This is a genomic window from Georgenia satyanarayanai (assembly GCF_009193135.1).
GTDB lineage: Bacteria > Actinomycetota > Actinomycetes > Actinomycetales > Actinomycetaceae > Oceanitalea > Oceanitalea satyanarayanai.
This window is the reverse complement of record NZ_VUKC01000003.1, coordinates 1-55,734: the sequence shown is the minus strand read 5'-3', so window position 1 is coordinate 55,734 and position 55,734 is coordinate 1. Positions and strand designations below refer to the sequence as shown.

The window sequence follows — 55,734 nt, the reverse complement described above, 5'->3', positions numbered from 1 at the left end:
AGGTGCTGCGCGCCCGGATCCGGCGGGAGGTCGGTGACTTCGCCGGCGTCATCGACACGTGGGACGCCATCAACGAGGTCGTCATCATGCCGGACTTCGTCAACGAGGAGCACGAGAACGCCATCACCCGCCTGTGCCGTGAGCAGGGGCGGGTCCCGACGGTCCGGCTCGCCTTCGAGGAGGCCCGCGCGACGGACCCGGCCGCGACCCTCCTGCTCAACGACTTCGACCTCTCCCCCGACTACGAGCGCCTCATCGAGGAGGTGCTCGCGGCGGGCATCCGGGTCGACGCCCTCGGGCTGCAGACCCACATGCACCAGGGGTACTGGGGCGAGGAGAAGATGCTCGCCATGGTCGACCGCTTCGCGCGGTTCGGCCTGCCGCTGCACCTCACGGAGAACACCCTGCTCTCGGGTGACCTCATGCCGCCGGAGATCGTCGACCTCAACGACTACCAGGTCCCGTCCTGGCCCTCGACGCCCGAGGGCGAGGAGCGTCAGGCGGACGAGATCGTGCGGCACTACCGCTCGCTCCTGTCCCACCCCGCGGTCCAGGCGATCACCTACTGGGGCATCACCGACGACGGCGCGTGGCTGGGAGCACCGGCCGGCCTCGTCCGCCGCGACGGCACCCCGAAGCCCGCGTACGGTGCGCTGCGCCGGCTCGTCAAGGAGGAGTGGTGGCTGACGCCGACGACGCTGCGCACCGACGCCGAGGGGCGCGTGCGGGTGTCCGGACTCCTCGGCGACTACGTGGTGACGGCCGGCGGCGCGTCGGGGACCGTCGCGCTGGACGCGGCCGGGGAGAGCGCGGCGGAGGTCGGCCTCACGCGCTGAAGGCTGGCTGTGGCTCGGTGCCGCCGAGGTGCTGGCTGCTGCCCCGACACGGCACGCCCGGGTCAGCCGGCGAGGCGCCGCACGACCCGGGCGGTCGCGATCGCGGCCTGGGCCGCCTCCGCCCCCTTGTCCCCCCGCGAGCCGGGCAGGCCTGCGCGGTCGAGTGCCTGCGCCTCGTCGTCGGTCGTCAGCACGCCGAAACCGACCGGGACGCCGGCGCGGACCGAGACCTCCGTGAGGCCGATGGTGGCTGCCTGGCAGACGTAGTCGAAGTGCGGGGTGTCCCCGCGGATGACGACCCCGAGGGCCACGACGGCGTCCGCACCGCCGCGGGCGGCCGCCGCGGCGGCCACGGGCAGCTCGAAGGTGCCCGGCACCCGCTCGAGCGTCACGGCGGCGCCGGCCTCCTCGACAGCCCGGACGGCGCCCGCGACGAGGCCGTCCATGACGGCCGTGTGCCACTGCGCGGCGACGACGACCACCCGCAGACCGCTGCCGTCGGGGGTGATGGTGGGTGCTCCGGCTCCGCTCATGCGTGCTCCTCCTCAGTCGTCCCGGACTCGCCGGGGTGGGTGCCGGCCGTGTCCAGGCCGGGCAGGTGGTGGCCCATGGCCGTCCGCTTCGTCAGCAGGTAGTGGTGGTTGTCCTTCGTGCGGCCGACCTCGAGCCCGAGGACGGCGCTGACCTCGAGCCCCGCCCCGACGAGTCCCGCGACCTTCGCCGGGTTGTTCGTCAGGAGGCGGACACGGACCATGCCGAGGTCCGCGAGGACGGCCGCCGCGGCGCCGTACTCGCGCGCCTCCGCCGGATGGCCGAGGCGGAGGTTCGCCTCGACCGTGTCGGCGCCGAGGTCCTGCAGGGCGTAGGCCTCGATCTTCGCGAGGAGCCCGATCCCCCGTCCCTCGTGACCACCGAGGTGGACGACGGCGCCCCCCTCCCTGGCCACGCGGGCGAGGGCGGTGCGGAGCTGGGCACCGCAGTCGCAGCGCGCGGAGTCGAGCGCGTCGCCGGTACGGCACTCCGAGTGGAGACGCACGAGCGGGTCGGCCGCCGGGGCGCCCGGAGGAGCGGCGGCGGTGAGCACGAGGTGCTCGTCCCCGGTCCGCAGGTCGGCGTAGGCGTGGACGACGAACTCCCCGTGCGCCGTGGGCAGCCGGGCCGACCCCCGCCTCCGGACCGGGCTCGCCGGCGGGACGGCCACGGGCCGGTCGTGCGTCGTGCGGTACGCGACGAGGTCCGCCACGGTGAGGAGCGCGAGGCCGTGGCGCCGGGCGAGGGCCGCCGCCTGGGGGCGACGGGTCATCGCGCCGTCGTCCTCGACGAGCTCGGCGATGGCGGCGACCTCGCCCACGCCGGTGAGGCGGCACAGGTCCACGGCGGCCTCCGTGTGCCCGGCCCGCTCGAGCACGCCCCCGCTCACGGCGCGCAGCGGCAGGACGTGGCCGGGCCGGACGAGGTCGCCCGGGCCCGTGGCGGGGTCGGCGAGGACACGGAGCGTCCGCGCGCGGTCGGTCGCGGAGATGCCGGTGCCCACGCCGTCGGCCGCGTCGACGGAGACGGTGTAGGCGGTTCCCCGGGGGTCCTGCGAGCGGGCCACCATGAGCGGCAGGTCGAGCTCGTCGGCACGGTGCGCCGGCAGCGGTGCGCAGAGGTAGCCCGAGCTGTGCCGGACGGTCCAGGCCACCCACGCGGCGTCGGCGGTGGCGGCGGGCAGGACGACGTCCACCTCGTCCTCGCGGTCGTGGCCGTCGGCGACGAGGACGGGGCGACCCGCGCGGAGCTCGGCCAGCGCGGCCTCGACCCGGTCGACCAGCGACTCGTCGGCCGCAGACCGACCGGTGCGCGTCGTCGTGCTCATGCGCCGACCCCCGCGGTGAGGAGCCGCTCGACGTACTTGGCCACGACGTCGACCTCGAGGTTCACCCGGTCCCCGGGGGCGAGGTCCGCGAGCGACGTCAGCTCCAGGGTGGTGGGGACGAGCGCGACGCCGAAGGCGTCGGCCTGGACCCCGGTCACCGTGAGGGACACGCCCTCGACGCTGACGGACCCCTTCTCGGCGACGTAGCGGGCGAGGCCGGCGGGCAGCGCGACGTCGAGCTCGGTCCAGCGGGACCCGGGACGGCGGTCGAGCACAGTCCCCACGCCGTCGACGTGCCCCTGGACGAGGTGCCCGCCGAGGCGGCCGTCGGGGCGGACGGGACGCTCGAGGTTGACGCGGTGCCCGGGGGCCAGCGCGCCGAGAGTGGTCCGGCGGAGCGTCTCGGGCATGACGTCGGCGGTGAAGCCGTGCTCGTCGTGCGCGGTCACCGTGAGGCACACGCCGGCCACGGCGACGGAGTCGCCCGGGCGCAGCCCGTCGAGGACGGTGTCGGCGGCGACGGTGAGGACGGCGGCGTCATCGAGGTCGGTCCGCCGCGTGACGGTACCGACCTCCTCGACGAGTCCGGTGAACATCAGAGATCTCCTTGGGGTCGGTGGGCGACGACGAGGAGGTCCTCGCCCAGGGTGCGGGTCGTGACGGGGCGCCAGCGCGGAGCGTCGGCCAGGGTCGGGACACCGAGGTCGGCGACTGCGGGCAGGCCGGCACCGAGCAGGACGGGGGCGAGGTACGCGTGGAGCTCGTCGACGAGGTGCTCGCGCAGTGCGCCGCTCAGGAGGCTGGGCCCGCCCTCGACGAGGACCCGGCGCGCTCCCGCGTCCCAGAGCCGGTCCAGCGCCGTGCGCAGGTCGCGCGTGGGGAGGTGGAGCCAGTCGCCCGGTGCCTGGCGCAGCGCAGCCTGGGGCGGGACGGCGCGCCGGCCGACGACGACGCGCAGCGGCTGGTGCTCCGCGAGCGTGCCGTCGGGACGGCGGGCGGTGAGCGCCGGGTCGTCGGCGAGCACGGTGCCCGTTCCGACGACGACGGCGTCGACGTCGGCCCGTACGGTGTGCGCGTGGTTCCGCGCGGCCGCGCCAGTGATCCAGCGCGAGGTGCCGTCCGCAGCGGCGACGCGCCCGTCCAGGCTCAGCGCGGTCTTGCCGACCACCCAGGGCCGGCGGCGTCGCACGGCGGAGGCCCAGGCGGCGGTCAGGTCTGCCGCCCGGCCACTGACGTCCGCGGGCACGCCCGCGTCCTCGGCGGTGAGGACCTCCACGCCCCGGGTGGCCAGCCACCGCGCCCCGCCGGCGGCGACCGGGTCGGGGTCACCGACCGCGTACACGACACGAGCGACGCCCGCGGCGTGCAGGGCGCGTGTGCACGGTGGGGTCCGACCGCTGTGGTGGCACGGCTCGAGCGTGACGACCGCGGTCGCCCCCCGGAGCCGGCCCGGGTCGGCGCCGGCGAGCGCGGCTGCCTCGGCGTGGGCCGTCCCCGCCCCGCGGTGCCATCCCTCGGACACGACCGCACCGTCGGTGGCGAGGAGGACGCAGCCCACCCGGGGGTTGCCTCCGTGCTGCGGCCCCCGCTCGGCGAGCTCGGCCGCGCGCCCGAGCGCCCACGAGACGTCCGGCATGCCTGTCCCCTCCCTGTCGGTACCAGACCGGGGGCAGGGGGACACCGATGACGCCACCGTCGACGGACGACGGCGGCGCCACGTGCTGCCTCCCATCCGGACTTTCACCGTCGGTCCTGGAGTTCCACCAGGTCAACCGGGCGTCGTGGGACGCACGGGTCGCGGACTGTCACCGCCGGCTCGGAATTACACCGACCCCGGAGCACGTGTTGCTGCCGGACAGCGTACCTCCCCGCCGGAACGGCTCGGGCCGCGCGCCTGTGCCGGGCGTCAGCGGGGTGAGGAGGCCGCCTCCACGACCCGCTCGCACAGCTCGTGGGTGACGAGCGCGTCGCTCGCGTCGAGGCGCCGGCCCTCCCGGACAGCGGTGAGGAAGTCGGCGCACATGGCGTCGAACCCGCGCAGCTCGGTGGCCGGCCGCCACCCGTCGCGGCGGACCAGGCGCTCACCGCCGTCGTGGTCGACGACGTCGGCGAGGTCGACGACCTCTCGCCGGCGTCCCTCCCCCACGACGTCGAGCAGCTCGTGGGCCCCGCCCGAGGTCCAGCTCATGACCCCGACGGCGAGGCGGTGCTCGCCGGTGAACTGGACCGCGAGGCGGCGGGTGCGGCCGGCGTCGTCGTGGCGGACGGAGACGGTGAGGTCCTCGAGCGGCGAGGGGACGAGGAAGCGGAGGGTGTCGAGGACGTGGATGAAGTCGTCGAGGACCATGGGCCGGGCCTCGCCGAGCGGGTGGGAGCGGTGCTTGTGGAGGGTGACGACGTCGCGGTCCGGCCAGTCGGCGAGGGCCCGGTAGGCGGGGGCCCAGCGGCGGTTGAACCCGACCGCGAGGGAGACGCCACGCTCGGCGGCCAGCGCGACGAGCCGGGCCGAGGTCTCCAGGCGTGGGGCGATCGGCTTGTCGACGAGGACGGGCACGTCGTGGCGGAGCAGCGTCTCGACGATGGGCGCGTGGGCCGCGGTCGGGGCGTGCACCGTGGCGGCGTCCAGCCCCGAGGCGATGGCACGCTCGAGGTCCGTGAAGCGGTCCGCGACCCGGTAGCGCTCGCCGACGGCGTCGACCGTCTCACGGCTGCGGGACACGAGCACCGGGGTGACGCCCGGCGTGGCGGTGAGGACGGGCAGGTAGGCCTTGGTCGCGATGTCCCCGAGCCCGATGACGGCGACGCGCACGGCTCAGGCCCGCCCGACAGGGGCGGCGAGAGTCGCCGCACCGTCGCGGACGGGGACGATCTCCTGGCCGAGCGGGAGGAGGGCGAGGGGCACCATCTTCCAGCACGCGATGCCGAAGGGGATGCCGACGACCGTGGCGCAGAGGAGGAGGCCGGCTACGAGGTGGGCGACGGCGAGCTCCCAGCCGAGGAACACGATCCACAGGACGTTCCCGACGAGGGCGAGGGCACCGGCGTCACGGCGGAACACCGACCGGCGGCCGAAGGGCCACAGGACGAAGCTCGCGAGGCGGAAGGAGGCGATGCCGAAGGGGATCGTGATGATGAGGACGCAGGCGATGACGCCCGCCACGACGTACAGCAGCGCGAGCCACCAGCCGGCGAGGAGGAGCCACAGGACGTTGCCGATGGTGCGCATGGGACCACCGTAGCGGGGGTGGGCCGGTGTGGACGGCCGAGCGTGGGCGGCCGGGACGCGGGTGGCCGGGTGAGCGCTCAGGCCGGTGCGACGGGCTGGCGCAGGATGGTGCGCTGCCGCTCCGGTGCGGTGCGGCGCATGTCGCTGAGGTAGATCTCGTGGTGGGCGCCGGCGGGCCGCAGTCCCCGGGCGGGAAGGACCTCGTGGTGGAGGCGCTCGAGGACGGGGCCCTCGTCGTCGAATGCGCCGACGTGGAGCGTCTGGACGCAGGTGCCCTCACGGAGGGAGGCGACGCGGAGGTCGTCGATGCGGGCGGGTCGCTTGGTGGTCCGGACGTGCTCGACGGTCGCGTCGACGAGCTCGGCGGGGACCCAGGACGGGACGAGGAGCAGCAGCGTCCAGTCCCACCGGGACTTGTCGCGGCTGCAGGTGAAGGCGTCCATGTCGTCCGCCCACCACAGGCCCTCGAGCGGGGGGACGACGTAGTCGTGGCGGAGCTGCTCCTTGCTGACGAACTTCACCGCGTAGGCGACCGGGTAGAGAGTCTCGACCGCGGCGGTGAAGTCCGGAGCGGTGTTGGGGTCCCCATGGCCGTCGACCATGAGGTACCGAAGATCCGGGATGTCGAGGACGCGAAACTCCCCGCGCCTGGCCTGGTAGGAGTCGAGGGCCTTCTTGACATCTGTCTTGTTCGACTCTCTCGTCGGCTCAGCCATCGTCGGTCTCTCGGGTCGTTCCGGGGGCGGTGGACAGATGGTGGCAGCGAGGGGGCGAGCTCGACCAGACCCCCGCTCGCCGTGACCGCCCGTGGGCGTGCGTCAGAAGGGCGGCTCGTCGTCGGCTACCCATGACGGCCCGTCGTCGACCCCCGGCCACAGCAGGGTGCTCCGCAGCCCGCCGGCGGGGACCCAGCTGCCGCCGACATCGGTGCCGGCGGCGATCTCGGCGAGGACGCCGTCGACGAACGCCGGGTCGATGGCCTCGCGCTCCCGTACCGACCGCCGTCCCAGCGCCCGGAGCCCCTCGGCTGTGTGCCGCGGCATCGTGACGATCGTGCCGTCGGGCCGGCGAAGGTACCCGTGGCCGGTGGGACCGGCCCACGCGTAGGTGCGGTCGGAGCCGTGGGCGACGGTGTAGGCCCCGATCGTCTTGACGCGGTGGTCGCGTCCGCAGTACGGGCCGGTGTTCTCTACCGAGGTCGCGCCGCCATGCTGCCACTCGTGCTCGTGGTCGATCTCGGCGTGGCGAGCCGCGCAGGAGCAGCCGGGCCGGGTGCAGGTGCGGTCGCGCTCCCTGACGAGGTCGGCCATGGCGGCCGGCGGCTGGTAGCGGGTGCGGCCGACGTCGACCACCTGCTCCGTGCCGGGGTCGGTGACGAGCCTGCGCCACACCCCGCGGGCAGCCAGGGCTCTCGCGATGACAGGGGCGACCGGGCCGTACCCCTCGAGCTCTGCCACGGGCTCGACGATCCGCTCGAGCGCGCTCTGCTCTCCCGGCGCGGGAAGGACGTCACCGAGCGGGACGGTGATCCGTACGTCGACCTTGCGGCCGCCGAGCGATCCCAGGCGGACGGTGGGCAGGAGCCCGCCGGGGAGCCGGTGCCCGGGGTACGGCAGAGAGGAGGTGCTCGTGGTGGGGCGGCGGCGGAGGCCTCGCTCGGGCGGTGGAGGGTTCGGTGGACACGCGGTGTCCGGCTCGGTTGACCGGAGGGCGGTGTCCTCCGCGTCGAATGCTGAGTCCCCGTCGGCCGACTTGGCGATGACGCCACAGCTGCACACTCGCAGGGCAGCGTCCGGGCCGATCTGACCGCAGGCGAGCGCGGTGTGCGCCATGAGCGCGAAGGCGTCGGCGCGGAGCTGGTCGTGGGTGCGCTTGTCCCCCTGGTCGTTGGCGGCACGGGCAGCGGAGTCCAGGGCGAGGTCGAAGGCGACGGCGTCGGCGGCCGGCACCGTTGCCACCACCCGGGCCATGCCGTCGGGCAGGGCCTGGGGCCGGTACACGCAGCGACGTTGCCGGGCGCGCCGGTGCCGCTCGTCCGCGTGGTCCGGGTCGACGGCGATGACGGCGCGCGAGAGGTCGCTCTGTACCTGGCGCAGCGTCCGGCCGGGAGCCTTCTCGAGGACCTCCCACTGGGCGGCCATCGCGACGTCGGAGGGCAGGCCCTCCAGCGCCCGCACGATCGCCTGCGCACGGGGATAGTCGATCTGCCCCTGCTCCAACGCCTCAGCGGTGAGGTGGAAGAGCCCCTCGAAGCCGCGGCCGGTCTCGACGATCCGCATCGCGCTCTGGCGGCTCATCCGCAGCCGCATCGACAGCTCCTCACCCACGACGCACTCCCCGCGGTCACGCCCTGCGACCTTGCCCGGCCACATGGGGTTGAGTGCGGGCCGCCTGCTGAGGGCGGCGGCCGCTTGTGCGGTGCGCGCAGCCGCCCACGACTCCATCCGTCGGTACGCGGCGACAACCTCGACGAGCGAGTACTCGTCGACCTCCTCGACGCTCTCGACGACGCCGAGGACCTGGGCCAGCCGCGGCCCGGCCGGGAGGTGCTCGAGGTAGTCCCCCAGGCGCCCGCGGCACGGGCGCGAGCTCACCGACCACCTTCCGCACCCAGTCGGTGGGCTGGACCTCCGCGTACTTCGGGAGGCGGAAGGTCGCGAAGTCGGCATGAGCCGGTGGCTCGAGGACGGTGGGCGGGACGGGGTCGCTGGAGCGGAGCGGTGAGTCGGCGGCGAGCCTGCTGAGGAGCTCGGCAACCCGGGCCTCGGCGAGCGCCTCGGACTCCGACTCGAGCGGCGCGTCGCCGTCCGGATCGATGTCCTCCCGCTCGCTCAGTGTCATCGCCGGTGCCTCCTCTGTACCGATGGTATCGAACGCACGTTCGATCTGGCAAGTGTTGTGGCGAACCGATGTGGAATCACTAGGCTCGCCGCGTGAAGATCGTGATCCCGGGAGGAACCGGACAGGTCGGCGGCGCACTCCGGCGTGCGCTCGCCCAGCGAGGCGACGACGTCGTCGTCCTCAGCCGCAGACCCGAGCGGCTCGAGGAAGGCGTCCGGCACGTCGTGTGGGACGGGCGGACGCTCGGCGCGTGGGCGACGGAGGTCGACGGCGCGGACGCCGTCGTCAACCTCGCCGGCCGGTCGGTGAGCTGCCGGTACACCGACGCGAACCTGCGCCAGATGATGTCCTCGCGAGTCGACTCGACCCGGGTGGTGGGCGAGGCGATCGCGGGCGCCGCCCACCCTCCCCGGGTGTGGCTGCAGATGAGCACCGCCACCATCTACGCGGACGCCCGCAGCCGTCCCGGCGACCTCGCCCACGACGAGAGCACCGGCGTCGTCGGCGGCGAGGAGCCCGACGTCCCCCTGTACTGGGAGTACAGCGTGCGTATCGCGCGCCGCTGGGAGGAGGAGCAGGCCACGGCCGACACACCCGCCACGCGCCGCGTGGCCCTGCGGACCGCGATGGTCATGACGCCGGACCGCGGCGGCGTCTTCGACTACATGTCGTGGATGGCACGGCTGGGACTCGGCGGGCCCGTCGACGGCGGGCGGCAGTACGTCTCGTGGATCCACGGCGAGGACTTCGTGCGTGCGGTCGAGCTGCTCCTCGAGGCCGACGACGTCGAGGGCCCGGTCAACCTCGCCGCGCCCGAGCCACTCCAGCAGCGCGACTTCATGCGCGTGCTGCGCCGGGCGTGGGGGCAGCCGGTAGGGCTGCCGGCGACCCGGCTCATGGCCGAGGTCGGCGCCTTCGCGCTGCGGACCGACACCGAGCTGCTCCTCAAGAGCCGGCGCGTGCTTCCCGGGCGGCTCACCGACGCGGGGTTCTCATTCCGCTACCCCGCGTGGCGTACCGCGGCACCGGACCTCGTGGCGCGGGCACGCGAGACACGCCGCAGCGGGCGGCGGAGCGCCTGACAGGACGACGGCGGTTTCCCCAGCCGTGGTCCCGAGCGGCTGGCATGCTGGCGCGATGCAGCCCGGAGCTGAGGAGAACGACGCGCGACTGCCGCGCACCGAGTCCTGGTCCGTCGGTCGCCGCTGGTTCGGTGTGCTGGCCGCGGTCGTCGCGGCCGCGAACGCCGTGGCCGTCGTACTGGACCTAGGCACCGGTGAGGTCGAGACCACGGGGGACGTCGTCTTCGCGGTGGTGCGCATCGTTCTCGTGGGCACCTTCGCCTTCCAGGCGCTGTACGAGCTGCGCTCCCGCGTCATCGTCGACGGTGACGGCGCGCACCACCAGGAGCTGCGGCGGCGCACCTACCGCTGGGAGGAGATCGCCGAGGTCCGCCTCTACAGCCGCTGGGGCGAGAACGTCGTCCAGCTGGTCCGGCACGACGGCGACCCGGTGCCGCTCCCCAGGTCGACCGAGCACCTGGACGTGCTGCGGCGCCGGCATGCCAGCGCGACCAGGCCAACGGACGGGTAGACCGTCACCCGGCCCGCTCCAGTCGGCGGCGCTGGGACCGCAGGTACGGTCGCGCCCGCCGCTGCCCACCGTGCTCGCCGATCGCGGCGTCGAGCCGGCCGAGCACTGCGCCGAGCGCCGCGGGGTCCGCGGGCCAGCCGCGGCGCACGCACTCCTCGAGCCACTCCACCGGGGACCGCTGGCCGCGCTCGGCGTTGCACCGCCGGCACGCCGCCACCTCGTTCTCGGCCCAGGACGGCCCGCCCTTGGCCCGCGGGACGACGTGGTCCACCGTCGGGGCCACGAGCCGTCCGAACTCCTGGCCGCACCAGAAGCAGCGGCCGTCCTGCGCGAGGACTGCCGCGTCGAGCCGCTCGGTCCGTCGCGCATGCTGCCGCACCCGCCCAGCGTGCCGCAGCGGGGCGGCTCTCGCGCCCGCGGTGTGCCCACCTGCGGGCTCAGGCGACGTGCGCGTCGACAGCCTCCGCGAGAGTCCCGATGACCGGCCACGCGCCCTCGGACGTGTTGCCGAGCACGCTCACGGTCGTCCGTGAGTCGACGACGTGGGTCGACCGGAAGGACACGCCCGCGTCGTAGCCCTCGAGGACGAGCACGGGTGCCGTCTTGTGCAGCCAGAAACCCAGGCCGTAACGCATGTCCTCCTCGGGCACGTCGTGGCGGGGCCGGGTCAGGGTGCCGACGCTCTCGGGCGAGACGATCCGGCCGTCGAGGAGGGCGCACCAGAAGCGGTGGAGGTCGGCCGCCGTCGTGAACGCCCCGCCGTCGCCGTTGCCCTGCACGGGGAGGTGGAGGGTGTTGGTGAGGTCGCCGTCGTCGTGCACGTACCCGGTGGCGGCGTCGGGTGGCAGCGCGTTGAGCGGGAGGAAGTCGGTCTCCTCCAGCCCGGCGGGTGCGAGGACGAGGCGCCGGACGACGTCGTGGTAGGTCTCCCCCGTCACCCGCTCGAGGAGCAGCCCGAGGATCATGTACCCGCTGTTGCAGTAGGAGAACCGCTCTCCGGGCGCGAACTTCTGCGGGTGGCCATCGAGCATCGGCAGGAACGCGGCGGCGGTGGTGAGCGCGTGCGGCGGCACCGTGAGGACGTAGTCGGACGCCTCCCACTCGGCGTCCTCGTCGAGGTAGTCCCCGATGCCCGAGGTGTGGCCGAGCAGGTGCTCGACGGTGACGGCGTCGTCCACGAGCGGCAGCTCCTCACCGAGCAGCGGACGGACCGGCTGGTCCAGCCGGAGCGCGCCGTCCTCCACGAGGCGCATGACGGCGACGGCGGTGAAGGCCTTGCTCCCGCTCGCGACGGCGATCCGCGTGGTCGCGGTCATCGGCACCTGCAGCGGGCGGTTGAGGTACCCCGCCGTCCGCTCGAGGACGCGCCGGTCCCCGACGTCGACGGTCACCACCCCGGAGAACGGGGCGTCGGCCAGGGCGTCGTCGAGAGTGCGAGCGTCGATGTCCACGGGCGACGACAATACGGGCGACACCGCGCCGTGGCGACGGATTTTGCGGTGGCCCGGGCGGGAGGCCCTCGGCATGCTGGAGTGATGGCTCCCGACGACGACCGGCCGCGCGAGGACGAGCGACTGCCCCCGGAGGAGTCGTGGCGCGTGGGCAGACCGTGGGCGGCGGTCCTCTTCATCGTGGTCGCTGCCCTCTACGTCGCGCTCACCGTTCCAGACCTCCTCGGCGGTGACGGCGTCGCGGACCAGGGCCTGCGGCGCTGGATCCCGCTCCTTGCGGCGGCAGTGTTCCTCTTCACCGCGGCCAGCGAGTTCCGTCGCCGGGTCGCCGTCGACGCGGAGGGTGTACACCTCGTGGAGCTTTTCCGGCGAAAGACCTACCCGTGGCACGAGGTCGCCGAGGTCCGAGCCGGCCGGCCGACGCTCCTCGGGGACCGCTTCGTCTACCTGCTGCGGTACGGAGCCAAGCACGCCGAGCTGCCCAACTGCGGGGGCCGTCTGCGCCTGCTGCAGCGCTGGCACGCGGCGGCAACAGACCGGTGAGTGGCCGCCTCGCGGAGCCGGTCGGCAGCGGCGAGGTCAGGGACTGCCCGGCAGGGCACGGCGGGCCATGCGCCCCTCCTCCCCCGGCACCCCGAGCGCCGTCGCGTAGAGCGGCACCTCACGCTCGGGGTCGATGCGGAGCAGGCCGGCGAGCTCGTCGTCGTAGAACCCGCCGATGGTGACGGCTCCGAGGCCGAGGCCGGTCGCGAGCAGGAGGAGGGTCTGCGTGACGTGCCCTGCCTCCAGGAGGAGGTACCGGTAGCCGCGGTCACCGTACTTGACCAGCGAGCGCCCCGTGACCGCACTGACGACGACGACGACGGCCGCCTGCGCGACCCACGGCTGGCCCATGAAGAGGTACTCGACCCAGTCCCGGGGGAAGGGTCCCGCGCGCAGCAGCTCGAGGCCGTCTGCCGCGGGCACGTAATGGTGGACGCCGGGGGTCAGGCCCTCGACGTCGCGGACGATGAGGCTGAGCTCGAGGGGGTAGAGCCCGCCCGCCGACGGGTTGGGCCGTTCGACGACCTCGAGGTCGTCCAGTGCCAGGCGCTCGCCGACGGCGTAGCACCCGCGGACCACAGCGGCCAGGCGTGGCAGGTCCACGGGCTCGTCGCGGAAGCTGCGGCACGAGACACGCGCGCCGAGCACCTCCGAGAGCGAGTCCGTCACGCGCGGTGCCTCCGGGAGGGCCGTCCACGGCGTGCCGGCCGACTCCCGGCCGGGCTGCACCGGCGGGCTGACCCCGCCGGTGTCCGTGAAGACCCAGCGCGCGGTGCCGCGGTGGAAGGTCCACGCTAGGGGCTGGTGGTCGCGGAAGACACCGGGGTCGCTCGTCATGCTCAGGCCAGGGGGTGCGGCGCGAGGTTGAGGTCGTCGCGCGTGGCCACAGTGGGAGCCAGGCCGAGGTCGGCCGGCACGCGGTAGAGCCGCTCCCCGCCGAGCCGGTTCTCGGCGGCACCGAAGTGGATGGGCTGGAACCCGGGCACGATCCCGCGTGCGACGCGCACGCCGAGAGCCGCGACGTCCGGTGGGGTGGTGTCCACGTAGAGCACCTCACCCGCGACCGACGCCAGGGACGCCACCAGGGCCGCCAGCCCGGTGTCCGGCGGCGTCGGTGCGTCCCACGGGACGCTCGGCACCTCGCGCAGGTAGCCGAGACCGGCCGCCGCCGTCGCCGGGTCGGCATAGAGGAGGTCGTGGTCCTCGAGCTCGGTGACGCGGGCCGGGTCGGCGACGAGCTCGCGGAGCCGGGCGGCCGTCCCCGGGCGGCGCAGCCGCGCCCGCAGCGCCGGACGGACCTGGCCGACCTCCAGGACGGCGCCCCGGGCGGCGACCACCGGGTCGAGGTCGGCTCCGAGCCCGACGACGACGGCGGGCGCCTCCTCGCTCCACCCCACCGCCATGGCCACCGTGACGTCGGTGTCCGTCGGCAGGCGGTGGACGTCGATGCTCACGCCCCGCCGGGCGTACCCGGCAGCGACCCGCTGCACCGCGTCGTCCGGCACGGACGCGGCCGGGCTGCGTCGCCCGGGGAGACGGTGCGCCCAGGCGATGAGGAACGCGTCGCGCTCGACGACCTCGAGAAGTCCGGCGCGGACGGCGTCGGCGAGCGTCGCGCCGGCCGCGAAGCCGTTCGACGTCGCGGGGAACAGGTAGGAGTCGTGCCGGTGGATGTCGTAGCCGAGGTGGACGGCGAGCAGCGGCACCCAGACCTCGGCGCTCGTGGTGAGCGAGCGGGCCGGGACCCACTCGAGCTCCGTGCGCGGCGAGTACGGCCGGAACGGCAGGCCGGGGTACTGGTCCGCGGCGAAGAGGACGAGGTCACGGGGGTCGAGGGCTGGTCCGTCGAGCGCGTCACGGGTGGCGGAGACCCGGCGCTCCGGTTCCCAGGTGAGGGAGGCGTACCGCTCGAGCGCCTCCCCCAGCGCGCCGTTGCGGGCGGCCACCGCCGTCACGCCCTTGCCGGAGCACCCGACGAACCCCTCCGGGCCGCTCTGGAAGCGCGCGTTGGCGAGCTCGGCGCGGACGACGACGGGCAGCTCGGGCTCCTCGACGTCCTTGGTGACGGCCTCGAGCACGCGCACGAGCCCACTGACCGGGCTCACCGTGAGCGCGGCGATCCGCTCGAAGTCGGTCCTACCGCCCGGGGTCCCGGCCAGGGTCGCGAGCGGCGGCTGCTCCCGCGAGGGCCGGGGGTCTTTTTTTCGGCAGGCGGCGCAGTCCGGCCGCTGGAGGACCGGGTGGCGGGCCTGGCTGCCGGTGGGGCCGTCGAGCGTGACGACGTGCCCGGGCAGCTGCGCCGGGTAGACACCGACGGCCGCGGCGAGGACCTCGCGGGTGACGACGGCCGCGGCCCAGGGCAGCAGCGCGGGCAGGACGGGGCGCGGGCGGGCCGGCGCCCGCCGCACCTGGTCGAGCAGCTCCTCGTGCGCCATCGCGGCGGCGAAGTCGTCCTCGCAGGCCAGGGCGCGCATCCGCCAGCAGAGGTAGCACGGCCCCTCACCGGGCAGGACGAGCGGCCCGACGACGGCGCGGGTTCCGTGCCACGCCGCGTGCAGCGAGGGCACGTCGTGCTCCAGGCCGGCGGTGTTGACCCACAGGCGCGCGGCGGCCAGCTCCGGCTCGACGGCGGTGACGACGAGGTCGCTGTCGGCGACGGCCTGCGCGAGGTCCGCTCGGTCGAGGGTGCCCGTTCCCGGCGTGGGCTCCACCGTTCGCACCGCGCCCATCCCGGCGGCCACGAGGGACGCGGCCACCGTCTGCGCGCCGTCCCCGCCACCGACGACGGCGACGCGCAGGGTCCGCACACGCTCGGCGACCTCACGGCGTTCGTCCGCCGATGCCGCGACGAGCTGGACCCACGGCGGCTGGTGCACGCCGTCGTCGTCCTCGATGACGATCCCGGCGTCGAGGAGCGTGTCGAGGAGGCGCCCGACGTCCTCGGCGACGGCGTCGGGGAACGCGGCGATGACGGCGCGACGCGACGAGCGGTCGGCGAGGGTGGGGACCAGGCGGTCGCGGACGATCTCCGCGACCTCTCCCTCCAGGCGCAGCCGGGCGGTGGCGGTGGCGAGGAGGAGGTCGTTCCCGAGCGGCACGACGTCGAGGCCGGGGGCGAGCCGCAGCCCGCCCCTGGCCCCGGCCGGCGTGCCGTCAGTAGCCCAGCCCACCGAAGCGCCCCGCGGCGTTCCCGATGCTCCCGAGGCCGCCGACGTTGCACGGCCCGCAGGTGCACTCGTGGATGCAGACCTCGAGGCAGCGGACGACGCACACGGCGCACACCGTGCACCGGCTGATACATCGGAAGCAGTCGTTGATCCCGCAGAACTCCCCGTAGTCCGCGGCGATGACGTCGCGCACCCTGGCGTACGCCTGGAGGTCCTCCGGGCTGAGGTCCTTGACCCCGCGCCGGACCTGCTGCGTCTTGAGCTGGTTCTCCAGCTCCACGATCCGCCCCTTGAGGGCCTCGAACTCCGCCTCGTCAGCCATGCCAGTCTCCTGTACGGATCGGCCGGTCGCTGGTCCCGGCCTGGTGGGCGTCGAGGCCGGCTGACCCCGGCGTGACCGCTCGACGAGCGGGTTACGACGGACGCTACTCGCGGCGTCGTCCCGCGGACCACGCCCCTGCGCGACTCGGCCCGGAAGACTGCGCGTTCAGGCAGACCACGGTTGCGGGGCCTACCGTGCAGCCATGAGCAACCTCGATGCAGTGGGCGAACGGGACGCGTGGCGCTGCTGGCTGTGCGACGAGCCGGTCGACCCGAACGCCTCCGTCAACTCCGACCTCGGCCCCAGTGTCGACCTGGGCCTCGCCAGGTCGAAGAAGGGCGCGCGTGGAACGGAACGTCTCGCCCACCGCGCCTGCAACACGCGCAAGGGCGCGGTGAAGCCGGTCGTCGCGTGGTCCTCCGACCTGTTCGTCGTCGACCCCGCGCCCATCGCGGCAACCGTGGAGCGTCTGAGCCGCAAAAAGGGCCGCGAGGTGGTGGCACGCTGCCCGAGCCGGGAGGACGCCGACGCGGCCGCCGCCTGGCTGGTCGACCGGCTCTCGCGCTTCGCTCCCGAGCTCCCCGTGACGACGCAGGTCGAGCCCGGCGGGGGGCAGTTCATGCTGGTGCTCCGCACCGCGTGAGACGGTCGGTGACGAGCGCGATGTCGTCCGGCCCCTCGCCGGTCGGTGTGAGAGGTCGGTGACCTACCGGCCCACCTCCGACAGCGTGAGCCCGGTGTCGGCGTCGAAGAGGTGGGCACGGTCGAGGTCGACCGTGACGGACATCCGCTGGCCCGGTGTGCCGGTGACGGTCGGCCGTGCCTTGACCTTGAGCATCTCCTTGCCCACCTTGACGTCGACGACGGTGCGGTCACCGAGCGGCTCGAGACCGTAGAGCTCCCCGGTGAGGGCCGCGTCGCCCCGTGTCTCGACCGACAGGTCCTCGGCGCGCACGCCGAGCAGCAGCGGACGGCCGTCCTCCGCCGTCGTCCACCGCGGCCGAGGGAGCGTCCATCCCTCCGCCCCCACCAGCCGGTCGCCCTGGGCGTGGCAGGCGAGCAGGCTGATGCGCGGGCTGCCGACGAAGGCGGCGACCCACTGGTTCGCGGGGCGCTCGTACACCTCGGTCGGGGTCCCGACCTGCTGCACCGTGCCCTCCCGCAGCACCGCCACCTGGTCGGCCATGGACAGCGCCTCGACCTGGTCGTTGGTCACGTAGACGAAGGTGCCGCCGAGGCTGCGGTGGATCCGGGTGAGCTCGGTGCGCATCTCGACCCGGAGCTTGAGGTCGAGGTTCGTCAGCGGCTCGTCCATGAGGAAGGCGCGCGGGCGGCGGACGAGGGTCCGGGCCAGGGCGACGCGCTGCATCTCGCCGCCCGAGAGCTGGGCGGGCTTGCGCCCCAGCAGCCGCTCGATGTGGAGCAGGTCTGCGACGTCCTTCACCGCGGCGGCGATCTCGTCCGCCGAGGCGCTGCGGGCACGCAGCGGCGAGGCGATGTTCTCGAGGACCGTCTTGCGGGGGTAGAGGGCGTAGCTCTGGAACACCATGGCGAGGTCGCGCGCGGCCGGCGTGTCGCCGGTCGCGTCCCTCCCGTCGAGGTGCACGGAGCCGGCGTCGAGCTTCTCGAGCCCGGCGATCGCCCGCAGGGTCGTCGTCTTGCCCGCACCGGACGGCCCGAGCACCACGAAGAACGAGCCGTCCGGGACCTCCAGGGTCACGTCGTCGAGCGCCTGCACCTCACCGAAGGACTTGCGCAGCCCGTAGGCAGCCACCGTTCCCATCAGGCCACCAGCTCTTCCGTGCTCGAGTCGTAGACCGGCGGGGTCCCGCCGGTGTGCCGCAGACCCACCGGGGCCTCGGCTCCGAAGCGGGTGGTCGGAGGCATCCGCACACGCACGTCCCGCCCCCCGCTGGCGACGACGTAGATGATCTCGTCACCGAGTACCTCGACGGACACCACGCGTCCCGGGACGGTCCCGTCCGCGCCGGCCGGGGTGATCTCCAGTGCCTCGGGGCGAACGCCGGCGACGAGCGGGCGGTCGCGCCGCAGCCCCGGCGGTGGGGCGAGCGCGAGACCACCGGGCGTCCGCAGCTGGCCGTCCGCCACCTCGACCTCGAAGAGGTTCATCGGCGGGGAGCCGATGAAGGCGGCGCAGAACAGGCTGGCCGGACGGTCGTAGACCTCCAGCGGCGTCCCGACCTGCTCCACCCGGCCCTTGTTGAGGATGGCGATGCGGTGCCCGAGTGACATCGCCTCGACCTGGTCGTGCGTGACGTAGACCATCGTCGTGCCGAGCTCGGCCTGGAGGTGCTTGATCTCGGTCCGGGTGTCGGCCCGCAGCTCGGCGTCGAGGTTGGTCAGCGGCTCGTCCATGAGGAAGGCACGGGGGCGCCGGACGAGGGCCCGGGCCAGTGCGACCCGCTGCTGCTCACCGCCGGACAGCCGGTGCGGCCTGCGGTCCAGGAGCGGACCGAGGCGCATCATCCGCGCGGCCTCCTCGACCCGTTGCTGGACCTCCGCCTTGGGCCGGCCCTCCGCGCGCAGCGGGAAGGCGAGGTTGTCACGGGTCTTGAGGTGCGGGTACAGGGCGTAGAACTGGAACACCATGGCGATGTCCCGGTCGGCGGGCGGCAGGTCGTTGACCAGCGTGTCGCCGATGCGGATGTCACCCGACGTCTGCCGCTCCAGGCCGGCCATGGCCCGCAGCGTCGTCGTCTTGCCGCAGCCGGAGGGGCCGAGCATGACGAAGAGCTCGCCGTCACCGATGGACAGGTCGACGTGCTCGACGGCGACCGTCCCGTCCGGGTAGCGCTTGTGCAGGGAGGTGACCTCGATGCCGGCCATCAGCGTCGCACCGCCCCGAGGGTCACTCCCGCGACGAGGTGCTTGCGCACGAGGTAGGCGAACACGAGCACCGGCAGCGCGAAGACGACAGCGGAGGCGGCGACCAGGCCCCAGTTCACCGTGGTCCCTCCGATGAGACCGGCGATGGCAGGTGGGGCCGTGCGGACCTCCTGGCTGGACGTGAGGAAGATGGCATAGACGAACTCGTTCCAGGAGAAGATGAGCGCGAACACCGCCGTGGCGGCGATGCCCGGGACGAGCAGGGGCAGGGTGAACTTGTGGAAGGCCTGCAGCCGCGTGTAGCCGTCGAGCATCGCGGCGTCCTCGTACTCGGAGGGCACCTCGTCGACGAAGCCCTTCATCATCCAGATCGTGAACGGCAGGTTGAACGCGGTGTAGATGAGGATGAGCCCCAGCCGGGTGTCGATGAGGCCGAGCTCGCGGTACATGAGGAACACCGGGATCACGATGACGACGGGCGGCATGAACCGGGTGGAGAGGATGAAGAAGAGCTGGTCCTTCTTGGCCTTGAGCGTGAAGCGCGAGTAGGCCCACGCCGCCGGCACCCCGAGCAGGGTCGCCAGGGCGGTCGAGCTGCCGGCGACGATGACCGAGTTGAGGAAGGACCCCGAGAGGTCCGAGCTGCCGCCGCCCGGTGCGACGAAGACGTCCCTGTAGTGCTGCAGGGTGACGTCGAACCCGAAGAACTTCGCCGGGACGGCGTAGATGTCCTGGCCGGTCTTGATCGATGTCTGCAGGATCCACATCACCGCGAAGAGCGAGGAGCCCAGCAGCACGGCGAGCACGGCGATCTCGATGGTGGCGCGGATCGCACCACCCCCACGGCGGGCTCGGGCAGAGCGTTGGGTGACGGGCCCGGGAACGGCGTCGTCGACGGAGATGGCCATCAGCCCTCCTTCAGCTTGTTGAGGTAGCGCAGGTAGAACTGGGCCAGCACGATGACGACGATGACCATGAGGATCCCGTACGCCGACGCGGTGCCCGTGCGGAAGCCGAGGAACGCCACCTTGTAGACGTGGAAGGACAGGGTCTCGGTGGAGACTCCCGGTCCGCCGTTGGTGAGGACGTAGACGAGGTCGAACTGGCGGAAGGCCTCGATGGCCCGGAACATCACGGCGATGAGGAGCAGGGGCCACACCATCGGCAGGGTGATGTTGCGGAACCGGAACCACTCCGAGGCGCGGTCGATCGACGCCGCCTCGTAGAGGTACTTGGGCACCGCCGTGAGCCCGGCGAGCGCGATGAGCATGATGAACGGGGTCCACTGCCAGGTGTCGACGAGGATGAGGGCGAACAGGGCCGAGCGCTGCTGGGTGAGCCACTCCACCGGCTCGAGCCCGACGGAGGTGAGCAGGCTGTTGATCACGCCGAACTGGGCGTCGAGCATGAAGCGCCAGAAGAGTCCGACGACGACCGGCGAGAGCATCATCGGGATGAGGAACAGCGTGGTCAGCAGCCCACGCCCGCGCGTGCGCCGGGAGATCAGGTACGCGATGGAGAAGCCCAGAACAGTCTGCAGGGCCACCGCACCGGCGACGAAGACCGCCGTCGTCACAGCTCGGGTGTGCACCTCCGCAGACGTGAGGACATCGGCGTAGTTCGCGAAGCCGACGAAGTCGCCGGGCACGCTGCTCGTGGCCGAGTAGTCGGTGAAGGACAGGTACAGCGCCCACAGCAGGGGGAAGACGGACATCCCGAGGAGCAGGAGCATCGCCGGGGAGATGAAGGCCACGGCGAGCCCGCGGTCACGCAGGCGGGGGGCCCGCCCCGGTGCAGGAGGCAGGGGCGCTGCCTCCTGCACGGGGGTAACGGCCGGCTTGGTCACGCTCATCTCACAGCCCGCCGTCGCCGTCCAGCACGGACTGCTGCTCCCGGGCGATGTCGTTGAGGGCCGCCTCCGGGTCCTTGGCCCCGTTGAGGGCGGCGTTGACATTGGTGTTCTCGATGTCGATGAGGCGTGCGTACACGGGCACGTTCCACATATCCCGCTGACGCGAGACGGAGTCGGTGTAGACCTGGTTGAACGGCCCGGCCTCGAGGAACTCCGGGGACTCCAGGGCGTCGGTACGCGAGGGCACGCCGCCGGCCGCGGCCCACTTCTTCTGGATGTCCTCCTGCTCGAACCACCGCATGAAGTTCAGGGCCTCGGCGACCCGGTCCTCTGGCGCGTAGGCCGAGATGTGCATCCCCATGCCACCGAGCGGCACGGTGTCCGTCTCCTGCGTCGGCAGGGTGGCGAAGCCCAGGACGTCGAGGATCTCCTCACGTGTGTCACCGAGTGTCGACTGCGCCGGGTCGATGAGACCACCGCTCGCCGCGATCCAGTTGAACGCGATGCAGGCCGTTCCCTGCGCGACGGCGGCGTTGACCTCGTCGAGGAACCAGTTGCCGGAGCCGGGTGCGGTCAGCGGCTTCATCTCGTTGACGAGGATGTCCATCGCCCGGTGTCCGGCCTCGTCGTTGATGACGCCGTCGATCCGGCCCTCCTGCTGGACCCAGAGGTTGCCGCCGTAGACGCCGTTCACGGTGTTGTAGGTGACCGCCGCGGCGTCCGAGCCGTTAGCCTGGTGGAAGGCCAGCCCGTAGACGCCTGGGTTGTCCTCCTGACACTGTCGGGCGGTGTCGATCATCTCGTCCCAGGTCGCGGGAGGCTCCTCACCGATGAGGTCCTTGCGGTAGATCATCGTCCAGGTGTCACCGAGGAGCGGCAGGCCGTACATGCGGGCGTTCTCGTCGCGCTGCCCCGTCTCGGCCTGGGGGTACTGGCCGTAGGCGGCGAGGAGGTAGGGGTCGTAGGCGTCGGTCTCGATGTTCTCGTTGATGAAGTCGGTGATGTCGAGGATGTTGCCGTTCGTCACGGCCTCACCGATGTGCTGGGAGTCGAGGACGGCGATGTCGAAGTCGGTCTGCCGTGCGGCGAACTGCGTGAACATCGCGTCGTGCCAGTTCGCGTTCGGCACCGTGTTGACGTTGATCGTCACGTTCGGGCGCTCCTTGGTGTACTCCGCGTTGGCGAAGTCCTCGAGGAGCTGGGCGGGGGGCCACTCGAACCAGATGAAGCTCAGGTCCAGCGGCTCGTCGGTGAGCTCGGGGATCGTCGCGGGCGCCGCGGGGCCGCTCGCCTCCCCGGTCCCGTCGTCCGCGTCGGCGTCGTTGTCGCCGCCGCAGGCCGCCAGCGCGAGGACGGCCAGCGTGGTCGCTGCCGCCGCCCTCACCGTGCGGCCCCGGCGAGAGCTCCGTCGGTCTCGCAGTGCGTTGCTCATCAGTTCTCCTGCTTCCTGCATCGGGATCATTGCCGGATCTGACTGCCGTGCGTGCGGCGTCACCAGGACGTCGCGATGTACTGGGTCTCCATGAACTCGAGGAGTCCCTCGGAGCTCCCCTCGCGTCCCAGGCCGCTCTGCTTGGTCCCGCCGAAGGGGGCGGCCGGGTCGGACACGAGCCCGCGGTTGAGGCCGACCATGCCGCTGTCGATGCCCTCCGCGAGGCGTAGGCCGCGGCCGAGGTCACCGGTGTAGAGGTAGCTGACGAGGCCGTACTCGCTGTCGTTGACCATCGTGAGCATCTCCTCCTCCCGCTCGAAGCGGACCACCGGGGCGACCGGCCCGAAGATCTCCTCGTGGAGGACCCGGGCGTCCGGCGGCACGTCGACGAGCACCGTCGGGGGGTAGAAGCAGCCCGCCTCGTCGGGTCGCGTGCCGCCGAGCACGGCGCGGGCGCCGCGGGCGAGGGCGTCCCGGACGAGCTCGTCGACCTTGCGGGCGGCGTCCTCGTTGATGAGCGGACCGCACTGGGTGCTCTCCTCGGAGCCCGGGCCGACCCGGACCGCGGCCATCTGGGCGACGAGGCCCTCCACGAAGGCGTCGTAGACCGCGCTCTGCACGAAGAACCGGTTCGCGGCAGTGCAGGCCTGGCCGCCGTTGCGCATCTTGGCGACCATCGCGCCCTCGACGGCCGCGTCGAGGTCGGCGTCGGCGAGGACGACGAAGGGGGCGTTGCCGCCGAGCTCCATCCCGCACTTGAGCACCTGGTCCGCGGCGGTGCGCAGCAGGCGGCGGCCGACCTCCGTCGACCCGGTGAACGAGAGCATGCGCGTGCGCGGGTCGGTGAGCATGGTCCCGACGACGGGACCGGGCTGGGTGGTCGTGACGACGTTGAGCACACCCGCCGGCAGCCCGGCCTCCTGCAGCAGGGCCGCGACCGCGAGGGCCGTCAGCGGCGTCTCGGTCGCCGGCTTGAGGATCGCGGTGCACCCGGCCGCCAACGCCGGCGCGATCTTGCGGGTCGCCATGGCTGCGGGGAAGTTCCACGGCGTGACGAGGACGCTGATGCCCACGGGCTGGTGCGTGACGACCAGCCGGTTGGCCCCGCTCGGGGACCGACCGACCTGGCCGCGCAGCCGGACCCCCTCCTCGGCGTACCAGCGGAAGAACTCGGCGGCATAGGTGACCTCGGACCGGGCGTCCGCCAGCGACTTGCCGTTCTCGAGGCTGATGAGGAGGGCGAGCTCCTCGCTCCGCTCGCGCATGAGGTCGAAGGCCCGCAGCAGCAGCTCCGCGCGGGCGCGGGGCGCGGTGGCCGCCCACCCGGCCGCCGCCTCGGCCGCGGCGTCCACCGCCGCTTCCGCATCGGGGGTGCGGGCGTCGGCGACGGAGGCGAGGACCGCACCCGAGGCGGGGTCCCGGACGTCGATCCGACCGCCGTCGGAACCGCCGCGCCACGTGCCGGCCACCAGGAGGTCGGTCGGCACGTCGAGGGCGTCGAGGACGGGGCGCATGGACTCGTGCATGGTGATGCTCATCGGGCACCTGCTGTCGTGGTGAGGTCCGGCGACGCGGAGCCGGGAACGGTGGTCTCTCGGAGGGCGGCGCGGTCGCCGGTGTGCGCAGCGCGGACGATCCGCTCCAGGGCGTCGACGTCGAGCGGGCGCGGGTTGTTCGCGATGAGGCGCGCGGCACCCAGCGCCTGCTCGGCCGTCCAGCGCAGCCGGTCGGCGGGCAGGCCGAGCTCCGCGAGGGTGGCCGGGATCCCTACCGAGGCGAGCAGGGCGGCGACCCGGTCGATCGCCTCCCCGGCAAGGTCCTCCTCCGTGGTCTGCGCGGACGCGCCCATCGCCACTGCGACGGCGGCCAGCTCAGGCACCCGCGCGGGACGGTTGAACTCCATGACGTAGGGCAGCAGGACGCCGACCCCGATCCCGTGCGGGGTGTGCGTCAGGGCACCGACCGGGTACTGGATGGCGTGCGCCGCCGCCGTTCCGGACGTGCCGAGGGCGAAGCCTCCCGCCGTGGCCCCGAGCATCATCGCCTCGCGCGCACCCATGTCGCCCGGGTCCGACCAGGCACGGTGCAGGCTGCCGGCGACCTGTCGGACGGCCATCAGGGCGTAGGAGTCCGTCAGCTCGTTCTTGCCGACGAAGACGCGCTCGGTCGCCAGCTCGGTGGTCACCGGACGGCGCACCGCGGTGAACGCCTCGATCCCGTGCGACAGGGCGTCGGCACCGGCGCTCGCGGTGAGGGCCGGTGGACACCCGAGGGTGAGCTCCGGGTCGCACACCGCCGTGTGCGGGATGAGGTACGGGCTGGAGATCCCCACCTTGCTCACGCGCTCGGGATCGGTGAGGACGGCCACGGGCGTCACCTCCGAGCCGGTGCCGGCGGTGGTCGGCAAGGCGACCACCGGCGTCACCGGACCGGGGACCCGCAGCTCGCCGTAGTAGTCCGACGCCTCGCCACCGTGCGTGAGGACCACGGCGACCGCCTTGGCGAGATCGATGCAGCTCCCACCGCCCATCCCGACGACGACGTCGGGGGCGGCGTCCCGCACGAGCCCGGCGCACTCGTTCACCTGGCGCACCGGGACGTCCGGCAGCACCTCGTCGAACACCGTCACGTGCACGCCGGCGCCCTCGAGCAGCCCGACCAGCTCGGCGAACTCCGCCGTCGCGCCGAAGCGAGCGTCGGTGCAGACGAGGGCGCGGGAGCCGAGGGCCGCGGTCAACGCGCCCAGGGCGTGCCGCTGCCCGGCGCCGAACACCACTTGTCGAGGCCCGCGCAGGACACCGAGCATGCTCATGGAGACTCCAGGGTGAGGGAGGAGAGAGCCAGCGGGACCGGTACGCGACGGTGCGAGAGGAAGAGCCGCTGTGCTTTTCCTATACGATCTGATTGACGAGATCATGGAGCAGTGGAGGAGCCGCTGTCAACCATGGTCCGCGAACGAGGTGGAGAGGGGCACACGCCTGTGGACGACGACGGGATCCGACCCGGCCGTGGCAGTGACGGCACACGGCTCAACGGGCGCCCCCGGGGGCGGCTCGCCGACGAGGTGCACGAGACGCTGCTCCGCCAGCTCATGTCCTCACGCATCGTGCCGGACTCCCGCCTGACGATCGACGCGCTGGCGCGCGAGCTGGGCGTCTCGCAGACGCCCATCCGCGACGCCCTCAACCGCATGGAGGCCGACGGGCTCGTCGTCCGTGTGCCGCACGCCGGCTACCGGATCCCGCCCCAGATCACGCGCGAGCGGTTCGACGACATGCTCGAGATCCGCCTCCTCCTCGAACCGGCGGCCGCCCGCCGGGCGGCCCAGCGGGCGACGCCGTCGGAGGTCGACGAGCTGCGACGCCTGCTCGAGGAGATGGCGGGGCTGGACGAGGGTGACGGGCCGACCGCCTACGGTGCCTTCGGCCTGCGTGACGCCACGTTCCACGACCTCGTCGCGCGCACCGGGGGGAACCAGCTCGTGCGGGAGGCGCTGGCCCGACTGCACACGCACGTGCACCTCTTCCGCCTGGTCTACGACACGCAGGTCACCGACCTCGCCAGGGGTGAGCACGACGAGATCCTGGCCGGGATCGCGGCGCGCGACCCGGACCGGGCCGCCTACGCGATGCGCCGCCACATCCTGCTCTCGGGCGAGCGCTTCCGGCCCTTGTTCGACGGTTCTCCACCGCCGCACCCAGGGCTTGACTGACGGGGCCCGGGGCGCCATCCTTGCAGCGGATCCGATAGGATCGCCCACGGTTGCTCGTCCTTCGGGCCGAGTGCCATCCCTCACCCAACGTTGAGTGCGAGGAGATTCAGGTGCCCAGAGCGTTGCTCCTGACCGGCGATGCCGCCGAGGAGCTTGACACGATGTACCCCTACTACCGGATACAGGAGGGCGGGTGGGACGTCGACGTCGCCAACAAGTCGATGCGTGACGTCCAGCTCGTCATCCACGAGTTCGACCCGGGCTGTGACGCGTACGTCGAGAAGCCCGGCCGGAAGCTGCCGGTCGACGTGCTGTGGGAGGACGTCGACGTCGACCGCTACGACGGCCTCATCATCCCCGGGGGCCGCGCTCCCGAGTGGATCCGCGTGGACGACCACGTGCGGCGCATCACCGAGCACTTCTTCGCTCGCAACCTGCCGATCGCGCTCGTGTGCCACGGCGCGCAGGTGCCGGCGGACTACGGGCTGCTCCAGGGCCGCAGGACCGCGTGCTTCCCGCCCATCACCCGCGACATGGAGCACGCCGGAGCGACGGTCGTGGACGCGCCCGACGTCGTCGACGGCAACCTCGTCTCGTGCCGGGGCTGGCCGGACATGCCGCAGTTCGGCCGGGCGATGATGGAGCTCTTCTCGAACTCTCTCGTCAACGCCTGATGCGCACGACCGCCGGCTGCCGGTGATGGAGGAGCGCACCGTCGTCGTCGACGGCTCGCCCGTCCACCTCCTCCAGGGCGGTAGAGGACCTGCGGTGCTCCTCCTGCACGGCTCCGGACCCGGGACCACCGGGTCCGGAGCCTGGGCCGCGACCGTCGAGGCGCTCGGAGGGTCGTGGCACCTCGTGGCTCCCGACCACGCGGGCTTCGGCCGCACTCCGCTCCCGCCGGGGTCACGAGGCGGGCTGCGGGTGTGGACGGAGCAGGCCGCCGGGCTGATGGACGCCCTGGGGCACCGCTCGTACGCCGTCGTCGGCCACTCCATGGGCGGTGCGGTCGCCCTGGCCCTGGCGGCCGCGCGTCCCGAGCACGTCACCCACGTCGTGCCCGTGTCCACCATGGGCGCGCCGGGGGCGCCGCTGTCGGCGGAGCTCGACGCGGTGTGGGCCGCCCCCGCCACCGAGGACGGCGCGCGGGACATGCTGGGCCGCCTCCTCCTCGACCAGTCGCTCGTCACGAGGTCGGCGGTCGCGGCCCGGACCGCCGCGATGCAGGCCGGTGAGGCGGCGTTCGCGACGCTCTTCCCGCCGCCCCGCGCGCGGTGGGCCGAGGACCTCACGCTGTCGGAGCAGACGCTGGCGGCCGTCCACGCGCCGGTGCTGCTCGTCCACGGCGCCCAGGACCGTGTCACTCCCCTGCCGGCGACCCTGCCGCTGCTCGACCACCTCACCGACGTCCGGATGCACGTCCTCGGGCGGTGCGGCCACGCGCCGGCGCTGGAGCACCAACGCGCCTTCCACCACCTGCTGTCGGACTTCCTCTCCGGGACCTGACGACTACGCGAGCGGTTGCGGCCTGTCGGTTCCCAGGACCTGGCCGAGCTGAGCACGTGAGCTGACCCCCAGCTTGGGGAACAGGTGGTAGAGGTGCGACCCGACGGTCCGGGGAGAGAGGTAGAGCCGCGCCCCGATCTCGCGGTTGGTCAGCCCCTGGGCCGCCAGGCCGGCGATGAGCTGCTCCTGCGCCGTGAGCACCCCCGACCCGGCCGTGGCGTCCTGGTCGGCCTCCCCGGCCGCACGGAGCTCGCGGCGGGCCTCGGCGGCCCAGGCCGGGGCCCCGAGAGCGTCGAAGGAGTCACGGGCGGTGCGCAGGTACCGCCTCGACTCGGAGACCCGTCGCGCGTGGCGGAGCCACCGCCCGAGAGACAGCCGGGCGCGCGCCCGCAGGAACGGCCACCCCGCGAGCTCGTCGATCGCCACCCGGTGCAGCGACTCCGCGGACCCCGGGCCGGCCAGGACCGCGCGGGAGTACACCAGGGACGCCGACAGGAGCGGGGAGTCGGCGTGGCCGTCCTCGAAGCGAGCGAGAACGCCGCGTGCCTCGACGTCCGCACCGACCCGGGCCGCGGTGTCCGCGTACACGGGGAGCGTCCCGTGCTGGATGCTCGTCACCGACTCGGGGACCGTCCCCCGCGTCGAGAACCGGTCTCGGAGGGTGTCCCAGGCCTGCTGGTCGCGGCCGAGGACGAACAGCGCCGTCGCCCGCGCGAAGGAGGACATCTCACGCAGCGTCGCCGAGGGAGCCGACACCAGGTCACCGTCGATTTGGGTGCAGCGGTCGAGCGCCTCCTCAGGGTCGGCGCGGACCGCCTGGAGGACGGTGCCCGTGATCTCCGCCGCCGTGAGGGCGCGTCCTCGCTCGAGCCCGCTCGAGCGGACCTCTCGGACCGCCTCGCCCGCCTCGTCCCACCTGCCGAGGTGCCAGCAGGTCCACGCGAGCGCGGCGTCCGCCGAGGTGAGCAGACCCAGTCGACCCTGCCGCCGAAGGGGTCCGACCGCCCGCACGAGGTGCGCTGTCCCGGCCGCGGCGTCTCCGACGACGGCTGCCGCGCGCCCGAGGAGCGCGAGCATCTCGGCGTCGTCGACGCCGCTGGTGCCGAGGGCGGCGATCCCTGCCCGCACCGTCCGTGCCTTCGAGACGGGGGCGGACAGGGCGAGCGCCGCGAGGAGCCGCGGGTCCGGAGCCGTGACCAGGGGTTCGACGGCGCCGCAGAACAGGTCGCGGCACCGCGGCTCGATCCCCCGCCAGTAGGCGACGTCGGCCGCCGGGGCGAGGGCGTCGAGTGCAGACTCCCGCCGACCCGCGCGGTGGAGCCGGGCGAGAGCCGCGACGAGCTCCCGCATGCGCGGGTAGTCGCCGATCACCTCCGGTGGCCGGTAGCGGCGCCATGCGGCACGCGCGCGGTCGACCTCGGCCAGCGGCAGCGCCTCGGCCTCGGTCAGCAGGCGGACCACCGCCTCCTCGTGCCCGAGGTCGGCGGCGTGGTCGGCCGCGGTGACCAGCCGACCGCCGCGGACGGCGGGGTCGGGCGTGAGCGTCGCCGCGCGTTCGAGCATCGCGACGGACTCGGTGACGGCACCGCGACGACGGACACGGTCCGCGCAGCGCTCGAGGGCCGCTGCCACCTGCTCGTCCGGCTCCGTCGCGGCGCAGGCACGGTGCCAGACGGCGCGGTCCGGATCCGTCGTCGCCCGCGCCAGCGCCGCGTGCGCCGCCCGGCGACGCACCTCCCCCGCCCGCCGGAGCACGGCGGAACGGACGAGGGGGTGGTGGAAGTGCACGCCGTCGACCCTGACGTCGACCAGGCCGACCACTTCGGCAGGCTCCAGGTCCGGTGGCGCGACCGCGGGGTGACCGAGTCGGCGGGCGGCGTCGAGCAGCTGGGCGACGGTGTCCTGCCCGTGCCCGCCGGGGGCTCGCTGGCTCAGGGAGGCGAGCAGGAGGAGGTCCTGCCCGACGGCGGGCAGGTCGCTCACCCGGTCAACGAACACCGTCCCGAGCCGGTCGGTGAGGGGCAACGGGTCGGTGAGGACCGTGCCGCGCGGCACGTGCCTCCAGGCGCGGGCGAGCTCGACGAGCGCGAGCGGCAGTCCCTCCGCCTCGCGCACCACCCGGTCGCGGAGCACCGGCGGGAGCTCCGCCGCCTCCGCCCGGACCACGGACCGGGCCTCCGCCTCGCCGAGGGGCGTCAGCGTGGTCGTCCTCAGCGGTACGTCGGCGAGGGCCGCGTCCGGCGGCTCGCGGCTCGCGCACACGAGCAGGACCGGGTCGCCCCGGGTCCGGCGGGCCATGAACGCCAGGACCCACCGGCTTGAGGGGTCCAGCCAGTGGACGTCGTCGACCGTCACCAGCAGGGGCGCGGCCGTCGCCGTCGCGCGGAGGAGGTCGAGCGTGGCGACGGCGACGGCCACGGGGTCCGGCGCCTCGGCGGCGGCCTCGAGGGCCCCCACGGACCGGCGCAGGAGGACGAGCCGGTCCTCGGCGTCAGGCAGAGCGGTACGTGTGAGGACCGGCTGGAGCAGCTGGTGCAGGCCCGCGTAGGGAACGTGCATCTCCGCCGCTGCGCCCGCGCACTCGAGCGTCGCCATGCCGCGCTCGCGGGCGAGGCCGCGCGTGTACCCGAGGAGCGCGGTCTTCCCGATCCCCGGAGGTCCCTGGAGGAACACACCGACATGCTGCGCCGCGGCCGCCACCTCGCTGCGCAGGAGGTCCAGCTCGGCCGTGCGGCCGACCAGGTCACGCATGGCCGAGATTGTCCTCGTCCGGCCGGGGGCCGTCCAGACCCGGTCGAGCCCCGACTCGGTCGTCGCGGGCGCGCGGACAGTCACCTGACTGATGCCCCACGCACGGGCCCCTCCCTAGCGTGCCGGCATGAGCACACCGACTCCCGACACCGTCGTTCTCGTCCACGGCTTCTGGGTGACGCCCCGCAGCTGGGAGGACTGGAAGGCCCACTACGAGGCCCAGGGCTTCCGTGTCCTCGCCCCGGCCTATCCCGGCTTCGAGGTGGAGGTCGAGGCGCTCAACGCCGACCCCTCCCCCATCGCCACCGTCACCGGGGCCCAGATCGTCGACCACCTGGTCTCGGTGGTGCAGACGCTGCCCACGCCGCCGGTCATCATCGGCCACTCCGCCGGCGGCGCCTTCACGCAGGTCCTGCTCGACCGGGGCTACGGCGCGGCCGGCGTGGCCCTCAACTCGGCCCCGACGGAGGGGGTCCGCACGACGCCCCTGTCCCAGGTGCGGTCGACCTTCCCGGTGCTGCGCTCGCCCGCCAACCGGCGGCGGGCCGTCCCCCTGACCTTCGAGCAGTTCAGCTACGCGTTCACGAACGTCGGCTTCACCGCGGCCGAGGCGCGCCGGGCCTACGAGCGGTACGCGATCCCCGCCTCCGGCGGCACGCTGTGGAACGGCGTCCTCGCCAACTTCCGGCCCGGCCACCAGGACATCTGGGTCGACTACCGCAACGCCGCGCGCCCGCCACTGCTCTTCCTCTCCGGCTCGGACGACCACATCATGCCGCCGTCGGTGCAGCGCGCGAACGCCCGGAAGTACCGGGCGCCGGGCACGGTGACCGAGCACGAGACCTATCCCCGGCGGGCCCACCTCATGACCGCCCAGGACGGCTGGGAGGAGATCGCCGACCACGCTCTCGAGTGGGCCCTCGCCCACGCCGGCCGCCGGGACGACAGCACGCACCCGCACGCGGTCTGAACGCCGGACCCACCGACCACCACCCTCGCGAAGGAGCACGTCATGCCTGTCGTCACGACATCGGACGGAGTCGAGATCTTCTACAAGGACTGGGGGGCCGGTCCCCCCGTCGTCTTCAGCCACGGCTGGCCGCTCAACGCCGACGCCTGGGACCGCCAGCTCAAGGCGGTGGCGGACGCCGGCTTCCGCGGGATCGCTCACGACCGGCGGGGGCACGGCAGGTCCACCCAGACCTCCGAGGGCAACGACATGGACCACTACGCCGACGACCTCGCGGCCGTCCTCGAGGCGCTCGACCTGCGTGACGCCGTCCTCGTCGGGCACTCGACGGGCGGCGGGGAGGTGGTGCACTACCTGGCGCGCCACGGGTCGGAGCGGGTGAGCAGGGCCGTCCTGCTCGGTGCCGTCCCGCCCCTCATGCTCCAGACGCCCGACAACCCCGAGGGCACACCGATCGAGGCGTTCGACGACATCCGCACCGGGGTGCTGGCCGACCGCTCACAGTTCTACCAGGACCTGTCCGTGCCGTTCTACGGGGGCAACCGTGACGGGTCGACCCTCTCGCAGGGCGTCCGGGACCAGTTCTGGCGGCTCTCCATGCAGGCCGGCCTCGCGCCCGCGTACGACTGCATCGCCCAGTTCTCCGCCGTCGACTACACGGCCGACCTTCGCGCGATCACCATCCCGGTCCTCGTCGCGCACGGCGACGACGACCAGATCGTCCCCTTCCGCGCCTCCGCTCCCAAGACCGCCGAGCTGCTCGCGGACGCGATGCTCACGGTGTACCCGGGGGCACCGCACGGCCTCCACGGCGCCTACGAGGAGGAGTTCACCGCGGACCTGCTCGCCTGGCTCACCCGCTGACCGCCCTCGCCGGGACGGACGCCACGGTCCGGTCCGTCACGTCAAGACGTTCGACAAAGAGCCGTGACCTCGTACTCCGAGGTCACGGCTCTGTTTCTGTCGGGCTGGCGGGATTTGAACCCACGACCCCTTGACCCCCAGTCAAGTGCGCTACCAAGCTGCGCCACAGCCCGTCTGGCTCGCGAACGAACCTAGAGAAGATTACCCCAGAGACGCGTCCGAACCGAAACCGCGACAGGCCACTGTGCGCGGCGTCACTCAGTGGGCGGCGCCCTGCCCCGTCTGCTCCAGGCGCACCTTCTCCGCCTGCACGACCCCGAGGCCGAGCAGGGCAATCGTCATGACGGCCGTCGCCGGCCACGGGTCGATCCGGTACAGGCCCACGACCGTCACGAGGAGCTGGATCGTCAGCGCCCGCCGCAGCCACTGGAAGGCGTCGTAGCGGTCCCGGCCGAGAAGCGTCCACGCGCGAGCCGCCGCCGCCACGACGACGACCGTCGACGCCGCCGCGGCCCACAACGACCAGGTGGGTGCGCCGTCGTCGGCGGTGAGGATGACGACGACGCCCCCGCCGAGGGCGAGGACGAGCAGCGCCCCGGCCACCGCCGTCGTCCACGAGCCGCGCACGACGCCGCGGAGCAGACCGCGCACCTTGCGGGTGGCGAGCTCGAGCGGGTCGGGGAGCTCGCTGTGGTCGTCGGGGACGGCGGCGAGGAGCGCCTCGACCTCCGCCTCGCCGCGGCCTCCGCTCCCCTGCCGCAGCAGCTCGCGCGCGACCTCGCGCCGCTGCGGGCTCAGCCCGCCCGCCAGTCCGGCGACGGCGTGGTCGGCCGCGGCGGCGAGCTGCTCGCTCGGGTGCGGCGGGCGGCGCCCGTGGAGCACGTCGGCGAGGACGACGAGCACGACCAGCGTGACGTACATGATCATCGGCGCCGGCTGGAAGAAGTAGTCGTTGTCGTTGGTGAGGAACTTCCCGACCTCGTCGATGAACAGGCCGAAGCCGATCCCGCCGAGGAAGGCCGCCGGCGGCCGGACGACCGGCCCGGCGAAGGACAGCACGAGCACCATGGCCAGCGCCATGAACAGCCCGCCCCACAGGACGTGCGCCACGTGGAGGGTCTCCCCGCCGACCTGCGGGAAGCCGGTGAGCTGGAGAAGGCCGCGGGTGGCGAAGATCGTGACGACCGTCGTGAGCACGAAGCCAAGAACGTGCTCACCGGCGCGCGGGTCCCGGGGCAGGCCCCACCGGAGGAGGACGTGCCGTCGGGACACCGTGCCGTCGGGCATCAGCGGCGGCGCTTCTCGCGCACGCGGACGCTGATCTCGATCGGCGTGCCGACGAAGCCGAAGTTCTCGCGGAGCTTGCGCTCGATGAAGCGGCGGTAGCCGTGCTCGATGAAGCCGGTGGCGAAGATGACGAAGCGCGGCGGGCGGCTGTCAGCCTGCGTGGCGAAGAGGATGCGCGGCTGCTTGCCCCCGCGCACCGGGTGCGGGTTCGCGGCGGTGAGCTCGCCGAGGAAGGAGTTGAGCTTGCCGGTGGAGATGCGGGTGTCCCACCCGCCCAGCGCGGTGTCGAGCGCCTTGGTGAGGCGGTCGACGTGCCAGCGGGTCTTCGCGGAGATGTTGACCCGTGGTGCCCACTGGGTCTGGACGAGGTCCTGCTCGACGGCTCGCTCGAGGAGGTGGCGCTGGTCGTCGTCCATGAGGTCCCACTTGTTGTAGGCGATGACGAGCGCCCGCCCGGCCTCGATGACCTGCTGGATGACGCGCGTGTCCTGCTCGGTCAGCGGGACCGAGGAGTCGATGAGGACGACGGCCACCTCCGCCTTCTCCAGCGCCGCCTGCGTGCGCAGGGAGGCGTAGAAGTCCGCGCCCTTGGTCTGGTGGACGCGGCGGCGGATGCCGGCGGTGTCGACGAGCCACCACGGGCGGCCGCCGAGGAGGACGAGCTCGTCGACCGGGTCGCGGGTGGTGCCGGCGACGTCGTCGACGACGACGCGCTGCTGGCCGGCGATCGCGTTGAGGAGGCTGGACTTGCCGACGTTCGGGCGGCCGACGAGGGCCACGCGCCGCGGGCCACCCTCGGGCAGCGGGTTCGCGACCGCGGAGACCTCGGGGAGCACCGCCATCGCCGCGTCGAGCACGTCACCCGACCCGCGCCCGTGCAGCGCGGACACGGACCACGGCTGCCCGAGCCCGAGCGACCACAGGGCGGCGGCGTCGGACTCCTGCGCGGGCGAGTCGACCTTGTTCGCGACGAGGACGACCGGCTTGCCGGACTTCCGCAGCATCCGGACGACCTGCTCGTCGGTGCTCGTCGGGCCCACGGTCGCGTCGACGATGAACATGACGGCGTCCGCCATCGCGATCGCGACCTCCGCCTGCTCGGCGACGCGGGCGTTGAGCCCGGCGGCGTCGTGCTCCCAGCCGCCGGTGTCGACGAGCGTGAAGCGGCGCCCGGCCCACTCGGCGGGGTAGCTGACGCGGTCACGGGTGACGCCCGGGACGTCCTGGACGACGGCCTCGCGGCGGCCGAGCACGCGGTTGACGAGCGTGGACTTGCCGACGTTCGGGCGCCCGACGACCGCGAGCACCGGCAGCGGTGCCTCCGGCCGGTCCTCGGCGGGGGCGTCGTCGGCGGACGCGAGGAGGGCGGCGTCCTCCTCGTCCAGCACGTAGTCGGACAGCCCGGCGCGCAGGGCCGCGGCGCGCTGCTCGTCGTCGGCCGGGGTGGTCGGGAAGTCCTCGGAGTCGCTCACGCCGGCCATTGTCGCGTGCTCGGGCCGTTCCACGCTAACCGCCGCGCTCAGGGGCGCACTCAGGTGAGGCCGGCGTCGTGGACGCAGAGCGCGATCTGCACCCGGTTGCCCGCCTCGAGCTTGGTGAACAGGCGGCCGATGTGGGTCTTGACCGTCGCCAGGCCGAGGTAGAGCTCGGCGGCGATCTCCGCGTTCGACAGGCCCCGCCCGATCGCCACGGCGACCTCGCGCTCCCGGTCGGTGAGCCGCGCGACCCGCTCCCTCGCGTGCTTCTCGCGCGAGTCGTCCGGTGTGCGGGTGGCGGCGGTGATGACCTGGGCGGTGACGCTCGGGGAGAGCATCGGCTCACCGCGCGCGACGCGGACGACGGCGTCGACGAGCTCGGCGGGAGGGGTGTCCTTGAGGAGGAACCCGGCCGCGCCGTGACGCAGGGCCGTGAGCACCATCTCGTCGGTGTCGAAGGTCGTGAGGACGATGACGCGGGTGCGCGAGCCGCGCTCGGACAGCCGGCGCGTCGCCGCGAGCCCGTCCAGGCCGGGCATCCGGATGTCCATGAGGACGACGTCGGGGTGCTCCCGCTCGATGACGGTGAGGCCCTCGTGGCCGTCCCCCGCCTCGCCCACGAGCTCGACGACGTCGCTCCCGCCGAGCATGAGTCGCAGACCGGTCCGGACGAGCGCGTCGTCGTCGACGACCACCACGCGCACGCGCGGCGCGCTCACCTGCTCTCCTCCCACGGCAGCCAGCATCGCACGGTGAAGGAGCCGTCCGGCCCGGCCGCGTGCTCGAGCACGCCGCCGGCCAGCTCGACCCGCTCGGCGAGGCCGACGAGCCCGAAGCCGCTCCCGGGCGCGGCGGGCAGCGACCCGCCCCAGGTGGGCGGGCCGTTGTGGACCTCGATGGTGAGCAGCCCGCCCGGTCCCCCGGCGAGGTGGACGACGACGTCGCTCCCCGGGGCGTGCTTGCACGCGTTGGTCAGCGCCTCCTGGACGACCCGGTAGGCGGTGCGTGAGGTCGTCGCCGGGAGGTCGCCGACGCCGCGGAGGTCCCCGCCCGGCAGACCGCTCGGGTCCAGCGCCGCCTCGACCTGGACACGCGCTCCGTCGACGAGCTCGCGCACCTGGGCGAGGAGCGGCTGCGGCGGCTCGGCCGGGGCGCCGTCGTCGGGGGCCGGAGTCCCGCCGGCGCGCAGCACCCCGAGCACCTCGCGCAGCTCGCTCAGCGCGAGGTGAGCGCTGCGCTGGATGACACCGGCGGCCTCGGCGGTCTCCTCCCGGGAGAGGTCGGTGCGGTAGGCGAGCGCGCCGGCGTGCATGGCGACGAGCGAGATCCGGTGGGCCAGCACGTCGTGCATCTCGCGGGCGATGCGGGTGCGCTCGGCCTCCCGCGCCGCGTCCGCCTTGGCCGCCTGCTCCCGCTCGGCCGTCTCCGCGCGCTGACGCAGCGTCGCGAGCAGCTCACGCCGCGCACCGACGTAGAAGCCGGTGGCCACGCAGGTGCCGATGACCCCCATCGCGAGTCCGCCGGCCAGGGCGGCGAAACCCACCGTGCTGCCGTCGTCGACGATGGCCGGCCGCCAGACGAGCTCGTAGACGACGGTGGCGCCCGTCCACGTGACGACGACGGGTGCCACCCACCGCCACCGCCGCCACGTCGCGACCGACACCGCCGCCACCACGCCCGCGCCCACCGCGGACGCGGAGACGGCCGACATCGCCCCCGTGAGCGTCGCGACGAGGACCGGGTGGCGGCGGCGCAGCGGCAGCAGCGCGAGGGCGATGACGCCGAGCACCGCGTCGAGGACGAGCGCCCCGCCGATCCGCGCCTCGACGTCGGCCGGCAGCGGGGCGTCGGCCACCGGGATGAAGTCCGCGGCCACGGAGAGCCACAGCACCATCGCGACGCCCGCCGCGACGAGGTAGCGCCAGACGCGGGACCACGGCCGCAGGGCGGGAGGCTGCCCCGGGTCGTGGGCGACGGCCGGCCGGACGGCCACCGGTACCGGGACGGCCGGCGCAGGAGGGAGCGCGGGGTACATCCGGCCAGCCTAGGGACGCCACCCGCCGGTCCGGTCCACCGGCGGGCTCGCTGTCGTCCGCCGAAAGGTTGACCCGGCCGAGCCGGAGCGCCGATCCGCACCGCCCTGCCGTCCCGGAGGGTTGTCCCATGATCACCGCACAGCACCTGACTAGACGCTACGGCGACCGCGCCGTCGTCGACGACGTCTCCTTCACCGCCCGGCCCGGCCGGGTCACCGGGTTCCTCGGCCCCAACGGTGCCGGCAAGTCCACCACCATGCGCATGCTCACCGCGCTCACGACCCCGACGTCGGGCCGCGCCACCATCCTCGGCGCCCCCTTCCGCGAGCTCACCAACCCGGGCCGGCGGGTCGGCGTCCTCCTCGACGCCTCCGCGCAGCACGCCGGCCGTACCGGCCGGGAGGTGCTCCACCTGTCCGCGCGGCTCATGGGGCTGCGTCCCGGCAGGGTGGACGAGGTCCTCGCCACCGTGGGTCTCACCGCGGCGGAGGCGGGAGCGCGGACGCGGACCTACTCCCTCGGCATGCGTCAGCGCCTCGGCCTGGCCCACGCCCTGCTCGGCGAGCCGGAGGTACTCATCCTCGATGAGCCGGTCAACGGCCTCGACCCAGCCGGCATCCGCTGGATGCGGGCGCTGCTGCGCGACTTCGCCGACGAGGGCGGCACGGTCCTCCTCTCCTCCCACCTGCTCCGCGAGGTCGAGGCCGTCGCCGACGACCTCGTCATCATCGGCCGCGGCCGCATCCTCGCCCAGGGCAGCGCCGAGGAGCTCCTCGCCACCCCCGGCACGCAGGTGCACAGCCTCGACGACACCACCCTCGCCCGGGCGCTCACCGCCGCCGGCCACGAGGTCACCGGCGCCGGGACCGGCCTCACGACGTCGGCCACCGCGGAGGAGGTCGGCCGGGCGGCCCTGGCTGCCGCCGTCGTCCTCACCGACCTGCGCCCCTCGGCCGCCACCGGCCTGGAGGACCTGTTCTTCGACACGACCGCCCAGCACGGGCGAGAGGAGGCCGCAGCATGACCGCGCCCACGACCACCCGCCCCACGACGACGGCCCGCACCGCCTCCCCACCCGTCCCCTTCACGCGGCTCGCCCTCGTCGAGCTCCGCAAGCAGCTCGACACCCGCGCCGGGGCCTGGCTGCTCGCGGTGATCGTCCTCCTCAACGCCGGGCTCATCGCCCTCGTGCTGTTCACCGGGGAGCCGGAGAACCGCACCTGGCAGGAGCTCACCATGGCCTCCTCCCTCGCCCAGATGCTCCTCCTGCCGCTCCTCGGGGTCATGGCCGCCACCGGCGAGTGGTCCCAGCGGACGGCGCTGACGACCTTCAGCCTCGAGCCGCGCCGCACCCGGGTCAACGCCGCCAAGCTCGTCTCCGCGCTCGGGCTGGGCGTGGCGGTCATGGCCGCGGCCCTGCTGGCGGGGGCGCTGTTCAACGTCGTCGGGATGGTGGCGCTGGACGGTGACGGGTCCTGGGCCATGGAGTGGTCGGTCCTCGGCGGGATGCTCCTCGCCCTGCTGCTCCTCGTCACCCAGGGCCTGGCCTTCGGGCTGGCGTTCCTCAGCACGCCGGTGGCGATCGTCGCCTACCTCGCGCTGCCCACGGTGTGGTCCCTGCTCACCATGCTCGTCGACGCGCTGCAGGAGCCGGCGAAGTGGCTCAACCTCGACTTCTCGATGACCGCCCTCATGTCGGCGGAGATGACGGCGACGACGTGGGCGCAGCTCGCGACGTCGGCCGCCGTGTGGATCGGGGTCCCCCTCGCCATCGGTCTGTGGCGCACCGCCCGCCGCGACGTCTCGTAACGGCCCCACACCTCCCCCGGTCCCCCGCTGCGCCGACAGCCGACTTACCGACGGACGGTAAGTCGGCTGTCGGCGGTAAGTCGGCTCTCGGCGGGAGGAGGTGGCCGGGCGCGGGGCGGTCAGTGGGTGGGGAGGGGGATGCCGGTCTGGCGGACGGCGTCCTCGACGTGCGCGGCGAGGCCCTGGTGGATCTGCTCCATGGCCCGGGTCATGACCTCGCGGTTGCCGCCCTCGCGCTTCTCGGTGTCCAGCACGATCGGCTTGCCGAAGACGATGTGGAGGCGTGAGCGGGGCGGCGGCACGTAGCCGACCTTCTTGCCGGCGGGCCGCGTGCCGAGGCAGGCGACGGGCACGACCGGTGCGTTGCCGTGGACGGCGAGCCACGCGACACCCGCGCGGGTCGACTGGACGTTGCCGGTGCCGCGGTTGCCCTCGGGGAAGATCCCGACGACGCGCCCCTCGTGGAGCATCTGCTGGGCGACGGCGAGTGACGCCCGGCCGTTCCGCCGGTCCACCGGGATCTGGCCGGCGAGGGTCATGAGGAAGCCGAGCGGGGAGTCCCAGAACTCCTGCTTGATGATGAAGTGGGAGCCGCGCGGGACCGCACCGTGGAGCAGCGGGCCGTCGATGACACCGGTGTGGTTGGAGGCGATGATGACCGGCCCGGTCCGCGGGACGTTCTCCGCGCCGTAGACCTTCGTGCTCCACCACACGTGGTCGAGGAACTGGCCCACGCGCCGGGACCAGACCGGGCCCCAGCGGTAGATGTCCTCGGCCTTGACCCGGGAGCCGCGGGAGGGCTGGGCGGGCACGGCCGGGGTGCTCACTGCGCTTCCTCCCGAGCCTGGGCGACGACCCGGCGGACGACGGCGAGCGTCTGGTCGACGTCGAGGGCGGAGGAGTCGATGGTGACGACGCCGTCGGCCGCGGTGAGGAACGTGGAGACCGTGGAGTCCTGCGCGTCGCGGCCCACGACCTCGTCGCGCGTCGCGGCGATGGCCCGCTCGTCCACCGTCCCGTGGAGCTCGCGGGCCCGGCGCGCCAGGCGCGCGGCCTCGTCGGCGGTGAGGAGGATCCGGACGTCGGCGTCTGGCGCGACGACGGTCGTGATGTCCCGCCCCTCGGCGACGATGCCGCGCCCCTCGCTGTGGCCGGCCAACTCCCGCTCGCTGGCGATGATCGACCGCTGCCGCTCGCGCAGCTGGGCGCGCACGTCGAGGTTCGTCGCGACGGCGGAGACCACCGAGGAGATCTCGGAGAGGCGGATCGCGGCGGTGATGTCGACGCCGTCGCACGTGATCGTCGGGTCGCCGGGGTCCACGCCCATCTCGAGGGGCATGGCCGCGACCGCCGCGTCGACCGCTGCCGTGTCGGTGAGCACGACGCCCTGGCGCAGGCACCACCACGTCGCGGCGCGGTACATCGCGCCCGTGTCGAGGTAGGCCAGGCCCTCCGCGGCGGCGAGCCGCCTGCTGATCGTCGACTTCCCCGAGCCCGAGGGCCCGTCGATCGCCACCGTCACCGGTGCCGTCATTCCGCCACCACTCTCCATCCGCGGGTCGTCAGCTCGTGCTCCAGCCCGGCCGCCGAGGCCGGCACCACCGACAGGTGGGCGATGCCCACCCGGGCGCCGGCCGAGTGCTCGAGCAGGAGGTCCTCGATGTTCACGCCGATCTCGCCGACCTCACCGAAGAGGCGGCCCAGCTCACCGGGCTCGTCCGGGATGAGCACCTGGACGGTCGCGTAGCGGCGCGGCGCGCCGCCGTGCTTGCCCGGCACGCGCGCCACACCGGTGTTCCCGGCGGAGACGACGGCGCTCACCGCGCCCATCGCCCCGGGCGCCAGCGGGCCCTCGGCGGCGGCACGGTCCAGCCCGGCGATGAGCGAGTCCAGGTCCGCCCGCAGCTCACGCAGGCCCGCGGCGACGGGTCCGGCGTTGCCGGCGAGGATCGCGGCCCACAGCCGCGGCTCGGAGGCGGCGATGCGGGTGACGTCGCGCAGGCCCTGCCCGGCGAGGGACAGCGCCGCCTCGGGCGCGTCGACGAGCCGGGACGCGACGAGCGAGGCCGCCAGCTGGGGGATGTGGGAGACGAGGGCGACGGCGTCGTCGTGCTCCTGCGGGGCGAGCGGGACGGGCAGGGCGCCGAGGTCGAGGGCGAGGGCGCGCACCGCCCCGACCGCCGCCGGCGAGGCGTCGGCGACGGCGGCGATGACCCAGGGGCGCCCCGCGAAGAGGTCGGCGTCCGCGGCGATCGCTCCGGAGCGCTCCCGGCCGGCCATCGGGTGGGAGCCGACGTAGCGCGCGCGGGCGGCGTCGTCCGCGGCGCCCGCGGCGACCTCGTCCGCGATGACGGCCTTGACGCTCGCGACGTCGGTGACGACGGCGGCGGGGTGGCGGCGCAGCATGTCGAGGACGACCGGTCCGGCGACGTCCGGCGGGGTCGCGACGACGACGAGCGCGGGCTCGGGGCTCGCGTCGTGGACGGGCTCCCCGGCGCCCATGTCCCGTGCGAGCGCGAGGACGGAGGGCGAGGCGTCGGCGAGCTGGACCGGCACACCGTGGCTGCTGAGGCACAGCGCGATGCTCGTCCCGAGCAGCCCGGTGCCGACGACCTTGACGGGGCCCGTCGTCAGGGGTGCCGCCTGGCTCGTCACGCTCGTGCTTCCTCCCTGCCCACGGGCCGCCCGGCGCGGCGCCCGGGACAGACTACCGCCCGGCTCACAGGCCGACGCTCGACATCAGCGTGCCGAGCTCGGTCCCCGAGACGACGCGCGTGTGGCCGGGCTTGAGCTGGCCCAGGCGCACCGTGCCGAAGCGGGTGCGCACGAGACGGGTGACGGGGTGGCCCACGTGCTCGAGCATGCGGCGCACGATCCGGTTGCGGCCCTCGTGGAGCTCGATCTCGACGACGGAGGCGCGTGGTGTCGTCTCGAGCACGGTGAAGCGGTCGGCGCGGGCGGGGCCGTCCTCGAGGGTGATGCCCTCGCGCATCCGGCGCCCGAGGGCGCGCGGCACCTCGCCCTCGACGGTGGCGACGTAGGTCTTGGCGACCTCGTAGGAGGGGTGCGCGAGGCGGTGGGCGAGCTCGCCGTCGTTGGTGAGGAGGATGAGCCCCTCGGTCTGCTCGTCCAGGCGCCCGACGTGGAAGAGGCGCTCGGCGCGGTCGGCCACGTACTGGGACAGGTCCGGGCGGCCGTGCTCGTCGTTCATCGAGGACACGACGCCGGCGGGCTTGTGCAGCGCCAGCGTCACCTTCGTCTCGTCGAGCTGGAGCCGCACGCCGTCGACGTGGATGACGGCGGTGGCCGGGTCCACGCGGGTGCCGAGCTCCTCGACGCGCTGTCCGTCGACCGTCACCCGCCCGTCGGCGATGAGGTTCTCGCAGGCGCGCCGGGAGCCGTAGCCCGCCGCGGCGAGGACCTTCTGCAGTCGGGTTCCTCCGGGCTGGTGCACGTCGGTCATCGCAGGTCTCCCTCCAGGTCGTCCAGGGTGTCGAGGTCGGGCAGGTACGGGGCGAGCGGGGGCAGGTCGCCGAGGGAGCCCAGCCCCATCCGCTCGAGGAAGGAGGAGCTCGTCCGGTAGAGGACGGCGCCGCCGTCCTCGTCGTGCCCGGCCTCCTCGATGAGGCCGCGCGCGAGGAGCGTGCGGACGACGCCGTCGACGTTGACGCCGCGGATCGCGGCCACCCGGCCGCGGGAGACGGGCTGGCGGTAGGCGATGACGGCGAGCGTCTCGAGGGAGGCCTGGGTGAGGCGGGCGGTCTGGCCGTCGACGACGAACCGGCCCACGACGTCGGCGTAGGCGGGCGCGGAGTACACGCGCCAGCCGCCGGCGAGCTCGCGCAGCTCGAAGCCGCGCGGGCGCCCGCCGCGCTCCCCCGCGTAGTCCGCGGCGAGCTCGGTGAGCAGCTCGGTGACCTGCCCGGTGGGCAGGCCGAGCACGCTGGCGAGCTGGGCGGCGGGCACCGGCTCGTCGACGACCATGAGGATCGCCTCGAGCGCGGCCAGGTGCTCCCGCGGCATGACGTCGTCGGGCACCGGCTCGTAGCGCGGCGCCTCCTGCTCGGCGGCGTCAGTCATCGCGGGTTCCCTCGTCCTCGTCCGTGGCGTCGTAGTCGTCGGCGACGACGACGTCGCCCTCCTCAGTGCCCGACCACCGTACGGTGAGCTCGCCCAGCGGCTGCGCCTGGTCGAAGGTGATGGCGCCCTCACGGAAGAGCTCGAGCAGCGCGAGGAAGCGCGAGACGACGACGGCGGTCGAGTCGGCGTCGGCGGTGAGCGCGCGGAAGGTCGTGCTGCGCTGGCGGCGGAGGCGGTCGACGATGAGGGCCGCCTGCTCGCGCACCGGGACGACCGGCGCGTGGAGGTGACCGAGGTCCACCTGCGGCGGGCCGGGGCGCGGGGCGAAGGCGGCGGCGGCGAGCTGCGCGAGACGCTCGGGGCCGACCCGGATGACGAGCTCGGGCAGCAGCGCCGCGAAGTGCGGCTCGAGGCTGACCGAGCGCGGGAAGGAGCGGGTGCCCGCGGCCCAGCGGCGCTCGAGGTCGGCGGCGACCTCCTTGTACGCGCGGTACTGGAGGAGGCGGGCGAAGAGGAGGTCGCGGGCCTCGAGGAGCTCGAGGTCCTCCTCGTCCTCGACGCTGCCGCGGGGCAGGAGGCGGGCGGCCTTGAGGTCGAGGAGGGTGGCGGCGACGACGAGAAACTCGCTCGCCTGCCCGAGGTCCCACTCGGCCTGGCCGGCGAGGTGGGCGATGAACTCGTCGGTGACCTTCGCCAGCGCGACCTCGGTGATGTCGAGCTTGTGCTTGGCGATGAGCGAGAGCAAGAGATCGAAGGGGCCGGAGAAGTTCTCCAGCGTCACCGCGAACGCGGTGCGGTTCTCGGGCGCGGCGCCGGCGGCCGCAGGCTGCGGGTTCGGGGGTGCGGCCGCGGCCGCCTCAGGCGACGTCACCGCGGGCGACGAGCTCACGGGCGAGGCGTCGGTAGGCGTGCGCACCGGCGTGGGTGGGTGCGTAGCTCGTGATCGGCTCGGTGGCGATGGTGGCGTCGGGGAACTTGATCGTCCGGTTGATGATCGTGTCGAAGACCCGCTCGCCGAAGCCCTCCCGCACCCGCTCGAGGACCTCGCGGGCGTGGAGGGTGCGGCCGTCGTACATCGTCACGAGGATGCCGTCGAGCTCGAGGCGCGGGTTGATCCGCTCGCTCACCTTGTCGATGGTCTCCATGAGGAGGGCGACCCCGCGCAGCGCGAAGAACTCCGCCTCGAGCGGGATCATCACGCCGTGCGCCGCGGTCAGCGCGTTGACGGTGAGGAGCCCGAGGGAGGGCTGGCAGTCGACGAGGATGAGGTCGTAGTCGTCGAGGACCGGGCGCAGCACGCGGGTGAGCGCCTGCTCGCGGGCGACCTCGGTGACGAGCTGGACCTCGGCGGCGGACAGGTCGATGTTCGCCGGGACGATGTCGAGGTTCTCGATCGCCGTCTCGTGGATGATCTCGCGCACGTCCGAGCGCGGCGCCATGAGGTTGGTGTAGATCGTCCGGTCGAGCTCGTTGGCGTTGACGCCGAGGCCCGCGGAGGCGGCGCCCTGCGGGTCGAAGTCGACGACGAGGACGCGCCGACCGTACTCGGCCAGTGCGGCACCGAGGTTGATCGTCGTCGTCGTCTTGCCGACCCCGCCCTTCTGGTTGCACATCGCGATGATGCGCGCCGGTCCGTGGGCGTCGAGCGGCGCCGGCTCGGGGAAGTCGGCGACCTGCCCGTCGCCGGAGGCGTCGATCAGGGTCGGCTGGTGTGCGTCGCTCACCCCTCCACGTTAGTTCGCCGACGCCGTCCGAGGCGAGCGGCACGCGGGAGCACCCCCCACTTCCCCGCCGACAGCCGAGTTGTCGCCGACAGCCGACTTGTTGCCGACAGCCGACTTGTCGCCGACAGCCGAGTTGTCGCCAGCACGCCGACAGCCGACGTCTGCAAGCGCGGGGCGCTCCTCGGTGGACGTCGGCTGTCGGTGCAGGGTGGGGCGGTAGGCGGCAGCGTCAGGCGCGGTGCCGCCCGGTGGGCTGGTCCGGGCCGGGGCTGTCCGCACCGGCCGCCTCCGTGCCCGAGCCGTGCCCGCTGCCACCGGCGTTCCCGACGGCGTTGACCCCGCCGGTCCCGCCGGCACCGTGGCTGGACGTGCTCGTGGGCTCCGCGCCCGCGTCGGGGGTGCCGATGCGCTCGTCGGCGGCGTCGCGGCCCTGCTGGACCTTGTCGGCGTGCTTGCCGCCGGTCACCGTGTTGGCGAGGCCCGCGGCGCCGTCGAGCACCCGGTCGCTCACCTGCTCACCCTTGTCGCTGCTCAGGGCGTCCTTGGCCTTCTTGGCCATGTCTCCGAGTCCCATGGGTCCTCCTCGGTCGGGTGCAGCCAGGATGGGCGTCTCTGGCTCGGCCCGCACGCCGAGGCCGGGCCGGTCACGGCGGACAAGTCGGCTGTCGGCGACAACTCGGCTGTCGGCGACAACTCGGCTGTCGGCGACAACTCGGCTGTCGGGGACAAGTCAGCTGTCGGCGACAACTCGGCTGTCGGCGACAAGTCGGCTGTCGGCGGGAGGACGTAGGTGGCTACGTCGCGGGACTACCCACGGGCGCGGGGGTGGGCGGTGGCGTAGACCTCGCGCATCGCCTGGACGGTCACCTGCGTGTAGATCTGCGTCGTCGTCACCGAGGCGTGGCCGAGGAGCTCCTGGACGACGCGGACGTCGGCACCGCCGGCGAGCAGGTGGGTGGCGAAGGAGTGCCGCAGGGTGTGCGGGGACACGTGCTCCCCCAGTCCGGCGCGGGCACCGGCGGTCTGGAGCACCGCCCATGCGCTCTGCCGGCTCAGCGGCCCCCCGCGCTGGTTGAGGAACAGCGCCGGCGTCCCCCGCCCCCCGCGCGCGAGCTCGGGGCGGGCACGCACGACGTACGCCTCCACCGCCTCGACGGCGTAGCGGCCCACGGGGACCACGCGCTCCCGCCGGCCCTTGCCGAACAGGCGCACCGTGCCGCCGTCGAGGTCGAGGTCGTCCGCGGACAGCGCCACCGCCTCGCTGATCCGCGCCCCCGTGCCGTAGAGCACCTCGAGCAGCGCCCGGTCCCGCAGCGGCACCGGCCCCTCCCCGAGGGAGGCTGCCTCGAGGAGCCGTTCGACGTCGTCGGTGCTCAGCGCCTTGGGCAGCCGCCGCGACGTCGTGGGGGCACGCACCTCCGCGCTCGGGTCGTGGGCGGCTTGCCCCTCGAGCACCGCGAAGCGGTGCCACCCGCGGACGGCGACGACGGCCCGCCCCGCGGAGGACACGGCCAGCGCCCGCCCGCCGTCGGAGCCGGTGCGCAGCACCTCGACGTACTCGGCGACGTCGGTCGCGGCCACCTCCCCCACCCCGCGTCGTCCGCGGGCGGTGAGGTAGGCGGCGTAGCGGCTGAGGTCGCGGCGGTAGGCGGACAGGGTGTGGTCACTGAGCCCGCGCTCCACGCCGAGGTGGGCGAGGTACTCCTCCAGGGCGCGCTCCAGCTCCGGTGCGGGCCCCGGCCGCGCGGCAGACGTCGTCGTCGTGCGCGTCACGTCGCCCCTACAGCGGCAGGAACGGGTCGACCGCCACGGCGACGAAGACGATCGTCAGGTAGGTGATCGAGGCGTGGAAGACCTTCATCGCCGCGAGCTTGCCGCGCTCGGGGTGACGGGCACGGGCGAGCAGGCGCAGGCAGCCGGCGATGAACCAGGCTCCGGCGACGGCGGAGATCACCGCGTACACCCAGGTCATCCCGGCCACGGGCACGAGCGCGAGGGAGCAGGCGACCATGGCCGCGCCGTAGAGAAGGATCTGGACGGCGACCTTCGTGTCCGAGGCGACGACCGGGAGCATCGGCACCTCGGCGCGCGCGTAGTCCTTCTTGAAGCGCATGGACAGCGGCCAGTAGTGCGGGGGTGTCCAGAAGAAGATGATCCCGAACAGGACGAGTGCGGGCCACTCCACCGTGCCGGTCACGGCGGACCAGCCGATGAGCACGGGCATGCAGCCGGCGGCGCCGCCCCAGACGATGTTCTGCGTGGTCCGGCGCTTGAGCAGCAGCGTGTAGCCGATGACGTACATGCCGACGGCGGCCAGGGACAGCCACGCGGACGCCCAGTTGACGAGCAGTCCGAACCACAGGAATGAGAAGACCCCCAGGACGACCGCGAAGACCGTCGCCTGCCGCACGGACAGCACGCCGGTGACGAGCGGGCGCTGCTTCGTGCGGTTCATCAGCCGGTCGATGTCCCGGTCGAGGATCATGTTCCACGTGTTCGCCGAGCCCGCCGACGCGTAGCCGCCGATCATCGTGGCCACGGTGAGCCACAGCCCCGGCCAGCCGCCGGCGGCGAGGAAGAGTGTGGGGACGGTGGTGATGAGGAGGAGCTCGACGATCCGCGGCTTCGTCAGCGCGACGTAGGCCTTGACGCGGTCGGCGCGGGTGGCGGCCGGTCCGGCGGGGCCGGGGCTGGACCGCAGCGTCGAACGGTCGGACACGTGGGGTGCCACCTCCTCGGTCTGGCGCCCGGGCGCCGGCTGCACACTACGCACGCGTCGTTCCACTTCCCATCTCGCGCTCCGACAGTTGCGCGGGCAGCCTCCATCCTACGGGGCCGCCCCCCGGGAACGGCCAGTCCGCGCGCCGGGCGCGGGTGCCTAGTTGCTCACACCGGGTGCGCCGTGGCCACCATCTGGCAACAATCTCTGTGCAGCAGGCGGCGGCGATAGGGTCGGCCCATCCGTAGACGTACCGGTCGGGTCCCCGGCCGGCCGTGACCCACACCGAGGGAGACCTAGTGAGCGAGACCAGCACCCAGGCCGGGTGGACCGACCTCGACCGCCGCGCGGTGGACACCGCGCGCGTCCTGGCGGCAGACGCCGTCGAGAAGGTCGGCAGCGGCCACCCGGGCACGGCGATGAGCCTGGCCCCGGCCGCCTACCTGCTCTACCAGAACGTCATGCGCCACGACCCCGCCGACCCCCACTGGGTGGGTCGCGACCGCTTCGTCCTCTCCGCCGGGCACAGCGCCCTCACGCAGTACATCCAGCTGTACTTCTCGGGCTACGGCCTCGAGCTCGACGACCTCAAGGCACTGCGCACCTGGGGCTCCAAGACCCCCGGGCACCCCGAGTACCGCCACACCGAGGGCGTCGAGGTCACCACCGGCCCGCTCGGCCAGGGCCTGGCCAACGGCGTCGGCATGGCCATGGCCGCCCGCCGTGAGCGCGGCCTGCTCGACCCGGACGCGGGCGCGGGCACCAGCCCCTTCGACCACCACGTCTACGTCATCGCCTCCGACGGTGACCTCCAGGAGGGCGTCACCTCCGAGGCCAGCGCCATCGCCGGCGTGCAGGAGCTCGGCAACCTCATCGTCATCTGGGACGACAACAAGATCTCGATCGAGGACGACACCAACATCGCCTTCACCGAGGACGTCCTGGCTCGTTACGCCGCCTACGGCTGGCACACCGAGCGCGTTGACTGGACCAACGGCGGGACCGGCTACACCGAGGACGCCGACGCCCTCGCCACCGCCATCGCCGCCGGCAAGGCCGAGACGAACCGCCCGACGATCATCGCGCTGCGCACCATCATCGGCTGGCCCGCCCCCACCAAGCAGAACACCGGCGCCATCCACGGCTCCGCGCTCGGCGGCAACGAGGTCCGGGGCCTCAAGGAGGTCCTCGGCTTCGACCCCGAGCAGTCCTTCGAGGTGAGCGACGAGGTCATCACCCACGTGCGTGGGGTCCGCGACCGCGGCGCCGCCGCCCGGGCCGAGTGGGACACCGCCTACCAGGCGTGGCGCACCGCCAACCCCGACGGCGCCGCCCTGCTGGACCGCCTCAGCGCCCGCGAGCTGCCCGAGGGCTGGACCGACGCGCTGCCCGCCTTCGAGGAGGGCAAGGCCGTCTCCACCCGCTCCGCGTCGGGCTCCGTGCTCAGCGCGCTCGCGCCCGTGCTGCCCGAGCTGTGGGGCGGCTCCGCCGACCTCGCCGGCTCGAACAACACGACGATGAAGGGCGAGCCGTCCTTCCTCCCCGTCGAGCGCTCCACGAAGATGTTCCCGGGCAACCCCTTCGGCCGCACGCTCCACTTCGGCATCCGCGAGCACGCCATGGGCTCGATCCTCAACGGGATCACCCTCCACGGCCTCACCCGCCCCTACGGCGGCACGTTCCTCACCTTCTCCGACTACATGCGCCCGCCGGTGCGCCTGGCCGCCCTCATGGGCGTCCCGAGCACCTTCGTGTGGACGCACGACTCCATCGGCCTCGGTGAGGACGGGCCCACCCACCAGCCCATCGAGCACCTCGCCGCACTGCGCGCGATCCCCGGCCTCGACGTCGTCCGTCCCGCCGACGCCGCCGAGGTCGCCGTCGCGTGGCGCACCATCCTCGAGAACACCGAGCGACCCGCCGGGCTCGTCCTCACCCGCCAGAACGTGCCGAACCCCGCGCGCGGGGCCGGCGCGGCCGAGGGTGACACGCTCGCCAGCGCCGAGGGCGTGGCCCGCGGCGGTTACGTGCTCGCCGAGGCGGCCGGCGGCACGCCGCAGGTCATCCTCATCGCCACCGGCTCCGAGGTGCAGATCGCGCTCGAGGCCCGCGAGACCCTCCAGGCCGAGGGAGTCGCGACGCGCGTCGTCTCGATGCCCTCCCGCGAGTGGTTCGCCCTCCAGGACGACGCCTACCAGGAGGAGGTGCTGCCCGGCTCGGTCAAGGCACGCGTCTCCGTCGAGGCCGCCATCGCCCAGGGCTGGCACGAGATCGTCGGCGACGCCGGCCGCTGCGTGAGCATCGAGCACTACGGCGCCTCGGCCGCCTACGAGCGCCTGTACGAGGAGTTCGGCATCACCGCCGAGGCGACCGTTGCCAAGGCGCACGAGTCGCTGGCGGCCGCCGGCCAGGACTCCCCCGGCACCGACCAGGACGCCGCCCCCGGCGGGACGGGCGACCTGCCCAAGTAGCACGACCCGGGCCCCGACGGCACCCGCCGTCGGGGCCCGGCCCACGCGAGGAGGAGCAATGACGAACCACCTGGCCGAGCTGAGCGAGCTCGGGGTCTCCATCTGGTTGGACGACCTGTCCCGTGAACGCCTCGAGGGCGGTGGGGCGCAGTCCCTCTCCTCCCTCCTCGCCGAGGACCACGTCGTCGGCGTGACGACGAACCCCTCGATCTTCGCCTCCGCGCTGTCGGAGGGAACGCGGTACGACGCCGATCTCGCCGCCCTCGCGGCCGACGGCGACGACGTCCCCACCGCGATCACCGCACTCACCACCGCCGACGTCCGCAGCGCCTGCGACCGGTTCCTCGACGTCTTCGAGCGCACGGGCGGCGTCGACGGCCGCGTCTCGATCGAGGTCGACCCGTACCTCGCCCACGACACCGACGCGACCATCGCGCAGGCCCGCGAGCTGTGGCAGCTCGTCGACCGGCCCAACCTCCTCGTGAAGATCCCCGCGACACCCGAGGGCCTGCCGGCGATCACCGAGGCCATCGCCGAGGGCATCAGCGTCAACGTCACCCTCATCTTCTCCCTCGACCGCTACCGCGCCGTCGCCAAGGCCTACACCGACGGCCTCGAGCGCGCGCAGCTCGCCGGGGTGGAGCTCTCGAGCATCCACTCCGTCGCCTCCTTCTTCGTCTCGCGGATCGACTCGGCCGTCGACGCCAGGCTCGACGGGCTCGACGACGACGACGCCCGTGCCCTGCGCGGCGAGGTCGCCATCGCCAACGCGCGCCTCGCCTACGAGGCCTTCGAGGAGATCTTCGGCACCGAGCGCTGGGAGGCCCTCGCGGCGGCCGGCGCCCACCCGCAGCGCCTGCTGTGGGCCTCGACCGGTGTCAAGGACCCGGCCTACCCGGACACCCGGTACGTCGACGAGCTCGTCGTCGAGGGCGTCGTCAACACGATGCCCGAGGCGACCCTCCGCGCCGTCGCCGACCACGCCGACCTGCACGGCGACACCGTCCGCGGCCGTTACGCCGAGGCACGGGAGGTCCTCGACCGGCTGGAGCGGCTCGGGATCTCCTACGGCGAGATCATGGACACCCTCGAGACGGAGGGCGTGGAGAAGTTCCAGCAGAGCTGGGACCAGCTGAGCGAGCGGGTCCGCACCGGCCTGCAGGCCCCGGGCCGGCAATGAGCCCCGCGATCGTCACCTGGGCGGGTGACGAGGAGACCGCGGTCGTCGAGGTCAGTGCCACCGGGGCGGCGGCACAGGCCGTGCGGGACGCCGTGCCCGCCCTTCTCGAGGACACGGTCGCCTCCCGGCTCGCCGCCCAGGACACCGGGCTGTGGGGCGAGGCGCACACCCCGCACGTCGTGGACCGGCTCGGCTGGACCGACCTGCACGAGACGTCCCGCGCGCTCGTCGAGCGGCTCACCGTGCTGCGCGGGGAGCTGGTGGCCGAGGGCCTGGACCACGTCGTCCTTGCCGGCATGGGCGGCTCCTCGCTCGCCGCGGAGGTCATCACCGGCTCCCTCGGCACGCCGCTCACCGTGCTCGACTCGACGGCCCCCACGCAGGTGGAGCGCGTCCTCGAGGGTGACCTCGCGCGCACCGTGCTCGTCGTCGCCTCCCGCTCGGGCACCACGGTGGAGACCGACTCCCACCGGCGGGCGTTCGTCGCCGCCCTCCAGGCAGCGGGCCGCGACCCCGCCCGCCACGTCGTCGTCGTCACCAAGCCCGGCTCCCCCCTCGAGGAGCTCGCCCGCGAGGAGGGCTACCGCGCCGTCTTCAGCGCCGACCCGCGGGTGGGCGGTCGGTTCTCCGCGCTCTCCGCGTACGGTCTCGTGCCGAGCGCGCTGGCCGGGGTCGACGTCAGCCGGCTCCTCGACGAGGCCGCCGAGGTCGCTCCGTTCCTCGCCGAGGACACCGAGGCCAACCCCGCCCTCGTGCTCGCCGCGGCACTGGCAGCGACGGACCCCCTGCGCGAGACGGTGCTCCTCGTCGACGCCGGCAGCGGGCTCTACCACTTCGGCGCCTGGGCCGAGCAGCTGCTCGCGGAGTCGCTCGGTAAGGACGGGCGTGGTCTTGTGCCCGTCGTCGTCGACGAGCACGCCCCCGAGCTGGCCGCGCGCGGTGACCGCACGCTGCCGGTCCTGCTCACGCCCCTCACCGACGACGACTCCGGCGCCGAGCTCGACGACGTCGCCGCCGGCGCGCGTCGTGCCGCGGTGAGCGCGGACCTCGACGCCGCCGCCGCCACCACCGAGGTGACCGTGGCCGGCTCGCTCGGCGGGATGTTCCTCCTGTGGCAGCACGCCGTCGCCGTCGCCGGGCGCCTGCTCGGCGTCAACCCCTTCGACCAGCCCGACGTCGAGGCCGCGAAGGAGGCCACGCGGGAGTTCCTCGGCGGCATGCCGTCCCTCGAGCCGCCGGCGTTCACCGACTCCGGCGTCGAGGTCCGGGCCCCGCGCGGTCTGCTCGCCGGCGCGCGGACGGTGCCGGACGCCGTCACGGCGCTCCTCGACCGGCTGGACCCGGAGCACGGCTACCTCGCCGTCCTCGCCTACCTCGACCGGGAGGGCCGCGCGGCCGACCTGCTGCGGGGTGCGCGCAACGCGCTCGCCGAGCGCACCGGGCGCCCCGTGACCTTCGGGTGGGGTCCGCGCTACCTCCACTCCACCGGTCAGCTCCACAAGGGCGGACCGCCCCACGGGGTCTTCCTCATGATCACCGGCGGAGCGCCCGCCCACGTGTCCGTCCCCGGGCGCGACTTCGACTTCGCCGAGCTCGTCGCGGCCCAGGCCGACGCCGACGCGCGCGTGCTCACCGGCCTCGGTCGGCCGGTGCTGCGGCTGCGCGTGGACACCCCCGACGCCCTCGCGTGGCTCACGGGTAGTCTGGCGCGCCGGACCACCTGACCACAGGGCCGTGAGGAGACCATGAGCACCGCACCGACCCCGCCGGACAACCCGTTGCGTGACCCCCGGGACCGCCGACTGCCCCGGATCGCCGGCCCTGCCGGCCTCGTCATCTTCGGAGTCACCGGCGACCTCGCCAAGCGCAAGCTGCTGCCGGCGATCTACGACCTCGCCAACCGGGGCCTGCTCCCGCCGTCGTTCGCGCTGACCGGGTTCGCGCGCCGCGACTGGTCGACCGAGGACTTCGCGCAGATCGTCCACGACGCCGTGCGCGAGCACGCCCGCACGGAGTTCTCCGAGCGCACGTGGGAGCAGCTCGCGTCCGGCTTCCGCTTCGTCCAGGGCGAGTTCGACGACGACGCGGCCTTCGACACGCTCGCCGAGACGGTCGCGGCCCTCGACGCCGAGCGCGGCACCGGCGGCAACCACGCCTTCTACCTCTCGGTGCCGCCGCGCTCCTTCCCGCTCGTGCTCAACCAGCTCAAGCGCTCGGGCCTGTCGGAGCCCACGACCGACGCCTGGCGCCGCGTGATCATCGAGAAGCCCTTCGGGCACAACCTCGAGTCGGCGCTCGAGCTCGACGACGTCGTCTCGGAGGTCTTCCCCGAGGACTCGGTCTTCCGCATCGACCACTACCTGGGCAAGGAGACCGTCCAGAACATCCTCGCGATGCGCTTCGCGAACCAGCTCTTCGAGCCGGTGTGGAACAACCACTACGTCGACCACGTCCAGATCACCATGGCCGAGGACATCGGCATCGGCAGCCGCGCCGGCTACTACGACGGTATCGGCGCCGCCCGCGACGTCATCCAGAACCACCTCCTCCAGCTCCTCGCGCTGACGGCGATGGAGGAGCCCTTCTCCTTCGACGCGAACTCCCTGCGGCGGGAGAAGGAGAAGGTGCTCTCCGCCGTCCGTCTCGGCGACGACCTCGGCCGGTCGACGGCGCGTGGGCAGTACGCCGCCGGCTGGCAGGGCGGCGAGCACGTGCGCGGGTACCACGAGGAGGACGGCATCGCGCCGGACTCGATCACCGAGACGTACGCCGCGATGCGGCTGGAGGTCGGTTCCCGCCGCTGGGCCGGGGTGCCCTTCTACCTGCGTGCCGGCAAGCGTCTCGGGCGACGCGTCACGGAGATCGCCGTCGTGTTCAAGCGCGCCCCGCACCTGCCCTTCGACCTTGGGACGTCCGGTGAGCTCGGTCAGAACGCCGTCGTCTTCCGGGTCCAGCCGGACGAGGGCGTGACGATCCGCTTCGGCGCCAAGGTGCCGGGGACGGCGATGGAGGTGCGCGACGTGTCGATGGACTTCGGCTACGGCAACGCGTTCACCGAGAACTCCCCCGAGGCCTACGAGCGGCTCATCCTCGACGTGCTCCTCGGTGACCCGCCGCTCTTCCCCCACCAGCGGGAGGTTGAGCTGTCCTGGCAGATCCTCGACCCGATCACCGAGTTCTGGGAGTCCACCGGCAGCCCCGAGCCCTACCGCCCCGGGTCCTGGGGCCCGGCGAGCGCAGACGAGATGCTGGCACGCGACGGCCGCCGCTGGCGGATGCCGTAGAGGAGACGAGCATGATCACGACGATGCACGCGACGACCGCCTCGGCGGTCAGCAACCGCCTCGCGGCGATGCGCCGCTCGAGCGGCGCCAACACCTTCACCCGGGTTCTCACCCTCATCATCGTCGCCGACGACCTCGCCGGCGCCGAGCACGGGATCAACGCGGCCAACGGCGCCTCCCGGGAGCACCCCTGCCGGATCATCGCCGTCGTCCCCGAGGGCGGCGCTGGCCCGGCCAGCATCGACGCGGAGATCCGCGTCGGTGGGGACGCCGGTCTCAGCGAGGTCGTCATCCTCCAGCCCAAGGGTGAGCCGGCCGGCGCCGTCGACACCCTCGTCATGCCCCTTCTCCTGCCCGACGCTCCCATCGTCGTGTGGTGGACCGGCGAGCCGCCGGCCGAGCCGAGCCGCGACCCGCTCGGCGCGATGGCGCAGCGCCGGATCACCGACGCGACCGCGTCGGCGGACCCGCTCGCCACCCTTCGCGCCCTCGCGCCGGGCTACGCCCCGGGTGACACGGACCTCTCCTGGTCCAGGGTCACCCTGTGGCGCGGGCTGCTCGCCGCCACCCTCGACGAGCCGCCGCACGAGCCGATCCTCGCCGCCCGGGTGACCGGCGCGAGGAACCGGCCGTCGGTGTACATGCTCGCGGCCTGGCTGGCCGACTCCTTCGGCGTCGAGGTGGAGATCGACGTCGAGGACTCCAAGGCCGTCACCCGCGTCGAGCTCCAGCGCGAGCGAGGACCGATCACGCTGCGACGCACGCCGGGTGCGAGCGTGGCCATCCTCAGTCGTCCCGGCCGGATCGACCAGCGGATCAACCTCGTGGAGCGCGCTCTCGCGGACTGCCTCACCGAAGAGCTGCGCCGGCTCGACGCCGACGAGACCTACGGACGGGTCCTCACCCGAGGGCTGCCGCTCGTCGTCCCCGCGGAGGTGCTGTCATGAGCGCCCAGGCACCCGTCGTCGTCCACCCCGACGGCGAGCTGCTCGCCCGGGCGACGGCGGCCCGCTTCCTGCTCGCGCTCATCGACGCGCAGTCGGTCTCCACGCCCGTGCACGTCGCGCTCACCGGCGGCAGCATCCTCGTCGACACCCTGCGCGCCGTGGCGGCCGACCCGCTGCGCGACGCCGTCGACTGGACCGCCGTCCACGTGTGGTGGGGCGACGAGCGGTTCGTCCCCGCCGGGGACGCCGAGCGCAACGACCGCGACGCGGTCGACGCGCTCCTCGGTGGCCTGCCGCTGCGTCCCGAGAACGTCCACGCGGTACCGGGGCCGGACGCCGTCACCGACGTCGACGCCGCGGCCCGCGCGTACACCGAGGAGCTCGCCCGGCACGCCGCGCCCGGCGAGGCGGTGCCCGAGCTCGCCGTCGTCCTCCTCGGGATGGGACCCGACGGACACGTCGCCTCACTCTTCCCGGGCCGTCCCACTCTCGGGGACGAGTCGCTCGGCGCCCTCGCCGAGCACGACTCCCCCAAGCCGCCGCCCGAGCGCGTGAGCCTCACGCTGCCGACGCTGAGCTCGGCGCACCAGGTGTGGCTGATCGTCTCCGGCGAGGGCAAGGCGCCCGCCGTGGCGGCGGCGCTGGCCGGCACGTCGCTGGCCGAGGCGGACGGCGGCACCGGCGACGGCGAGTCCGTCCCCGCCGGCCGGGTCCAGGCACGCGGGCGCACCCTCTGGCTCGTCGACCTCGCCGCCACCTCAGCGCTCCCCTAGCCGCCGACAGCCGACTTACCGGCGACAGCCGACTTACCGCCGACAGCTGAGTGTCTCGTGCCGGGTCTGATGGAGGCTCTCAATCCAGTGGAGGATGAGAGTTATGGCAGCACCGAGGAAGTACCCCGAGGAGCTTCGGGAGCGCGCGATCCGGATGGCGGTCGACCTACGCCGTGAC

53 protein-coding genes, 1 tRNA gene and 1 riboswitch (1 of these 55 only partly in view) are annotated in these 55,734 nt (G+C 73.6%); of the genes, 18 read left to right on the top strand and 36 right to left on the bottom strand.

Features of this window, described 5'->3' with window-relative positions; genetic code table 11:
• Positions 1 to 836, top strand: the 3' portion of a protein-coding gene (locus GD632_RS05115) for an endo-1,4-beta-xylanase (protein ID WP_152190102.1). Its footprint begins 454 nt before the window's first position; the window shows 836 of its 1,290 coding nt (coding positions 455-1,290); its start codon lies beyond the left edge, outside the window; the stop codon is at positions 834 to 836.
• A 62-nt stretch (positions 837 to 898) separates the two neighbouring features.
• On the opposite strand, the gene ribH is transcribed toward GD632_RS05115, so the two are convergent.
• From ribH to GD632_RS05075, 8 genes are all read right to left on the bottom strand, one after another.
• Positions 899 to 1,369 (bottom strand): 6,7-dimethyl-8-ribityllumazine synthase, encoded by a 471-nt coding sequence (gene ribH, locus GD632_RS05110; protein ID WP_152189479.1) that lies wholly within the window; start codon positions 1,367 to 1,369, stop codon positions 899 to 901.
• Positions 1,366 to 2,694 (bottom strand): 3,4-dihydroxy-2-butanone-4-phosphate synthase, encoded by a 1,329-nt coding sequence (ribB, locus tag GD632_RS05105; protein WP_152189477.1) that lies wholly within the window; start codon positions 2,692 to 2,694, stop codon positions 1,366 to 1,368. Before ribB ends, ribH begins: the two co-directional genes overlap by 4 nt.
• On the bottom strand, positions 2,691 to 3,290 hold the full coding sequence (locus GD632_RS05100) for a riboflavin synthase (RefSeq protein WP_152189475.1): 600 nt from the start codon (positions 3,288 to 3,290) through the stop codon (positions 2,691 to 2,693). The genes ribB and GD632_RS05100 overlap by 4 nt, the downstream gene beginning before the upstream one ends.
• Positions 3,290 to 4,330 carry a bifunctional diaminohydroxyphosphoribosylaminopyrimidine deaminase/5-amino-6-(5-phosphoribosylamino)uracil reductase RibD gene (gene ribD, locus GD632_RS05095; protein ID WP_152189472.1) on the bottom strand — a complete coding sequence of 347 codons (1,041 nt, stop codon included), beginning with the start codon at positions 4,328 to 4,330 and terminating at the stop codon, positions 3,290 to 3,292. The genes GD632_RS05100 and ribD overlap by 1 nt, the downstream gene beginning before the upstream one ends.
• Positions 4,331 to 4,408: 78 nt before the next feature.
• Positions 4,409 to 4,540: riboswitch (FMN riboswitch) on the bottom strand.
• Positions 4,541 to 4,600: 60 nt separating this feature from the next.
• On the bottom strand, positions 4,601 to 5,503 hold the full coding sequence (locus GD632_RS05090; protein ID WP_152189470.1) for a Gfo/Idh/MocA family protein: 903 nt from the start codon (positions 5,501 to 5,503) through the stop codon (positions 4,601 to 4,603).
• A 3-nt stretch (positions 5,504 to 5,506) separates the two neighbouring features.
• Entirely contained in the window at positions 5,507 to 5,920 is a 414-nt protein-coding gene (locus tag GD632_RS05085) for a YccF domain-containing protein (protein WP_152189468.1), read from the bottom strand.
• 77 nt (positions 5,921 to 5,997) lie between these two features.
• Positions 5,998 to 6,636 (bottom strand): GyrI-like domain-containing protein, encoded by a 639-nt coding sequence (locus tag GD632_RS05080; protein ID WP_152189466.1) that lies wholly within the window; start codon positions 6,634 to 6,636, stop codon positions 5,998 to 6,000.
• 102 nt (positions 6,637 to 6,738) lie between these two features.
• On the bottom strand, positions 6,739 to 8,514 hold the full coding sequence (locus tag GD632_RS05075; protein WP_193311354.1) for an HNH endonuclease signature motif containing protein: 1,776 nt from the start codon (positions 8,512 to 8,514) through the stop codon (positions 6,739 to 6,741).
• Between the two features lie 339 nt (positions 8,515 to 8,853).
• Here GD632_RS05075 and GD632_RS05070 point away from each other — a divergent pair, with 339 nt between their 5' ends.
• Both GD632_RS05070 and GD632_RS05065 read left to right on the top strand, forming a co-directional pair.
• Complete coding sequence (locus GD632_RS05070) at positions 8,854 to 9,843, top strand: TIGR01777 family oxidoreductase (RefSeq protein ID WP_152189461.1); 990 nt, start codon at positions 8,854 to 8,856, stop codon at positions 9,841 to 9,843.
• Positions 9,844 to 9,898: 55 nt separating this feature from the next.
• The gene (locus GD632_RS05065; RefSeq protein WP_152189458.1) at positions 9,899 to 10,354 is read left to right on the top strand and encodes a PH domain-containing protein; all 456 of its coding nucleotides are present in this window, start codon (positions 9,899 to 9,901) and stop codon (positions 10,352 to 10,354) included.
• A 4-nt stretch (positions 10,355 to 10,358) separates the two neighbouring features.
• Here the strand turns inward: GD632_RS05065 and GD632_RS05060 are convergent, their stop codons facing one another.
• A complete protein-coding gene (locus tag GD632_RS05060) occupies positions 10,359 to 10,733 on the bottom strand; it encodes an HNH endonuclease (protein ID WP_152189456.1) in 375 nt (124 codons plus the stop codon).
• Between the two features lie 58 nt (positions 10,734 to 10,791).
• A complete protein-coding gene (locus tag GD632_RS05055) occupies positions 10,792 to 11,805 on the bottom strand; it encodes a serine hydrolase domain-containing protein (protein WP_226924608.1) in 1,014 nt (337 codons plus the stop codon).
• 84 nt (positions 11,806 to 11,889) lie between these two features.
• On the opposite strand from GD632_RS05055, the gene GD632_RS05050 reads away from it, so the two are divergent.
• Positions 11,890 to 12,348, top strand: a complete 459-nt coding sequence (locus GD632_RS05050; RefSeq protein ID WP_152189451.1) for a PH domain-containing protein — start codon at positions 11,890 to 11,892, stop codon at positions 12,346 to 12,348.
• A 36-nt stretch (positions 12,349 to 12,384) separates the two neighbouring features.
• On the opposite strand, the gene GD632_RS05045 is transcribed toward GD632_RS05050, so the two are convergent.
• From GD632_RS05045 to GD632_RS05035, 3 genes are read right to left on the bottom strand one after another with little or no spacing between them, the layout of a single operon-like run.
• Positions 12,385 to 13,185: a SagB/ThcOx family dehydrogenase gene (locus tag GD632_RS05045; RefSeq protein ID WP_152189449.1), complete on the bottom strand. Its 801-nt coding sequence runs from the start codon at positions 13,183 to 13,185 to the stop codon at positions 12,385 to 12,387.
• A gap of 2 nt (positions 13,186 to 13,187) precedes the next feature.
• The gene (locus GD632_RS05040) at positions 13,188 to 15,518 is read right to left on the bottom strand and encodes a TOMM precursor leader peptide-binding protein (RefSeq protein ID WP_152189447.1); all 2,331 of its coding nucleotides are present in this window, start codon (positions 15,516 to 15,518) and stop codon (positions 13,188 to 13,190) included.
• Positions 15,502 to 15,837, bottom strand: a complete 336-nt coding sequence (locus tag GD632_RS05035) for a hypothetical protein (protein ID WP_152189445.1) — start codon at positions 15,835 to 15,837, stop codon at positions 15,502 to 15,504. The genes GD632_RS05040 and GD632_RS05035 overlap by 17 nt, the downstream gene beginning before the upstream one ends.
• Before the next feature lie 202 nt (positions 15,838 to 16,039).
• On the opposite strand from GD632_RS05035, the gene GD632_RS05030 reads away from it, so the two are divergent.
• Positions 16,040 to 16,480, top strand: coding sequence for a hypothetical protein (locus tag GD632_RS05030; RefSeq protein ID WP_152189441.1), 441 nt, complete (start codon positions 16,040 to 16,042; stop codon positions 16,478 to 16,480).
• A 63-nt stretch (positions 16,481 to 16,543) separates the two neighbouring features.
• Here GD632_RS05030 and GD632_RS05025 read toward each other — a convergent pair whose 3' ends face one another.
• Genes GD632_RS05025 through GD632_RS04995 form a run of 7 tightly spaced genes read right to left on the bottom strand, consistent with a single transcriptional unit; the run spans position 16,544 to position 24,780 of the window.
• Positions 16,544 to 17,620, bottom strand: a complete 1,077-nt coding sequence (locus GD632_RS05025; protein WP_152189439.1) for an ABC transporter ATP-binding protein — start codon at positions 17,618 to 17,620, stop codon at positions 16,544 to 16,546.
• Positions 17,620 to 18,684, bottom strand: coding sequence for an ABC transporter ATP-binding protein (locus tag GD632_RS16455; protein ID WP_152189437.1), 1,065 nt, complete (start codon positions 18,682 to 18,684; stop codon positions 17,620 to 17,622). Before GD632_RS16455 ends, GD632_RS05025 begins: the two co-directional genes overlap by 1 nt.
• Positions 18,684 to 19,592: a carbohydrate ABC transporter permease gene (locus GD632_RS05015; RefSeq protein ID WP_152189434.1), complete on the bottom strand. Its 909-nt coding sequence runs from the start codon at positions 19,590 to 19,592 to the stop codon at positions 18,684 to 18,686. Before GD632_RS05015 ends, GD632_RS16455 begins: the two co-directional genes overlap by 1 nt.
• The gene (locus GD632_RS05010; RefSeq protein ID WP_226924607.1) at positions 19,592 to 20,530 is read right to left on the bottom strand and encodes a carbohydrate ABC transporter permease; all 939 of its coding nucleotides are present in this window, start codon (positions 20,528 to 20,530) and stop codon (positions 19,592 to 19,594) included. Before GD632_RS05010 ends, GD632_RS05015 begins: the two co-directional genes overlap by 1 nt.
• Positions 20,531 to 20,537: 7 nt before the next feature.
• A complete protein-coding gene (locus GD632_RS05005; protein ID WP_152189430.1) occupies positions 20,538 to 21,968 on the bottom strand; it encodes an extracellular solute-binding protein in 1,431 nt (476 codons plus the stop codon).
• 59 nt (positions 21,969 to 22,027) lie between these two features.
• Positions 22,028 to 23,506 (bottom strand): NAD-dependent succinate-semialdehyde dehydrogenase, encoded by a 1,479-nt coding sequence (locus GD632_RS05000; protein WP_152189428.1) that lies wholly within the window; start codon positions 23,504 to 23,506, stop codon positions 22,028 to 22,030.
• Positions 23,503 to 24,780, bottom strand: coding sequence for an iron-containing alcohol dehydrogenase (locus tag GD632_RS04995; RefSeq protein ID WP_152189426.1), 1,278 nt, complete (start codon positions 24,778 to 24,780; stop codon positions 23,503 to 23,505). The genes GD632_RS05000 and GD632_RS04995 overlap by 4 nt, the downstream gene beginning before the upstream one ends.
• 168 nt (positions 24,781 to 24,948) lie before the next feature.
• On the opposite strand from GD632_RS04995, the gene GD632_RS04990 reads away from it, so the two are divergent.
• The 3 genes from GD632_RS04990 (at position 24,949) to GD632_RS04980 (ending at position 27,186) form a co-directional block, all read left to right on the top strand.
• Positions 24,949 to 25,680: a GntR family transcriptional regulator gene (locus tag GD632_RS04990; RefSeq protein WP_226924604.1), complete on the top strand. Its 732-nt coding sequence runs from the start codon at positions 24,949 to 24,951 to the stop codon at positions 25,678 to 25,680.
• Between the two features lie 110 nt (positions 25,681 to 25,790).
• The gene (locus GD632_RS04985; protein ID WP_152189421.1) at positions 25,791 to 26,354 is read left to right on the top strand and encodes a DJ-1/PfpI family protein; all 564 of its coding nucleotides are present in this window, start codon (positions 25,791 to 25,793) and stop codon (positions 26,352 to 26,354) included.
• A gap of 25 nt (positions 26,355 to 26,379) precedes the next feature.
• Complete coding sequence (locus GD632_RS04980) at positions 26,380 to 27,186, top strand: alpha/beta fold hydrolase (RefSeq protein WP_226924603.1); 807 nt, start codon at positions 26,380 to 26,382, stop codon at positions 27,184 to 27,186.
• 3 nt (positions 27,187 to 27,189) lie between these two features.
• Here GD632_RS04980 and GD632_RS04975 read toward each other — a convergent pair whose 3' ends face one another.
• Positions 27,190 to 29,937: an ATP-binding protein gene (locus tag GD632_RS04975; RefSeq protein WP_152189416.1), complete on the bottom strand. Its 2,748-nt coding sequence runs from the start codon at positions 29,935 to 29,937 to the stop codon at positions 27,190 to 27,192.
• 127 nt (positions 29,938 to 30,064) lie between these two features.
• On the opposite strand from GD632_RS04975, the gene GD632_RS04970 reads away from it, so the two are divergent.
• Entirely contained in the window at positions 30,065 to 30,907 is an 843-nt protein-coding gene (locus GD632_RS04970; protein WP_152189413.1) for an alpha/beta hydrolase, read from the top strand.
• 42 nt (positions 30,908 to 30,949) lie between these two features.
• A complete protein-coding gene (locus GD632_RS04965) occupies positions 30,950 to 31,771 on the top strand; it encodes an alpha/beta fold hydrolase (protein ID WP_152189411.1) in 822 nt (273 codons plus the stop codon).
• A 99-nt stretch (positions 31,772 to 31,870) separates the two neighbouring features.
• On the opposite strand, the gene GD632_RS04960 is transcribed toward GD632_RS04965, so the two are convergent.
• From GD632_RS04960 to GD632_RS04940, 5 genes are all read right to left on the bottom strand, one after another.
• A tRNA-Pro gene (locus GD632_RS04960) sits at positions 31,871 to 31,944 on the bottom strand.
• Positions 31,945 to 32,029: 85 nt separating this feature from the next.
• The gene (locus GD632_RS04955) at positions 32,030 to 33,058 is read right to left on the bottom strand and encodes a hypothetical protein (RefSeq protein ID WP_152189409.1); all 1,029 of its coding nucleotides are present in this window, start codon (positions 33,056 to 33,058) and stop codon (positions 32,030 to 32,032) included.
• Positions 33,058 to 34,539 carry a ribosome biogenesis GTPase Der gene (gene der / locus GD632_RS04950; RefSeq protein WP_152189407.1) on the bottom strand — a complete coding sequence of 494 codons (1,482 nt, stop codon included), beginning with the start codon at positions 34,537 to 34,539 and terminating at the stop codon, positions 33,058 to 33,060. Before der ends, GD632_RS04955 begins: the two co-directional genes overlap by 1 nt.
• A 50-nt stretch (positions 34,540 to 34,589) precedes the next feature.
• Positions 34,590 to 35,279: a response regulator gene (locus tag GD632_RS04945; RefSeq protein WP_152189405.1), complete on the bottom strand. Its 690-nt coding sequence runs from the start codon at positions 35,277 to 35,279 to the stop codon at positions 34,590 to 34,592.
• Positions 35,249 to 36,568, bottom strand: a complete 1,320-nt coding sequence (locus GD632_RS04940; protein ID WP_152189403.1) for a sensor histidine kinase — start codon at positions 36,566 to 36,568, stop codon at positions 35,249 to 35,251. Before GD632_RS04940 ends, GD632_RS04945 begins: the two co-directional genes overlap by 31 nt.
• 128 nt (positions 36,569 to 36,696) lie before the next feature.
• Here GD632_RS04940 and GD632_RS04935 point away from each other — a divergent pair, with 128 nt between their 5' ends.
• Together GD632_RS04935 and GD632_RS04930 are read left to right on the top strand one after the other, a co-directional pair.
• The gene (locus GD632_RS04935) at positions 36,697 to 37,593 is read left to right on the top strand and encodes an ABC transporter ATP-binding protein (RefSeq protein ID WP_152189401.1); all 897 of its coding nucleotides are present in this window, start codon (positions 36,697 to 36,699) and stop codon (positions 37,591 to 37,593) included.
• Positions 37,590 to 38,378, top strand: a complete 789-nt coding sequence (locus tag GD632_RS04930; protein WP_152189399.1) for an ABC transporter permease — start codon at positions 37,590 to 37,592, stop codon at positions 38,376 to 38,378. Before GD632_RS04935 ends, GD632_RS04930 begins: the two co-directional genes overlap by 4 nt.
• 119 nt (positions 38,379 to 38,497) lie before the next feature.
• On the opposite strand, the gene GD632_RS04925 is transcribed toward GD632_RS04930, so the two are convergent.
• From GD632_RS04925 to GD632_RS04880, 10 genes are all read right to left on the bottom strand, one after another.
• Positions 38,498 to 39,205: a lysophospholipid acyltransferase family protein gene (locus GD632_RS04925; protein ID WP_152189397.1), complete on the bottom strand. Its 708-nt coding sequence runs from the start codon at positions 39,203 to 39,205 to the stop codon at positions 38,498 to 38,500.
• Entirely contained in the window at positions 39,202 to 39,912 is a 711-nt protein-coding gene (cmk, locus tag GD632_RS04920) for a (d)CMP kinase (RefSeq protein WP_152189395.1), read from the bottom strand. Before cmk ends, GD632_RS04925 begins: the two co-directional genes overlap by 4 nt.
• Positions 39,909 to 41,033 (bottom strand): prephenate dehydrogenase, encoded by a 1,125-nt coding sequence (locus GD632_RS04915; protein ID WP_152189393.1) that lies wholly within the window; start codon positions 41,031 to 41,033, stop codon positions 39,909 to 39,911. The genes cmk and GD632_RS04915 overlap by 4 nt, the downstream gene beginning before the upstream one ends.
• 64 nt (positions 41,034 to 41,097) lie before the next feature.
• Positions 41,098 to 41,841, bottom strand: coding sequence for a pseudouridine synthase (locus GD632_RS04910; RefSeq protein WP_152189391.1), 744 nt, complete (start codon positions 41,839 to 41,841; stop codon positions 41,098 to 41,100).
• Positions 41,838 to 42,458 (bottom strand): SMC-Scp complex subunit ScpB, encoded by a 621-nt coding sequence (scpB, locus tag GD632_RS04905; RefSeq protein WP_152189389.1) that lies wholly within the window; start codon positions 42,456 to 42,458, stop codon positions 41,838 to 41,840. The genes GD632_RS04910 and scpB overlap by 4 nt, the downstream gene beginning before the upstream one ends.
• Positions 42,451 to 43,329, bottom strand: a complete 879-nt coding sequence (locus tag GD632_RS04900) for a segregation and condensation protein A (protein WP_405002523.1) — start codon at positions 43,327 to 43,329, stop codon at positions 42,451 to 42,453. Before GD632_RS04900 ends, scpB begins: the two co-directional genes overlap by 8 nt.
• Positions 43,316 to 44,182, bottom strand: a complete 867-nt coding sequence (locus tag GD632_RS04895) for a ParA family protein (protein WP_152189385.1) — start codon at positions 44,180 to 44,182, stop codon at positions 43,316 to 43,318. The genes GD632_RS04900 and GD632_RS04895 overlap by 14 nt, the downstream gene beginning before the upstream one ends.
• A gap of 229 nt (positions 44,183 to 44,411) precedes the next feature.
• Positions 44,412 to 44,756: an antitoxin gene (locus tag GD632_RS16450; protein ID WP_319633103.1), complete on the bottom strand. Its 345-nt coding sequence runs from the start codon at positions 44,754 to 44,756 to the stop codon at positions 44,412 to 44,414.
• Positions 44,757 to 44,989: 233 nt separating this feature from the next.
• Positions 44,990 to 45,955, bottom strand: a complete 966-nt coding sequence (xerD, locus tag GD632_RS04885) for a site-specific tyrosine recombinase XerD (RefSeq protein ID WP_226924597.1) — start codon at positions 45,953 to 45,955, stop codon at positions 44,990 to 44,992.
• Positions 45,956 to 45,962: 7 nt separating this feature from the next.
• Positions 45,963 to 46,955 carry a heme o synthase gene (locus GD632_RS04880; protein ID WP_405002522.1) on the bottom strand — a complete coding sequence of 331 codons (993 nt, stop codon included), beginning with the start codon at positions 46,953 to 46,955 and terminating at the stop codon, positions 45,963 to 45,965.
• A gap of 245 nt (positions 46,956 to 47,200) precedes the next feature.
• Between GD632_RS04880 and tkt the strand changes: the two genes are divergently transcribed.
• The 6 genes from tkt to pgl are packed head-to-tail and all read left to right on the top strand — an operon-like array spanning position 47,201 to position 55,556.
• Positions 47,201 to 49,372 (top strand): transketolase, encoded by a 2,172-nt coding sequence (gene tkt / locus GD632_RS04875; RefSeq protein WP_193311353.1) that lies wholly within the window; start codon positions 47,201 to 47,203, stop codon positions 49,370 to 49,372.
• Positions 49,373 to 49,430: 58 nt separating this feature from the next.
• Entirely contained in the window at positions 49,431 to 50,552 is a 1,122-nt protein-coding gene (tal, locus tag GD632_RS04870) for a transaldolase (protein ID WP_152189380.1), read from the top strand.
• On the top strand, positions 50,549 to 52,276 hold the full coding sequence (locus GD632_RS04865) for a glucose-6-phosphate isomerase (RefSeq protein ID WP_152189378.1): 1,728 nt from the start codon (positions 50,549 to 50,551) through the stop codon (positions 52,274 to 52,276). Before tal ends, GD632_RS04865 begins: the two co-directional genes overlap by 4 nt.
• A gap of 21 nt (positions 52,277 to 52,297) precedes the next feature.
• On the top strand, positions 52,298 to 53,836 hold the full coding sequence (gene zwf / locus GD632_RS04860; protein WP_152189376.1) for a glucose-6-phosphate dehydrogenase: 1,539 nt from the start codon (positions 52,298 to 52,300) through the stop codon (positions 53,834 to 53,836).
• An 11-nt stretch (positions 53,837 to 53,847) separates the two neighbouring features.
• Complete coding sequence (locus GD632_RS04855) at positions 53,848 to 54,783, top strand: glucose-6-phosphate dehydrogenase assembly protein OpcA (RefSeq protein WP_152189374.1); 936 nt, start codon at positions 53,848 to 53,850, stop codon at positions 54,781 to 54,783.
• The gene (pgl, locus tag GD632_RS04850) at positions 54,780 to 55,556 is read left to right on the top strand and encodes a 6-phosphogluconolactonase (RefSeq protein ID WP_152189372.1); all 777 of its coding nucleotides are present in this window, start codon (positions 54,780 to 54,782) and stop codon (positions 55,554 to 55,556) included. The genes GD632_RS04855 and pgl overlap by 4 nt, the downstream gene beginning before the upstream one ends.
• The last annotated feature ends 178 nt before the right edge of the window (positions 55,557 to 55,734 follow it).

Excerpts from the sequence above, each read along its gene's own strand:
- ribH (WP_152189479.1), bottom strand. The coding sequence starts at position 1,369 with ATGAGCGGAGCCGGAGCACCCACCATCACCCCCGACGGCAGCGGTCTG.
- ribB (WP_152189477.1), bottom strand. The coding sequence starts at position 2,694 with ATGAGCACGACGACGCGCACCGGTCGGTCTGCGGCCGACGAGTCGCTG.
- GD632_RS05100 (WP_152189475.1), bottom strand. The coding sequence starts at position 3,290 with ATGTTCACCGGACTCGTCGAGGAGGTCGGTACCGTCACGCGGCGGACC.
- ribD (WP_152189472.1), bottom strand. The coding sequence starts at position 4,330 with ATGCCGGACGTCTCGTGGGCGCTCGGGCGCGCGGCCGAGCTCGCCGAG.
- GD632_RS05085 (WP_152189468.1), bottom strand. The coding sequence starts at position 5,920 with ATGCGCACCATCGGCAACGTCCTGTGGCTCCTCCTCGCCGGCTGGTGG.
- GD632_RS05080 (WP_152189466.1), bottom strand. The coding sequence starts at position 6,636 with ATGGCTGAGCCGACGAGAGAGTCGAACAAGACAGATGTCAAGAAGGCC.
- GD632_RS05065 (WP_152189458.1), top strand. The coding sequence starts at position 9,899 with ATGCAGCCCGGAGCTGAGGAGAACGACGCGCGACTGCCGCGCACCGAG.
- GD632_RS05050 (WP_152189451.1), top strand. The coding sequence starts at position 11,890 with ATGGCTCCCGACGACGACCGGCCGCGCGAGGACGAGCGACTGCCCCCG.
- GD632_RS05045 (WP_152189449.1), bottom strand. The coding sequence starts at position 13,185 with ATGACGAGCGACCCCGGTGTCTTCCGCGACCACCAGCCCCTAGCGTGG.
- GD632_RS05035 (WP_152189445.1), bottom strand. The coding sequence starts at position 15,837 with ATGGCTGACGAGGCGGAGTTCGAGGCCCTCAAGGGGCGGATCGTGGAG.
- GD632_RS05030 (WP_152189441.1), top strand. The coding sequence starts at position 16,040 with ATGAGCAACCTCGATGCAGTGGGCGAACGGGACGCGTGGCGCTGCTGG.
- GD632_RS05025 (WP_152189439.1), bottom strand. The coding sequence starts at position 17,620 with ATGGGAACGGTGGCTGCCTACGGGCTGCGCAAGTCCTTCGGTGAGGTG.
- GD632_RS16455 (WP_152189437.1), bottom strand. The coding sequence starts at position 18,684 with ATGGCCGGCATCGAGGTCACCTCCCTGCACAAGCGCTACCCGGACGGG.
- GD632_RS05015 (WP_152189434.1), bottom strand. The coding sequence starts at position 19,592 with ATGGCCATCTCCGTCGACGACGCCGTTCCCGGGCCCGTCACCCAACGC.
- GD632_RS05005 (WP_152189430.1), bottom strand. The coding sequence starts at position 21,968 with ATGAGCAACGCACTGCGAGACCGACGGAGCTCTCGCCGGGGCCGCACG.
- GD632_RS05000 (WP_152189428.1), bottom strand. The coding sequence starts at position 23,506 with ATGAGCATCACCATGCACGAGTCCATGCGCCCCGTCCTCGACGCCCTC.
- GD632_RS04995 (WP_152189426.1), bottom strand. The coding sequence starts at position 24,780 with ATGAGCATGCTCGGTGTCCTGCGCGGGCCTCGACAAGTGGTGTTCGGC.
- GD632_RS04980 (WP_226924603.1), top strand. The coding sequence starts at position 26,380 with ATGGAGGAGCGCACCGTCGTCGTCGACGGCTCGCCCGTCCACCTCCTC.
- GD632_RS04975 (WP_152189416.1), bottom strand. The coding sequence starts at position 29,937 with ATGCGTGACCTGGTCGGCCGCACGGCCGAGCTGGACCTCCTGCGCAGC.
- GD632_RS04970 (WP_152189413.1), top strand. The coding sequence starts at position 30,065 with ATGAGCACACCGACTCCCGACACCGTCGTTCTCGTCCACGGCTTCTGG.
- GD632_RS04965 (WP_152189411.1), top strand. The coding sequence starts at position 30,950 with ATGCCTGTCGTCACGACATCGGACGGAGTCGAGATCTTCTACAAGGAC.
- GD632_RS04955 (WP_152189409.1), bottom strand. The coding sequence starts at position 33,058 with ATGCCCGACGGCACGGTGTCCCGACGGCACGTCCTCCTCCGGTGGGGC.
- der (WP_152189407.1), bottom strand. The coding sequence starts at position 34,539 with ATGGCCGGCGTGAGCGACTCCGAGGACTTCCCGACCACCCCGGCCGAC.
- GD632_RS04945 (WP_152189405.1), bottom strand. The coding sequence starts at position 35,279 with ATGCTGGCTGCCGTGGGAGGAGAGCAGGTGAGCGCGCCGCGCGTGCGC.
- GD632_RS04940 (WP_152189403.1), bottom strand. The coding sequence starts at position 36,568 with ATGTACCCCGCGCTCCCTCCTGCGCCGGCCGTCCCGGTACCGGTGGCC.
- GD632_RS04935 (WP_152189401.1), top strand. The coding sequence starts at position 36,697 with ATGATCACCGCACAGCACCTGACTAGACGCTACGGCGACCGCGCCGTC.
- GD632_RS04930 (WP_152189399.1), top strand. The coding sequence starts at position 37,590 with ATGACCGCGCCCACGACCACCCGCCCCACGACGACGGCCCGCACCGCC.
- cmk (WP_152189395.1), bottom strand. The coding sequence starts at position 39,912 with ATGACGGCACCGGTGACGGTGGCGATCGACGGGCCCTCGGGCTCGGGG.
- GD632_RS04910 (WP_152189391.1), bottom strand. The coding sequence starts at position 41,841 with ATGACCGACGTGCACCAGCCCGGAGGAACCCGACTGCAGAAGGTCCTC.
- scpB (WP_152189389.1), bottom strand. The coding sequence starts at position 42,458 with ATGACTGACGCCGCCGAGCAGGAGGCGCCGCGCTACGAGCCGGTGCCC.
- GD632_RS16450 (WP_319633103.1), bottom strand. The coding sequence starts at position 44,756 with ATGGGACTCGGAGACATGGCCAAGAAGGCCAAGGACGCCCTGAGCAGC.
- tal (WP_152189380.1), top strand. The coding sequence starts at position 49,431 with ATGACGAACCACCTGGCCGAGCTGAGCGAGCTCGGGGTCTCCATCTGG.
- GD632_RS04865 (WP_152189378.1), top strand. The coding sequence starts at position 50,549 with ATGAGCCCCGCGATCGTCACCTGGGCGGGTGACGAGGAGACCGCGGTC.
- zwf (WP_152189376.1), top strand. The coding sequence starts at position 52,298 with ATGAGCACCGCACCGACCCCGCCGGACAACCCGTTGCGTGACCCCCGG.
- GD632_RS04855 (WP_152189374.1), top strand. The coding sequence starts at position 53,848 with ATGATCACGACGATGCACGCGACGACCGCCTCGGCGGTCAGCAACCGC.
- pgl (WP_152189372.1), top strand. The coding sequence starts at position 54,780 with ATGAGCGCCCAGGCACCCGTCGTCGTCCACCCCGACGGCGAGCTGCTC.